Annotated in this window: 23 protein-coding genes (1 of these 23 running past the window's edge); 1 reads left to right on the top strand and 22 read right to left on the bottom strand. The window is 50.8% G+C overall.

Annotated elements, in window-relative coordinates:
- Positions 1–551: 551 nt before the first annotated feature.
- From ligA to A7975_RS24565, 14 genes are all read right to left on the bottom strand, one after another.
- Positions 552–2,552 (bottom strand): NAD-dependent DNA ligase LigA, encoded by a 2,001-nt coding sequence (gene ligA, locus A7975_RS24500; RefSeq protein WP_065387161.1) that lies wholly within the window; start codon positions 2,550–2,552, stop codon positions 552–554.
- A 63-nt stretch (positions 2,553–2,615) separates the two neighbouring features.
- Entirely contained in the window at positions 2,616–5,021 is a 2,406-nt protein-coding gene (pcrA, locus tag A7975_RS24505; RefSeq protein ID WP_065386901.1) for a DNA helicase PcrA, read from the bottom strand.
- 171 nt (positions 5,022–5,192) lie between these two features.
- Complete coding sequence (locus tag A7975_RS24510; RefSeq protein ID WP_065386902.1) at positions 5,193–6,335, bottom strand: response regulator; 1,143 nt, start codon at positions 6,333–6,335, stop codon at positions 5,193–5,195.
- Positions 6,332–9,445 carry an ATP-binding protein gene (locus A7975_RS24515; protein ID WP_065386903.1) on the bottom strand — a complete coding sequence of 1,038 codons (3,114 nt, stop codon included), beginning with the start codon at positions 9,443–9,445 and terminating at the stop codon, positions 6,332–6,334. Before A7975_RS24515 ends, A7975_RS24510 begins: the two co-directional genes overlap by 4 nt.
- Before the next feature lie 172 nt (positions 9,446–9,617).
- A complete protein-coding gene (locus A7975_RS24520) occupies positions 9,618–10,307 on the bottom strand; it encodes a S1 family peptidase (RefSeq protein ID WP_065386904.1) in 690 nt (229 codons plus the stop codon).
- Positions 10,308–10,329: 22 nt separating this feature from the next.
- A complete protein-coding gene (locus A7975_RS24525; protein WP_065386905.1) occupies positions 10,330–19,347 on the bottom strand; it encodes a chitobiase/beta-hexosaminidase C-terminal domain-containing protein in 9,018 nt (3,005 codons plus the stop codon).
- A 122-nt stretch (positions 19,348–19,469) separates the two neighbouring features.
- Entirely contained in the window at positions 19,470–27,101 is a 7,632-nt protein-coding gene (locus A7975_RS24530; RefSeq protein WP_065386906.1) for an S-layer homology domain-containing protein, read from the bottom strand.
- 123 nt (positions 27,102–27,224) lie between these two features.
- Complete coding sequence (locus A7975_RS24535; protein ID WP_141680413.1) at positions 27,225–32,447, bottom strand: hypothetical protein; 5,223 nt, start codon at positions 32,445–32,447, stop codon at positions 27,225–27,227.
- Between the two features lie 318 nt (positions 32,448–32,765).
- Complete coding sequence (gene pcrB / locus A7975_RS24540) at positions 32,766–33,461, bottom strand: heptaprenylglyceryl phosphate synthase (protein ID WP_065386908.1); 696 nt, start codon at positions 33,459–33,461, stop codon at positions 32,766–32,768.
- 524 nt (positions 33,462–33,985) lie between these two features.
- Positions 33,986–36,520: a U32 family peptidase gene (locus A7975_RS24545; RefSeq protein WP_141680414.1), complete on the bottom strand. Its 2,535-nt coding sequence runs from the start codon at positions 36,518–36,520 to the stop codon at positions 33,986–33,988.
- Positions 36,521–36,662: 142 nt separating this feature from the next.
- Positions 36,663–37,862 (bottom strand): efflux RND transporter periplasmic adaptor subunit, encoded by a 1,200-nt coding sequence (locus A7975_RS24550; protein WP_065386910.1) that lies wholly within the window; start codon positions 37,860–37,862, stop codon positions 36,663–36,665.
- 16 nt (positions 37,863–37,878) lie between these two features.
- Positions 37,879–40,995 carry an efflux RND transporter permease subunit gene (locus tag A7975_RS24555; RefSeq protein ID WP_065386911.1) on the bottom strand — a complete coding sequence of 1,039 codons (3,117 nt, stop codon included), beginning with the start codon at positions 40,993–40,995 and terminating at the stop codon, positions 37,879–37,881.
- Between the two features lie 164 nt (positions 40,996–41,159).
- On the bottom strand, positions 41,160–43,085 hold the full coding sequence (locus tag A7975_RS24560; protein ID WP_065386912.1) for a stalk domain-containing protein: 1,926 nt from the start codon (positions 43,083–43,085) through the stop codon (positions 41,160–41,162).
- Between the two features lie 51 nt (positions 43,086–43,136).
- Entirely contained in the window at positions 43,137–44,252 is a 1,116-nt protein-coding gene (locus A7975_RS24565) for a S1C family serine protease (protein ID WP_065386913.1), read from the bottom strand.
- Positions 44,253–44,562: 310 nt separating this feature from the next.
- Here A7975_RS24565 and A7975_RS24570 point away from each other — a divergent pair, with 310 nt between their 5' ends.
- A complete protein-coding gene (locus A7975_RS24570; protein WP_053373851.1) occupies positions 44,563–45,531 on the top strand; it encodes a sugar phosphate isomerase/epimerase family protein in 969 nt (322 codons plus the stop codon).
- 60 nt (positions 45,532–45,591) lie between these two features.
- On the opposite strand, the gene A7975_RS24575 is transcribed toward A7975_RS24570, so the two are convergent.
- The 8 genes from A7975_RS24575 to A7975_RS24610 all read right to left on the bottom strand — a co-directional run.
- The gene (locus A7975_RS24575) at positions 45,592–45,807 is read right to left on the bottom strand and encodes a hypothetical protein (RefSeq protein ID WP_053373850.1); all 216 of its coding nucleotides are present in this window, start codon (positions 45,805–45,807) and stop codon (positions 45,592–45,594) included.
- A 234-nt stretch (positions 45,808–46,041) separates the two neighbouring features.
- Positions 46,042–49,830, bottom strand: coding sequence for an S-layer homology domain-containing protein (locus A7975_RS24580; RefSeq protein WP_176707808.1), 3,789 nt, complete (start codon positions 49,828–49,830; stop codon positions 46,042–46,044).
- Between the two features lie 30 nt (positions 49,831–49,860).
- Positions 49,861–50,904: a peptidylprolyl isomerase gene (locus A7975_RS24585; protein WP_065386915.1), complete on the bottom strand. Its 1,044-nt coding sequence runs from the start codon at positions 50,902–50,904 to the stop codon at positions 49,861–49,863.
- A 252-nt stretch (positions 50,905–51,156) separates the two neighbouring features.
- The gene (locus A7975_RS24590) at positions 51,157–52,272 is read right to left on the bottom strand and encodes a glycoside hydrolase family 88 protein (RefSeq protein WP_065386916.1); all 1,116 of its coding nucleotides are present in this window, start codon (positions 52,270–52,272) and stop codon (positions 51,157–51,159) included.
- A gap of 15 nt (positions 52,273–52,287) precedes the next feature.
- Positions 52,288–54,129, bottom strand: a complete 1,842-nt coding sequence (locus A7975_RS24595; RefSeq protein WP_065386917.1) for a DUF2264 domain-containing protein — start codon at positions 54,127–54,129, stop codon at positions 52,288–52,290.
- Between the two features lie 16 nt (positions 54,130–54,145).
- Entirely contained in the window at positions 54,146–55,759 is a 1,614-nt protein-coding gene (locus A7975_RS24600; protein ID WP_065386918.1) for a response regulator transcription factor, read from the bottom strand.
- Positions 55,734–57,539 carry a cache domain-containing sensor histidine kinase gene (locus tag A7975_RS24605; RefSeq protein WP_065387162.1) on the bottom strand — a complete coding sequence of 602 codons (1,806 nt, stop codon included), beginning with the start codon at positions 57,537–57,539 and terminating at the stop codon, positions 55,734–55,736. The genes A7975_RS24600 and A7975_RS24605 overlap by 26 nt, the downstream gene beginning before the upstream one ends.
- Positions 57,540–57,649: 110 nt before the next feature.
- Positions 57,650–57,671, bottom strand: partial view of an ABC transporter substrate-binding protein gene (locus tag A7975_RS24610; protein ID WP_053373845.1) — the 3' portion only. Its footprint extends 1,346 nt past the window's final position; the window shows 22 of its 1,368 coding nt (coding positions 1,347–1,368); its start codon lies beyond the right edge, outside the window; it ends in the stop codon at positions 57,650–57,652.

Consider the following 57,671-nt stretch of genomic DNA (forward strand, 5'->3'; position numbering starts at 1 on the left):
TCAAACTCTCCAAATTGGTGTTTGACTTGCTCAATACTTAACTAGCTATTTTAAAACATTATCGGATCGACGTGATCCATTTGTTCAGTTTTCAAAGAACTTGTTTGTCACATTTTGTCGTGACAAGAAATCATATTATCATCTTCATTCGACGCTGTCAACAGTTTGTTTCACATTTGTTTGTGTGTCATTCCGTTGTATATCGTGTGTCTCAGAAGCGACAAGAAATAATATATCACTTACGCAAACGGATTACAAGTTGAAAAATTTTACAAATAGCGACTTTATTTTAGGTTATATTTCTTGCTTTACTGCACATCCGCCTACAGGGTTCGAAATACGAATAATAGATGCCTTTTTATCCGTTTAGAGCTACCGCTCTCCTCCAAACAAAATGAACAGGAAAATATCCCGCTAACCTGCCGTTGTTTACGCGAACAAACGAATAGAAAAAGAAAACGAGCCTTTAGAATCGCTTCTAAGGCTCGTTTAAATTTCGGGGATCAATAAGACTCCCCTAATATCTTACTTATTCCAAGAGCTTGCTTACGCTAAGCAGTTGTTTCGCCTAACAGGCGCAGCAGCTCGGCTTCTTCTTCAATAACGGTAATGCCTAGATCCCGCGCCTTCGTCAGCTTACTTCCCGCGCTTTCGCCTGCGATGACGAAGTCGGTTTTTTTGGAGACGCTGCCTGAAATCTTGGCGCCGCACGCCTCGAGCAGCTTGGCTGCTTCGTCTCGGGACATCGTTGGCAGCGTACCGGTTAGAACGACGGTCTTCCCGCTGAATACACTGTCATTTCTCGCAACCAGCTGCTGCTCGGCTTCCGCTTTTACGCCCAGTTCGCGCATTCTGGCAATGCTCGCGATAATAATCGGATCATTAAAAAATCCAACGATGCTCTCGGCGACAATGCCACCGATATCAGGAAGGGCAACAAGCTCCTCGGCCTCCGCCTGCATAATGGCATCCAAATTCCCGTAGTGGTCAGCAAGCATTTTCGTAGTCGCTTTGCCTGTATTCGGAATGCCAAGCGCGAACAAGAACGACGAAAGCTCCCGGTCCTTGGATTTCTCGAAAGCCGCGATCAGCTTAAGCGCCTTTTTCTCGCCGAACCGTTCGAGCTTAATAAGGTCATCATACGTTAAGGCATACAAATCCGCAGGATCGCGCACTTCACAGTCCTTGTACAGCTGATCAGCCGTCATCACGCTGAACGTATCGATATCCATCGCATCCCGCGATGCAAAATGCGTAATGCGGCCAATAATTTGCGGCTGGCAGCCCAGCTTGTTATTGCAGAACAAATGCGCGCCGCGTTGTTCAAGCTCCGTGCCGCATGACGGACAAACCGTCGGGAACTCGATTTCCACGCCCGGCTCCTCATCTGCCTTGCCCAATATTTCTGGAATAACATCATTCGAGCGGCGGATCGTAACGAGCGTGCCCAAAGCATGCTTTAGGTTTTTGCGCTCGATGTCGCCGATATTGTTGAGCGTGCAGTTTTGAACGGTAACGCCTGCAAGCTCTACAGCCTCGACGCGGGCGACCGGCGTTATTTTCCCCGTACGGCCAACCTCCCACGATACCGATTCAAGCACGGTCGTCGTTTCTTCCGCTTCGAACTTAAAGGCAACCGCCCAGCGGGGAAACTTATCCGTGTAGCCCAGCGCTTCACGCGTGCGCATATCGACAACTTTAATTACCGCGCCATCTATCAGGAAATCAAGGTGCTCGCGCTGCTCCGTGACGCGAACCAGCTCTTCTTGCACCTCTTCGATCGTATTCTGATAGGTCACGTAAGGGTTCACCTTAAACCGGTTATCCTTCAGAAACTGCTGCATCTCGCGATGATCAGCGAAGGCTACCCCGTCGGCGTAACCTATATTGTAGAAGAATGCATTCAGCTTCCGCTCGGCCGTAACCCGCGGATTTAGATTGCGAAGTGCTCCCGCTGCTGCATTTCGCGCATTTTTAAGAGGCTCCGCCGCAGTTTCGTTGTATTTGGCAAGCACCGACAATTGCATAATGCCTTCGCCCTGCACCTCGATAATGCCATCGTTAAAAGGAATCGTGAGCGGCACCGAACGAATCGTGCGCACCTGCTGCAAAATACCCTCCCCAACCGTGCCGTTTCCGCGAGTCGCCGCTTGCACAAGCTGACCGTCCTCATAGGTTAGATTCAGCGTCAGGCCGTCAAACTTCAACTCAACCACATAGGTTGGCTGAGGCAGCGGCTCTTCATCCGGATTTTTCGCATTGTAATCCGCAACCGCTTTGAGCAGCCTCGTATTCCATGCGATCAGATCTTCGACATTTTGCGCTTTGTCCAGACTCCACAGCCGGGCGCGATGCTTATAAGGCTCAAAGCCTTTGAGCAGGTCTCCGCCTACGCGCTGAGTCGGCGATTCAGGTAAAATGGTGCCAGACTCGGCTTCGAGTGCTACGAGCTCGTCGTATAGCTTGTCGTAATCAGCGTCATCAATGGTAGGCTGATCAAGCGTGTAGTAGCGATAATTATGCTCGGTAATGATCGCAACAAGCTGTTGCATCCTCTCTAATTGAGCGTTCACGGGAGGCTCCTCCTTCTAATCGTCCAAAATAGCTGATCTTGTTTACACCTTCGTTATTGGCGCAAAGCCGGCAAGCAATCGCTTGATCCCGACAGGCGCCGGGAACGCGATATTAAGCTCCATGTCCTTGCCCGTCCCTTTGACGGAGACAATGACACCAATGCCCCACTTGCCATGCGATACTCTCTCGCCAGTGGCAAAGGTTCCAGGCGCGGCATCGCCTGCCGCGCCGCTGCTCTGTGCCGCCCGAGCGGCTTCCTGCAGCGGCGTGCTCACCCGCACGCCGCCTCTGCCGCCCATAGCGGCTGGGCCCGTTCCCCCCATGCCTGGGGAACGGCCGCCTGCGCCAGACGCGCCGCCAGCCGGCCCGCGCCCTGCAATGCTGCGGCTTCCGCCGCCCTGCGCCGCTGCGCCGGTACCGCCTGTGACGCTGACGCCGCCACTGCGCGCGCCGCCGGAGCCTGCACGCGAGTAGCCGCCGCTGCCGCTAGAAGCGCCTTCTCTCACGCTCTCCGGTATTTCCTGCAAGAAGCGCGACGGCAAGTTGCTATTGGTGCGCCCAAACAAAGTACGCATCCGAGCGCAAGTCAGATAAAGCCGCTTCTCCGCGCGGGTTATGCCCACGTAAGCTAGGCGGCGTTCCTCTTCGAGCTCCTCATTGTCCGCAAGCGCACGGCTATGAGGGAACACACTCTCCTCCATGCCGATGATAAAGACGACCGGGAACTCAAGCCCCTTCGCGCTGTGCATCGTCATCAACGTGATGGCATCCTTGTTCTTCTCCGCTTCTTCTTCCTCTTTGTTCAAGGAATCAATGTCGGCGATCAAAGCAAGGTCCGTCAGAAACGCGACTAGCGTCCTATCTTCATTGCGCTTCTCAAAATCCATCGTAACCGACAAGAACTCGTCGATATTTTCAAGGCGTGCCTTCGACTCCAGCGTATTCTCCTGGTGCAGCTCCATCCGGTACTGCGACAGCTCAAGCACCTTCTCGGTAAGCTCGGTCACCGATAAATATTCAACCATTCGCGTAAGGTTGTCGATCATGTCATAAAACTCGCGCAGCAGCGTGCGCGTTCTTCCGTTTACTTCAACCTCGCCGAGATTGTTCAAGACGCGGAAAATCGATGTGCCCCGTCTTGCCGCTTCATCCGCAAGCTTCCCAACGGTCGTATCCCCGATGCCCCGCTTCGGCACGTTGATGATGCGCACCAAGCTGATGTCGTCATCCGGATTGGAAACGAGCTTCAAATAGCCGAGCAAATCCTTAATCTCTTTGCGGTCGTAGAACTTTATGCCGCCCACGATTTGATAAGGGATATCGGATTTGATCAAAATTTCCTCGATTACCCGCGACTGCGCATTCGTACGATACAATATCGCATGATCGGCAAATTTATAGCTTTTATTCACGTTTTTACGAATTTCCCCGGTTACGAAATAACCTTCGTCATGCTCCGTATCCGCTTGATAGAGAGAAATGAGATCGCCGGCGCCTTGATCCGTCCACAGCTTCTTCGGTTTTCTGCCCGTATTGAGCTTAATAACCGCATTCGCCGCATCCAGAATGTTGGCTGTTGAACGATAGTTCTGCTCCAGCATGATCGTCCGCGCTTCGGGATAATCGCCTTCAAAATTCAAAATGTTCGTAATGTCGGCACCGCGCCACCGGTAGATCGACTGATCGCTGTCGCCCACTACGCATATATTATGATGCTTATCAGCAAGCATGCGCGTCAGCATATACTGCGCCCTGTTCGTATCCTGATACTCATCGACGTGAATGTAGCGGAACTTGTTCTGATAGAACTCAAGCACCTCAGGTACATCCTTAAACAATTGAATCGTCATCATAATGAGATCATCGAAGTCCAGCGAATTGTTGCTTCTTAGCTTCTTCTGGTATTTCGTAAACACCTGGGCAACGATGCCCTCAAAATAATCGCCGACCTTCTGCTCATATTGCTCAGGCGAGACCAGCTCGTTTTTTGCTCCGCTGATGGCGGCTTGAACGGCTTTTGGCTCAAACTTCTTCGTATCGATGTTCATGTCCTTCATGCAGCCGCGAATGACCGACAGCTGGTCCGAGGAATCCAATATGGAGAAGCTTGATGTAAAACCGATCCGGTCAATATCTCTGCGGAGAACCCTTACGCACATCGAGTGGAAGGTGGATACCCAAATATCCCGTCCAGAGGGTCCCACGAGCGCACTCACCCGGTCCTGCATTTCCCGTGACGCTTTATTCGTAAAGGTGATGGCCAAAATGCTCCATGGCGCCACACGCTTCTTCTCTATTAAGTAAGCAATACGATGTGTCAGCACGCGCGTCTTGCCGCTTCCCGCTCCAGCCATAATAAGCAGCGGTCCGTCAGTCGTCTGAACGGCTTCCCGCTGCGGCGGATTCAGCTTCTGCACCGCTTGCTCGATACTAATATAATTCAACATGCTCCGACTCCTTTGTTCGCATATGTTCGCCTCTTCCCAGTGTAGACAACGGCCACTCCTGTGTCAATTTGAGATATTAGGAATGCAAGCTTCCTTTTGCCAGAACAAAACGGCCAAACGAGTAAGCCATGCGAGCAGCAATTCATCTTAATTAAAAGTGCGCCGTCACGCTTAACCATGTTTCAGCTGCGCGTAAAGCTGCTCGTACAGCTCTTTCGTTCGGATTTCCGGCTCGATTCTCAGATCCTTGCGGACCAGCTCCTCAAAAGATTCATAATAGCGCTGAAGCGCCGTTCTGTCTCTAAGCTTCTCGTAAGCCAGCAGCATATGGCGGCAAATCTCATCGGAGTAGGGCTCTCTCTCCTGCAGCTCGCTCAGCCGTAGCACCGCCTGAAACCCTCTTCCGCTTGCCAGCTCATAGGACGCTACGCCGATAACCACCTGCATATGTAACCGCCGCAGCTGCTCGCGCCTTGCAACGGCCCATACGCAATCAAGCTCCTCCAGGTAATCCCCTCGATAAAGGGAGAGCAAACCTTCGTAATATTTCATGTTTTGTTCGGTGATAACCGGCTGATCGGTCACCTTCTCGAACAGCTCCGTATCCATAATAAGATTCTCAATCGTTAGCCGGTAGCTGTTGCGCTCAAACTCCACTTTAATATTGGGCTTCCAATCCTTAAGCAGCTTGCGGACTTGATATATGGAAGTATGTAAATGATTAATTGCTTTATCCAGCGTATAGTCCGACCACAACGTTTCGATAATTTGATTTTTGTCCAGCCATTTCCCTTTGTGGTGGAGCAAGTAGGCAAACAGCTCATGCGACTTTAAGGTTCTCCATTTAAAAGGCTCCATCCGATCAGGCGAGCTGCGCAGCACAAGCTTGCCAAGGCTAAGGATTTGAGCCTCGCCATCCTGAGCTGCCGGGTGAACCGCCTTCGATTCATGGCGATCCATATCGGCGGCAATTCGATCAACCGTCTTCGCTAACCGAGCCGGATATACCGGCTTTAGCAAATAATCGAAGGCATGGACTTCAAAGGCTTCGACCGCATATTCAGAGAAAGCTGTCACGAACACAATCGTGATGGAGCTATCCAGCTGCTGAATATACTCCGCGGCCTCCAAGCCGTTTATATCAGGCATTTCAATATCCAGAAATACGATATCCGCTCTCTCTTGCGCGAGATGCAGCATGCCCTCCGCAAGCGACGTGAATTTGCCTCTGACATCGAGGCGGCCATCCGCCAGCAGCAGACGCTCAAGCTGAAGCAGTGCTGGATATTCATCATCGATAAGAACCACTTTCACATTAAGTCACTCCTTACGCCTACCGTCGAACGCCCGGCGATTTTAGCTCTAGAAATCGTAAAGCTCACTGTTGTTCCTTCGCCTTCACGGCTTAGCACATGCAGCCCCTTGCCATAGAAAGTGAGCAGCCGCTGATTAATATTGCGAAGCCCTACCCCTCTCCGGCCTTCTGCCGTACCTGCCAGCACCGCAGCTGCCTTCTCACGCGACATGCCGACTCCGTCATCCGATACGGAGATCACAAGCTCGCTCTCGCTCTCCTGAACCGCAATCGTAACCGTTCCGCCGTATGATTTTCTCATAATGCCGTGCCTTATCGCATTTTCAACAAGCGGCTGGATGCTAAGCGGCGGAATAAACGTATACATTTCCTTGCCCAGCTCGTAACGGATCACGAGCCGATCCTCGAATCTGGCATGCTCAAGCGTTAAATAGGATTTGACCAGCTCCAGCTCCTGATGCAAGGGAACAAGCCGGTCCCGGTTATGGAAGTCAAAGCTCCCGCGCAAAAATTGGCTCAGCTCCATCAGCAGCAGCGACGCCTTCTCTGGGTTGTCCGGGCAGATGGCAATTACCGTATTAAGTGCATTATACAAAAAATGCGGCTTGATTTGCGCTTGCAAAAACGCCATTTCCGACTGGATAGCCTGCTGTACAGACTGCTTCAGCTGAATCAGCGTCCGCACGCGCGCGCGCAATTCCTTCGCCTCCATCGGCTTGCCCAAAAAATCGTTGATGCCTGCGCGAAAAGCCTTCTCCATATCATCCGGATAGCTTCTTGCCGTAAGCAGCAAAACGGGCAGCTCTGACAGGAGATATCTCTCCCTGATCAAACGTGTCAGCTCGATACCGGACATGCCCGGCATCATCCAATCGGCAATGACGAGATCGATATTCGAGTTGTTTCTGATCTCCGACAAAGCCTCTTCACCGCTGCTCAGCGCAATGACTTGATAGCGCTCGACAGACAGCAGGTTGTGCAGCACCTGCAAATTAACGGGGTCATCGTCAACGATCATAATGATGCCGCCGCTCGCCTGTTCCTCATCGCGGGACATTCCTTCGGCAGCCGCTGCCGCGCTCTCCATCATGCCAGAATCAGCTATCGGCTTAACGGATAGATAAGGAGCTGGGTCGGCAGCCTTCTCGTTAACAGCTATAGGCGATGTGAAATGGATTGCCGTTCCGATTTCCCGTTTCGGCTCCAGCCATATGCGCCCGCCGCCCAGCTCAACGAGCTTTTTGGCAATGCCAAGCCCAAAGCCTGACCCTTTATTAGAAGAAACCTCGTAATCCGCATTCCGATTATCGCTGTGGAACACATCCTCGAGCCGCTCTACATGCATGCCAATGCCCGTATCGGCTACCGTAATCACTGCTTTATCTTCCATAATGGCAGCAGAGATTCGAATTTCACCTTCTTGCGTAAACTTCACCGCATTGCCAATCAAGTTGTACAGCACCTGCACGAGCCGGTCCTCATCCGCATAGAGCAGTGGCAGATCAGCCGGCCATTCCTGGATGAAACGAATATTTTTGCTGCCAGCCGTATGTTTGACTACCTCAATTACCGACTCGGCAGCCGTAGGAAGATGAACAGGCCGGAATTTAAGTTTGATGTTGCCGTTCTTGAGACTGGAAAAGTCGAGAATATCGTGAATAAGGGAAGAGAGCCTTTTGCCTGTGGACGCGATCATCGCGATATGGCGCGACTGCTCCTCCGTAACGCTGCCTGCCGCTCCTTCGATGAGAGAGTCAGCCATATTAATGATCCCATGCAGCGGCGTTCGCAGCTCATGCGAGGTGTTCGCCAAAAATTCATCCTTCAGCCCATCGAGAGTAAGCAGCCTGCGTGAGAGCTCCTCGACCTCTTTATACGAATCAGCAAATCGGCTGGCCATCATCATCGCCTGCATAATGACAAAAAAGAGCATTTCATATGAAATGATTGACGAGGTATCCAAAATACCAAAATACATAAGCGCTTGAAGCACGATGACAAGGAGAAGGCTCAAAATGCTAAGCGATTCGAAAATGATATTGGTAGAGGTGCGAATCAGGCTTCTCAGCATGTTGAACAATACGAACAGCACTGTGCAAAAAAGAGGTACCACGCTAACTTGATCCATGGAGGATAGCAGATTAGTCGGCAAAACAATCGAGCATACGAGCAGCACGATCAATACGACTTTCAGCATGCGCAGCATTTTTGTGCGAGTAACCGGCGTGAACGATACTACAGAAGTATATAAGAGCAAAAAATAATAGATAAAGAGCGATGAGATTGCCTGTATTTTCAAGATAACGCCGTAAGTCAGCCAAGGCACAGCCTCGGCGAGCAGCTTCTCTCCATGCGTCAATACAAACAAACAGCAAGCTAAGCACATCAAGCCCAGATGCAGAAGCGAATGCTCTTTCCGCAGCTTGCGGTAGAACAGCAGCAGGTATACGGCAGGTATGATAAAGCCTATCGCCGATATCAGATCTTGAAGCACGCGCCACTCCCGATTTTGCAGGACGGCTTGCTGCTTGCCGAAGGAGATCGGAATAATGATCCCTCCTGATGCGTAATCGTAATTGGCAACCTGCACAATAATTTCTACCCATTCGCCAGTCACTGGTGCAAATCCTACATAGGGCACATTATTTTGCACGAACGTATCCTTCGATTCGGAGGGGACGCCGCTCGCGCCCGCCTCACGGCCGTTTATATAAATCCGATTCGCCATCCGAACGTTCCCTGTATGTATTCCGTACAACACATCTGCTTCCTCTTTGATGCGAATAACCATCCGATATGTGCCATACCCATGGGAGCCTGAAAACTCCTCGCTCTTCATCATGTCATTCCAAGCATTTGGCACCACAGCAAGGACAGCCGTATCAGGCAGCGGAGATGCCGGCACCAACAGCTGATTGCGGTAAAACTCCCATTCGCCTTTTAACGGCACGACGCCATCCTCGGCAAAATTCCATTCTCTCAAATCCATTTGTCCGTTCTTGGCCTCAGGCATATGTAAGCCGGCTGCTATCATTTGAACGATAAAGCAAACTGGAAGCACCAATCCAAGCAATACACTGGCTGCAAGTGACAGCTTTCGCCCATCCATATCCCTTCCTCCATTCTTCATTTCATCATAACTGCAACTGCATAATTCTAGCAATAAACGAAAAAAAAGAAGATGAATGCTGCTTTCGCACACTCATCTTCTTATCAGCTCGCTGACATTCCGATATGAGAACCGAGCCTTCTTTATCGAAGCAGCCTCTTTCGGCCATTTTCTAAGTTTTCATTAATTGCCGCAGGTCGCTGGCAGCAATGACGAGATGGATATTGTTCATCGTCCGCAGCGAGCCCGAAATGATGCCCGCCAGCCGCCCTTGCTCATCAATGGCCGGTCCGCCGGACATTCCGCTTGCTACCTGCGCGGATACGAGAACACGGTCTCTGCCGTTAATTTCCGCTTGAGGGTTATTGACGATTCCCTCTGTAATAATAGGCGTGTTTTTGAGCGGGTAGCCAATTGCAAATATACGCTCGCCATGCTTTAACGCAGCTTCTTTAATGAGCAGCATGCTGTAGAGCTTTATTTTCCCCTTGCTATCCACTCGCGCAGGCAGCTTCAGCAGCGCTGCATCGGTAAGCTCGTCGTAACGAAGCAGCTTGACCCCTTTCAAAGCGCTGCCGTCGGCTAGAATAGCTTCTAGCCGCGCAGCATCCTTTACAACATGATAGGCGGTTGCCGCCTCTCCGTCCGCCGAAATGACAGCCCCGCTGCCAACTGCCAGCACGGTGCCGTCGCTTCGCAGCGCCCGCAGATAAAATACGGCATCGCCCGCATTTTCATAAATGCCTTCGGCATTCTGGATGGCTGGCGTCTGCGCACCCGCTCCCGTAAACAAAACGATGCAAGACAATAGCGATACCACGATGCATGCCAGTAAGAGTTTGGATTGGATCGTCCGTTTCATGTTAAGCATCACTCCTCTTAGCCTACTTCAATGCAGCCGACATGATATCGCCATAAGCCCAGTGGGAAGGCGACAAATCGTTATAATGCATGTCTGACTCGCTTTGCTTGCGAGCGCCAATGACACGGTTGATTAGGACAACCGCCTGCGCTCTCGAAATTTCATCGTTCGGCTTGAACGTCCCATTCGGGAAGCCTTGAACGTAACCTGCTGCCACAAAGGCATTAATGTATTTTTCTGACCAGTGGCCTTTCACATCAGAGAGCGACGCCGCCCCTTGCTTCGTGACCGAAAGCTTCAGCACTCTGGACATGATGACAACAAATTCAGCTCTCGTAAGTCCGCGCTCGCCTTGGAAGGTGCCGTTCGGATATCCTTCTACGATACCAGCCGAGTTGAAGAAGGATACCAGTGCCTCTTCGCTGGCACGCACGTCGCTGAACAGACTGCCCACGCTAACGTCCTCTTTATCAAGCAGCAATGAAAGTGACTTCATAAGCTCATATCTAGTAAGTGCCGCATTAGGCTTGAACGCTCCACTCTCATAACCCGCCATATATGGGGTGCTTGCGGCATCGCGCTTCAAATCGTACTTGGCATTCTCTACCTCGTAATGAATCGTCACGACCTGATCGTTCTTATCGGTAATCGCTTTGATCGTCATCTTGCCGGTAACCAGAATCGGCCCCTTGTATCGCAGGCTCTTCGTTGTTGGCAAACTGCCGTCAGTCGTGTAGTAAATGATTTGATCCGCTGGCGCTGACAATACAAGCTTGCTGTTGCGCGCTACGATGATTGGCGCATCCGACTCCGGGTCTGCTGCTTTCTGTCCAACAACAGCCGAAATCTCAGGCGCTGTTACGACCGGCGGAACAAATCCGCCGCCGCCGAAGCCGCCGCCCGCATTCGGTTTCTTCGTCCACAAGCCGGAAAAGATCATACTATTCTCCTTCTCGCTAAATACCGTCATTGCTTTTATCGTCGTCGTTTCCGTCAAAACAATCGGTTCGATATAGAGCAGGGAATACTCATCCGGCTCGCTGCCGTCCACTGTGTAGTAGATGCGTCCGTCAAGCTCCTCCGTTGCCAGCTTAACCGTCACCTTATCGGTAAAGTTCGTTTCGCCAGAAACAACCGTAGGTGCAAGCGCCGTTTCCGCATAAGGAATCGCTGCCGCATTTACAACGATCGTGCGCGCTTTGCCATTAATGGAGGCGGTTATCGCCGCGCTGCCCGTTGTGCTTAAGGAGCCCTTGACCTTGCCGGAAGCCGTTGTGATTAGCGCCTCCCCCGCCTTAGCGGTCCATTTCACCGAGCTATCCGCAGTCAAATCAAAGCTTGTCTTGATTTTGTTCACGGAATCACGCTCGTTCAAAAGGATTGCCGCCGTGCTGAGCGCAGTAGCATCATGGCCGTTAAAGGCTGACAGGCGCGGATAGAAGCCGGCTGCCGCCTTCCATTTCGCAGCTCCAAGCTGTGCTGGAAGCTTCGTTGTAACAAGCTCCGCCGCCAGCAAGCCTGATGCTTCGGAAGCTTGTCCCGCTGCGCTTTTGCCTGACGCATCATGGTAAGCGAAATTTGCCTTCAGCATTTGTTTATTGAACAGGTTCTGAATAAGCGCTGCCGCATTGTTCTTCTGGCCGGCTATGCCGCCGAAGAAGGTTTTGCCCTTCACCAGCTTGCCGCCAACGGAGGCAACGATTTCGCCTGTATTTAATGAATGGCTGATCGTTCCTGACGAAGCTAGCCCAGCAATGCCGCCTGCCCGCGCTTCTTCCGTGCCCTCTGCCGCTACACGGCCTGCATTATAGGTATTGTCGATCTCCCCTTGCTGAAGACCGGCTATTCCGCCTGCTGCCGCCTGTTTGGAAGCAGAACGAATGTCCGCGTAAGAGAACGATTCGGTTATCGAAGCGCCTGCTTTGTTATGGCCGGCTATTCCGCCTGCTGCGGTCACTTTCTCAGCGCCTACGCTGCTGATCGTTCCGCTTGCATACGTGGTTGCGATTCGCCCCTCGTTCACGCCGACTACGCCGCCGACATTGCCTTGTCCGCTGACCGTTCCGCTGACCGAAACATCTTCAATCGTTCCGCCAGCTCTATTGATGCCGGCTGCGGTCCCTGTGCTCTCGCCGCCCTCTACGCTTGCTTCAGCAAACGTGAGATGATGAATTTTTCCTTCATTTTCGCTAATGAAGCCTGCTGCCCCGGCATCGCCTGCCGTTAGCTTCAAGCCCGATATCGAATGGCCCTGTCCATCCAGCTCGCCTGCGAACCGATTAATAGGCACCCACTTCCGGTTGTTCAGCGCAATATCGGACGCCAGCGTGATTTTCGCCAAATTCAGCTTGGCCGTTGCCGCTCTGTTGTACAAACGGTAATAATCGAGTCCCGTATCGTTATACAGAAGCACGACTCCTGCAAGCTGCTTGGCATTCGTTACGACAGCCTCCGTCGTTCCCTGATTCGAGAGGAATGTCGTATCCACATCAAAGCTCCAGTCGCTAAGTCCAAGCCCTGCTGTCAAATCCTTCGGAGTTAGTCCCTCCGCAGCTCCAATATTGCGGCCGATTGGTGCGAGAGCACCCTTGTACGAGGATTGCTCGGCCTTTCCGTCTCTGAAGTTGTAGCCGATAAACGACCCTTTATACACGTTCGCGCCGCTAGCTTTAACAGCGATATCGGATACATCGGCGTATACGCTCTTTAATGTTCCGTCGTTATAGCCTGCGAAGCCGCCGGTATAAGAGATAGTTGCAGCGTTGATACCCGATGTCTGAATGCTGCCCAGCACCGCGTATGCCTTGCTAATAACCGCTTGTCTCTCAACAGCGCCTGCGAAGCCGCCGCTTCGCGTATCGAAGCCGGCATTTTGCACATTGCCGGACGCGTACGCATCGCTAATGGAGTAATGGTCCACTGATCCCGCGAAGCCGCCGACATAGGCGCCCGTTAGACCAGTTACATTCAAGCTTCCCGTAGCGTACGCCCACTGAATGAGTCCCGTGCGGTTGTCGGAATCGCCAAGCAATCCGGCGAAGCCGCCCGCGTAAATCGTGTTATCCGGGTTGATGCAATTAATTTCGATTGGAACATTGGAGGTCGAATTCGTTATGCGGGTATAATCACCCGATCCCACGAAGCCGCCTACCTGCGATGCCGGAACAACGCCTGGCTGCGTAACGGCGCTGCCGACTGCTATTTTCTCGCCATTTGGCGAAACTGCTTTTGTATAATGGATTTCGCCGCCGGCAGATAATCCGGCGATTCCTCCAATATGATAAACGCTACCTTTATCCGCTTGGATGCCGTTCTGAGCCTCCGAGCTAACAATGATGCCATCATTAAAGCCGGTCAAGCCGCCAATCGCGACGGTTTTCCCGCCGCTCACCGCAATGGTCGAGGCCGCCTTCGATTGGTAGATAGAAGCCGTGCTGTTTTTACCGGCAATTCCTCCTACGAATAGATCAGCGCCTTGAGCCGATTCGGTCGATTGGATCGAACCGCCCTGAGCCATCGCATCATAAACGCCATGATAAAGCGGAATCAGTCTTCCGAAGTCGAACGCTTTATCCCGATCAGAGGAGTTGCTGATGCCAACGATACCGCCAATGGCGCTTTCTCCCGACTTTGCGGCAAAAACGATATTCGGAACAACGTCTGCCTTTAAAATAATCGTGTTTTGCGATAAGCCGGCAATACCGCCAGCCGTTACGTTTTCTCCCGCAGCCGTTATGTTCGCTTGGGAGGACAGATTAGTGATTGCCGTATCTGCGAGCTTCCCGGCAATGCCGCCTATAATGGCAGAGCTGCTGTCAGCCGGCGTAACAAGCACTGCTTGCTTGATAGAGAGGTCCTCCATATCGAAGCTGCTGCTTGCGCTGCCGAGCTTCGAACCGACAATGCCGCCTAGCGTGCTTTTGCCAACTAAATGCGGACCTTCACCGGCACCCGTCACCCTTAAATGACGGAGTGTGCTTCCCGCATCGGAGCGTCCGATGATTCCGCCAAGGATAGAGGCGTTGCCCGCCGCTTCCAGCTTGCCGTGCTCGAAGGCTGCTGTCATATTTTCCGCAGCACCCGTTACGTGGTTGCCGATGACGCCGCCTACTATGCTGTTATCACCCGTAGCATATATGCTTGCTGCTGCTTGTAGGTTCATGCTCAGCTTGCCTGCATCGCCGGTTTGCCTGCCGACCATGCCGCCGACAATGGCGTCAGCTGCCGCGCTTCCTATAGAGCCGCCTTGGATACGAATCGTATGCTCTGCAAAAACAGAAGCATTGTCGCCCACGATACCGCCAACTACAGGCTGGGCTCCTTTTCCTTCTATCCCGCTTCCGTCTGCAATCGACAGGGACAATGCAGCGATATTTCCCGTATTTTTGCCAATGATGCCGCCTACTGTACCGCCGCTTACGCCCGCGCCGTTAAGCAGCTTGACGCTAACTTGAGAGACAGCCCCTTTGTTAAGTCCGGCAAGCACGCCTGTGTATCTGCCTCCATCAATCGATTCTGGCTCAATGACCACATGGCCGAGAACTCCGTTTGTACCGATGACCCCGAACAAGCCGGAATAATCTTGGCTAGGCAAAATAGTCAGTCCGTCAATCAGATGCTCGCCGCCATCAAAGGTACCTTCAAAAGCAAGCGCCTCGCTGCTGCCGATCGGCATCCACTGCGTGGACTGAATATGAATCGGATTGACGATCCGAATCGTTCTGTCTTGGAAATCGAACCGTTCAAGACCCGGAATGGTACCGTTGACGATAGCCGCAAGTCCAGCCAGCTCCGCTTCCGTTCCGATGTCGAAGGCAACGGCATCCTTATCCAGCATGTACCATCTAATATTCGCATTGACGTCGTTGCCGCCGCCACCGCCGCCGTTATTCGCGCTGCGATTCAGCTCCGGATATTTGTAGCTGGCATTTGGCGAGCCGTATTTCCACGCTTCGACAAAGTCCCAGCCCGACAGCGCCGGGAAAACGCTCCGGTCGCGAAGCGTCGCCTCAAGTATCGTGCTCAGCCTAGCATGCACATTAAGAAAGCGATGATTGCCGTCTGCAAAATCCGGCAAATCCTTATTAATTTGACGGTCCTCGTCCTTCACATAATAGGACTTGTACAGCAATTCCTTGCTCGCATTGTCATACCGTCCGGCAAAACCGCCTGCAAAAGCGCCATTAGTGCCCGATACCGGTACGGAGGAGTAGCTCGTAAATATTTTGCCGCCCGTAATGCGTCCAATGAAGCCTCCGGCGAAGGAGTTTGCGTTAGTCGCTTTTACTTCTTTGCCCGTGTAGGAATCCGTAATCGTTCCTGCCGTCTGCTCGCCTACCAAACCGCCTACATTGGTGTAGACGCCTGTGCCCGTTACATTCGCAACGCTGTAGGACTTCGTAATGTCACCGCTGTTCCGTCCTGCCAGTCCGCCCAAAGCGACTGATTTCGACGAAGTTCCCTCCGATTGGCCCGTAACATCGATGTCAACGTAAGAAGCCGTGATGCGGCCCGCATTGTCGCCGACCAATCCGCCAGCCAACGCATTTTTACCTTTAATGGTGAGGTTCGCATTGGAATAGGTATAGTATAAAGTTCCTTTTGATTGATTCAGGCCTACAAATCCGCCAACCGTTGCATTCATCCCCGTAGATAGCACCGGTGTTTTATCGGAGATGTTGTTATTGGCAATCAAGCTGCGATTCTCGCCAACCCAGCCGCCGGTAACAGCGGAAGGAGCCGCAACGCTAACCTTGCCGACAAATCGGCTTTTTTGAATCGTGCTAGGTGCCGCTGCCGGATCAGAGCCTGCATCCATCGCACGGGTGTCATTAAGCCCAACCAAGCCGCCCGCCGTTGAAAATGCTGCTTTATCGTTTACGGTTACGTTCAAGGTTTCTGCAAACACGTTCGTAATAATTGCGGTATCGGTGCTTCGGTTGTATCCCGCCACTCCGCCCACAACGGTATGCTCGCCGTTAATGATCAAATTGATCTTGCTTCCCACTAAACGATCAAGCAGCGTATCCTCGCTATAGCCGGCAATACCGCCGATATGGCCGTTTGCTGCCGCCGCCGTTGTGGAGACAACCACATTTTCCGTATTCGTCCGGACGGAATCGCCAATAATGGCTCCTTGTCCGATTCGTCCCACTATGCCGCCAGCTGCAACCTTGCTTCCTTTAACCGACAGCATCGCGTAATCGGGCACGACGGAATCGACTACCGGGTTATGAATTTCCGTCCGGCTGGCAAAACCCGCGATACCGCCAATATTGCTGTCCGCTGCCGCTGCCGTTATCATTGGCTCCGCAGCCGCTCGAACGGACGCATTGGCAATAATCGCCTTTGGCGCGTTGTTCTCCGAGTTAGAGCGTCCCACAATACCGCCTGCGGCCGCCTTCGTCCCGTTCGCAGCAATTGCGATATTAACCGCTTTATTATCGGTAAGCGCACCGGTATTGCGGCCTGCAATACCGCCAAGCTCATTATCCGATCCTGCCGCCGTTATCGTAACGTCCTCTGCCAAGCTAGCCGGAACCGCCCCGTGGTTCTCGCCGAAGAGGCCGCCGATATGCGCAGCGTCACCTTGCGCGTCCACCTTAATGGCGCGTGCGCTCAAGCTGCTTGCCGCACCTTCAAAGGCTGCATGATTGACGCCCGCAATGGCTCCTGCATGAACAGAAGCGGCTGGAACTTTAAATTCAGCGTTCTCGATTGTCACATTCACCTTCGGCGAGTAATTGACGCCGATCGCTCCGCCGACATTGCTCTCTGCCGCTTGAACGTTAAAGATCATTTGCTCCACAACGATAGGCGTTCCATCATCGCCGACAACGGCTTCAGCCGTTAATACGCCTGCTACCGCGCCCAAACTGTGGTTTTTCCTGCCTGCCTCGCTGATGAATCCCGTCTGCGTCACCTTGCTCGCCGCAATGGATAGAGCACCATCATTCGCACCTACGATGCCGCCTGCTGTAAACCGGTCCGCCCCGTCTGCCGCGTTGCTTGCAGCGACCTCGATTTGAACCGTATCCGCATGCGCCTCGTTTGCAGAGCCAACGATCGCGCTGTTGATTTCTCCCTGTGCTCTGCCTGCGACACCGCCTGCCGTGCCGCCCGCTGTTTTCACTTTAAGCGAGAGCTGCGTGACCTCGGCCCCTTGCACCGTTCCTTTCAACCTGCCTGCAATACCGCCTGCATAACCATCGGTAACGATTTGCGCAGGGCTGCTAACCGCATTGCCGGCGTACAGACCGGATAGGCTGCCGCCACTTACGACGCCCGCAATACCGCCCGTATACACCTCATCTCCGCCAGTCACGTCAAGCTTCCCTTGAAATGCGCTGTCGGTTATCACCCCGTTAACCAAGTAACCCACAATTCCGCCCGTTCGCACATTGTTGTCTACAGTCGGCGATGCCGCCGTGACCTTCAATTCCTTGGCGAATGCTGCGCCGGAAATCGTTCTGTCGCTGCCTTCCGACAAAGTGCCGATAAAGCCTCCAGTATAGAGCTTAGCCGTCCCGTTAACTTCGATATTGGCTGTGCTTTCAACATTAAGGCTTGGCTCGCCGGATAATTTCGCATACGCCCGGTTGGAGATGATTCCGCCGGTATAAACGCCTGTTCCGCCGTTTACCGTTATTTTGCCGCTGTTCGCATACTCGCCTGCCGCCGCGCCCTCAAATAACACGCGGCTGCCGCCATAGCCGATTAGTCCGCCGGTATACGCTTCATCCGGTTGGCCGTTGACTGTTATTTCGGCTGTATTTTGCGCGGCTCCGTCAAATCGCACATCGCCTGATACGCTGCCGATTAAACCGCCCGTGTACACATTAGCCGAACCGCTTGCCGTTACGCTTACTTGGCCAACATAGCTCTCAGCCCAATTAAAATCGCTCTGAATATAACCCGCGATGCCGCCGGTATATACGTTCGAGCCTCCGTTATTTTCGATCGGCCCGCTGTTTGAGAAATTCACATGATAAAGGTAGCTGCCTTGCTGCGCCGCGATCGCACCTATAAGCCCGCCAGCATAGGTGCCGTTCGCCGATTGCGCGTCTACTCTTACCGCTCCGCTGCTCGACGTGGATGCCGAGAACGTAATTTTGGAAGCCGCCTTGCCTGCAATGCCGCCCGCATAGCTGGCTGTTCCGCCCGTTGCCGTAACGTTTGCCTTATTGCTAATTGGCGTATCCTGCTCCTGCATCAGCAATTCGCCCGATGCATAACCGACGATACCGCCTGCATAAACTTCGGCGGCATTCGCATTGCCTGCTGCAATCGCACCCTCATTCGCCGTTTTCTTGATCAACAGGCCGCCATCGCTCGCACGTCCGGCGATGCCTCCTGTATAAACATACGAGCCTGCAGCGTCTACCGTAGAGAGATTGCTCGAATTCGAAATAGATCCCTCGCCCGAACCAACAATTCCTCCCGCGTAAACGTAGGTTCCCGCTCCGCTTACTTTAATAGGTATATGGTTAGTGATGTTAAACACCATGCTGTTATTAGCCATAGCGCCAACTGCCGCTCCCGCATACGTAGACTGCGTGACCGATACAAGCTCGATTGTTCCGCTTGCGAAGTCGAAGCCGCCAACCGTTCCGCCGTCCATCAAGCCGACGAGACCCGCATAGGTATTGTCCGCAGCTACGTTCATGCCCGTCAGCGTAAAGCTTTGCCCGCCCTCGGTCACGAGAGTGCCTCTAAACGGATTTAACGCCGTTCCGATCGGCTCCCATGTGTAAGCAGAAAGATCAAAATGGTTGTTGATTTCAAGAATTTTGCCGCTAAAGCCGTTGATCGCCTTGCCGTCTGGCGAAACGCCGTCATTGACCAGCTTGGCAATGCCCGCAAGCTTTTCGGGCGTATCAATTTTAAAAGTGTTGTAATCCTCGTTATACCAACTCACGTCCGCGTGCTCCGTCCAACGGTCCGAGCTTGCAGTCAGAATCGATACGCCGGCAAATACCGCAATTGCGATACTCAATACAGCAAATACAATCCGGTAGATTGATTTTTGCTTCACTGCCATTTCCACACCGCCTCAAATTAATGTTTGCAAAAAAAATCTATTGTTCCAGTCCGTTACGAACGAGATGACAGAGCAAATGTACCCACATAGGTCATTTCGACTTATGCGGGTACGATCTGTTATTAATGATTCGTAATAAATGGATCCAGCCTTGCCGCGATTGCAGCGGCCTGCGCCCTTGTCAGCGCATCGCCCGGATTGACCTTGCCTTTGTCTCCGAGAATAATGCCGTGCTTAATCGTCAGCGCGACCGGAATGACAGCCCACTCTGGAATGCTGTCCTTATCCTCGAACGAAGAGAGAATTTGCGCAGCTTCAGCCGCATCCATATCTCCGCCTAGCTCAAGCGACTTCAGCAGCCTGCCTACCATCGCCATCGCTTCCATTCGGTTCAAGGTTGCCGCAGGCGCAAAGCTGCCGTCAGCCAAACCGTTTACGATGCCGAGCTTTGCGGCAATGGATACGCTTTGCTTGTACCACGCGTTTGCTTTCACATCCGTAAAGCCCTCGTCCGCCGTCTTATTCATTAATCCTGCAACCCGCAGCAGAATCGTAGGGTATTCGGCCCTTGTAATAGGGCTATCCGGTTCAAAGCGGCCCTTTCCTTTGCCTAGTAGGAACAGCTTCGATGCTGCTTCGCCGATGCTTTTCTCTCCCCAATAACCGACCCTCACATCGCCAAAGGCTTGTGAAGTAGTCAGGAAGATCAGCTTGCCTTCCCCGGTAAGCTTCACATCGACATATGGCTTCTCTGCCGTACCGCCAAGCTTCCATGGCAATGTGGTCCAAGTGCCGTCCGCGCTTTGCAGAATAACTGCCTTGATCTCCCTTGCTTGAACCGTTTTCGGAACGGCTGCATGCAGCGACACATAGCCGTTCCAGCTCGCTTCCGGAAGATTGCTCGTAATCGTCACGCCTTGCCCGTCGCCAAGCAAGGAAGAGCTCAAGCTCTTCGCCAAGTTCTTCGAAGCGTTAATGCCCGCTTCATCGTTGACGCCTACCTTAAAGGACAAGCCGCCTGCTGCGCCTTCCAGCATTTTTGGAGTGAGCGTGATTTGTGCCATAGGGAGGCTAATGCTAATGCTCTTGCCGCTGTCCACCGCTTGCTTCACAGCGGATGCATCCATGCGGAAGCTATATCCCGCAACCGCCTCGTCTGCACCTGTAATGACCACGTCGTCAGAGCCTGCCGCTTGGAGCATCTCCGTTGTAATCTGAATGGAGACGCCGCCCTGCTCTCGCTCCGCTTGGACAGGCTTGTTATTGATCACGACCTCAACCGGACCCTCCGGCATAACAGGAGGCAGGGTTATTCCGCCGCCACCTCCGCCGCCTCCGCCTGCCGTCCATAGGCTGGCAGCCAGCTTCGCCGATGTAGCGGTAGCTTTTTTCGTTAATGATGCTCTAGCTGCAATAATGATCGTATCTCCGGCCGCAGCGTCCATTTGCCCATTCCTTGGGAAGTTAGCCCATTCGCTAAGATCCTGCCCGAAGGTTGGAAGCTGCGCATCTGCGCCATTTTGCGGATACACCTTGTACGCCAGCTGTTGGCCGGTCATATCGCCCGCCTCGCCAATCGTCGCCATCGTTTTGTTCGTAACGCCGCTGATTGGCGACAGGAATGCCGTAATTCTTCTTAGCGTGGTTTGCTCCGGCCAATCGACCGTTACCGCTGCCATCGCCTTGAGCGAGACATCATCCGTCAGTTTGTATTCCGCTTCAATTAAGCTAGCGCCAACATCAAGTCCGATGATCTCGCCAGCATCCGTCAGATGAACGGCATCTCCCATTCCGATTGAGAAATGCAGCCGCTTCAAGTCAGCCGCAGCTATTTCTTTTTCCTTAAACTTAGGTTTGCCGTCAGCGCTCTTACCGTCTGCAAACTTCAGCACCGCTTTGACCTTTACGCTGTCGCCGGGCTTGATCTTCTCAAGCGGCTTCAGCACCAGCGCTGCCGGAGCCTCGAATGAAGAATCGCTGACGATAACGGTCGCTGTATTCTCGTTGCCAGCCAAATCCTCGGAAACAAAGTGGAGCGGCGCCGTAGCTTCTTTCCCTTCGATTGACACTAAGCTTTTGAATTTTCCATCGTCCGCTACCGGAACCTCATGCCCGTTTACCCATAGGCGGGCATCGTTGCTCGTCGTTCCGGCAACCTGTATCGTGCCCGTTGTTGTTCTAGCTCCCGTTACCGGCTCGTCGATGTAGAGCACAGGCGCGAGCGTATCTACGGTTATATACAGCATCGTAACGGATACATCATGGGTCGCTTTATTGGTAGACACCAATTCAATGGCATAAGGACCGTCGGTCTTAAACCGATCGAATGTCAATTCGCCGCGGCTATTCGGCCCCTCATTTTTGAGGCTTGTCTTGCCAATCGATTGATCCGCGTAGAACGCTTCCACCTCGACATCTTTATGGCTGGCAATAAGGCCGATGGTTTGCTCGGTTTTATTCGTAAGAAGCTTAATGAATTTTTTCGATGAGTCCAATTCCAATCGCCCATCGGTCGAGCTCGCATTCAGCACAGGCTTATTCGGATAAGGCAGATGCTTCATTGCGCTTTTTACACTGCCTGCAAAATGATAGTTTTCATTTTTATCCGCAGCCTTGGTCGGTTTCGTAACGGCAGAAACGCCAATGATATAATCCTTGTCGATCTCAAGCCCCGTATATTTCACGTCAATGTTGGCATTCTTAAGCGGCACTAGACCTTTCTGGTCAATCGCGTTCGAAGTGGATGTCGCTGCCCAGCCTCCGATAAGGATGCCTTCATAGATGCCTTTTGCTGCATTCCAATAAGGAGCTAGCTCCGTCTCCGTAAACAATAATTGACCGAACGGCTCGTACGTCTCCAAAACGCCGCCGCGTTCCTTGAACGCATCAAGAGCGTAGCTGTGCTCAAAGCCGGCATGGCCTGCCTTCTTCGCCGAAGGCTTGAAGGAAAGAGCGAACAGCCCGTTGCCCGCAGGCTGAATCAAAACGTCGCTAACCTCGCTTGGCGCCAGCGGATCGATGATTTCGAACCGTTCTTTTGATGTTTTGGTGCCAAAAGCACCCTCCGACTTCAGCTCAGCGCGCAGATAATAATGGCCCTGCTGCAATAATCCGCGGATGTCCTCGGTATCTCCAAGCAAGGAAACATTCGATGCATCGATCGTTTTGCTTCCGCTAGTGATGCGGCCTGACTTGCTGCCATTGCTGTCAACAGGCAAGTCTTTGGCAATCAACAGCCCAGGCTCTCCCGGCTCCAGCACTTCCTGTCCGCCTGCTTTTGCCGTGCTTGCGTCTGCCAGCGCATCCTCTGTCAGATACAGGTTGATCGTATCTCCAGCCTGCGCGTTGTTAACCTTCCACTCAGCCGTAAACGCGTTTGCATCCGTTCCGCTTTGGTTCAGCTTAACGTCTGTCAGCTCCGGCGCAGTCGGGATATTAAGCAATCTGCTCTCGACCTTCTTCACGGAGGTAAGCGTCCAAGTGCCGCCTGCAGCTGCGCGATCCTGCGGAATAATAATGTAAGCCTTTCTCGAATCGACGCCGTCTGCCGACTGATCCGCAGAAATATGCTGCGTAAAGGCGTTCGCCTGCGGGTTCGTATTCGTATTGTCAAAGATAACCGGGTACAGCTTGCCCGACGAATCCTTCAGCGTAAAGTTCGGAAGCTCCGTCGCATCGTAATCCATCTCGATCATCGCATTGCCGGTTACGCCGTTCAGCGGAATCTCGTGCACTCTTCCGCTATTTTTCACAACGATGCCGCCCATGCCAAGGCCCATTGATCCGGTATCCAGCACGCTTACGCCTTCCGAAACTTTACGGTACGTAATTTCCTGCGATTCCTTCTCTGTATCAAGCCATGATGTGGCTAATGTCTCGACGCCTTGTCCAATGACCATCAGACGCGGACCCTTCTCCGGATCTTCAATCACCATATGAATGAAGCCTTCCGGCAGCTGTTCGCCTGAGGTTCCGAACTCAACGCCTCCGCCCCAATAATAGGTAATGCCGAGGGAAATAAATAAAATGCCTACGCTGCCCCACAGCTTATCATTATTAATGCCTAGGAATACGCTTGAGAGCGGCATGCCGCCTACGACGGGAACGCTTGACGGTATTTGCACTCTCGCGCCGATGTAACCTTCAAAGTCGATCCGGTTTTTCTCTAGGTTTTGCCCGACGAAAATGCCTGCTTTGCCGATAATGACATCCCAGCCGCCAACATCAACCTCCGCTTCAAGCCGCACAAACCATGGCGTTACCCACTGCGCCTCGATCATCGCTTTCGTCAGCATGGGTACAAGATCATCGTCCTCGGGCTCTGGATTTGAAGAGTAATCCATTTTCCCTTCAACCTTAAGCCCCGTACGTTTTACCGTAAGATCGATGTCCCCGAAGAAATATGCCGGAGCAACACCAAACTTTAAGCTAACGCCCGCTTCAACGATGAGAGGGAACGGGTCTTTCTTGGTGCCGCCCGCAATCGTATCCGCAAGCTCGCGCACCGCTCCTCTTATATCCGTCAAATACGTCGCGCCCGTGATGAGCACGCCAGGATCAGGCAAGCTTGTGCCAAAAGCGATCACATCCGGCAATATCCGGCCGTCATCGACCTGCTTGAGCGAAAGCTCAATCTGAACCTTGACCATATCCTTCAAATCCGCTTTGAACTGGAGTCCGTATTGATTGTTAACGCCCTCCACCTTTTGGGCAAAATGAACGATATTGATTTTGCCGCTGGCCGTTCCTCCAGACTCCTCTTCGTCCCCGCCATCCTTCGACTTCTCAGCACCGAATAAGCCGAGGTCTTGGCCCAAATCGAATTTAAGTCCGGCATCAATGCCTACAAAGCCTTTGTCGTTAAAAATGACATTGCGCATTTCCGCTTCCAGTATCTTCAATGAAATCGAGCCGCCAAACGAGACGCCTCCCTCGCGGAGAATAAAGTCATTGAAGGTGAGGCCGAAGCCGTCAATCGAGAAGCTCGGTGCCGCAAACAAGCTATGTTTGTTGAAATAAATCGTCTCAATCATCAGCTTGCGGAGCGGGTGAAGAGCATCTCCAAGACCGCCTGCAGCCCAGTCGAGCGAGCCGTTCAGACTATCGTCTTCTTCATTGCCTTCGCTGTCTGGCAGCTCCTCGTCGTTAACGATATAACCTTCGCCCAGCGATTTATTAAAGCCGTTATAAAAATCCAGCGTCCATTCCCCTTGATGGAAAACAAAACCGCTGCCTGACACGCTAAGAATGCCGTCGCCCTTCACGATAAGCGTGTCGAAAAAAGGAATGTCATTCAGAGCGCCCTTATTCGGCTGCTTGGTGAACAAGCCTAGATCCAGCTTGCCTGGCACAAGCACGATGTCTTTCCCGCTATACGCCACCGACTCATTAATAATGGCCGGCTCCGTCTTCGTGTCCACGACCAACTGCTGCTCATCGCCAGTGCCGACCTGCTTGATCATGCCGCGAATGACGACAAGCTGCTCCGGGCCATCCTCTTCTTCAAAAAACTCCTCCAGCTCCTCCTCGGATTCAAACAGCTGGTATTGGTAGGCAGCCACTTCTTTCAGCGACTCCGCATCCAAATATTCCGCCAAATCAAATTCGGGATCGGTCGCCTTGCTTGCCATGCCCACAATTGTTTTGGCTTCCTTATATCTCGTAACGGCGCTATAAAGATCGGTACCGTTCTTAAACGGCGTTCCCGGAAAAGCATCATTAATCTCTTCCAGCAGCTTGCCGCTCACACTAGGCGTTACGAAGCTTAAATCAACCGTTTGCTTATAAATAGCCAAAATGTTAGCTTCCCTGATACGGGATTCCTCATTGTCGGTTACAAAGAAGCTTTGGCTTGTCGTAATGTCATACATCGCCTCAATTTCCTTGTCGCCGCCTGCGGTTCCTTTATAATCGATCTCGACTACATATTCACCCAGCGGAAGCTCCGGTCCCAGATTCGGCGTCACGACAGTGCCAGCCGCGTCTACAAGATCGCCGCCCCGGTACGTAATCCGCATGTCGCCCGCGAAGCCGTCGGCACCAGGCTGCAAAATGACGGCATTTTTAACGTCTGCCTTATATCGTTTGCCGGTTACCTTCTCTTGCAAATAAAGATCGAAGTTAGGCGCCGTAGTATCATTGCCCGTGTTGTATGCTTCGATATTAGAGAGATTAAGCGAGATATATTTCACATCGGAGCTGTACAGCTCTGGCGGCGACATGCCATACACATAAGTTGGCACCGCTTCTCCGACTGCCGGCAGAAGAATAAAATTGGTTTTGCTGGATTCGAATTGCGCTTTAATGCCCTCGTCCTTCATGCCTTCCATTTTTTTCTGGGTTTCCGGGCTTTTCGCCGTAACCATGTACTGCCGCGTTACGGGCCAAGGCCTGCCCGTTGCCTGTACCTTAAAGGTTGCCGTTACCGTTTCGCCCGGCTTGTACATCGGCTTGATGTTATTGGCCGTCTCCTCCGGCGTAGCGGTTTTCTTCCGTTCCAGCGATTGGGTGCGGAATGTCTCGAGCACAGGCTTGTTGTCCTTATCTCGGACAATATGACCGGCATTGTCTACCCTGACAAAGCTAAGCCCGTTCTGAAGCGCCATATCCACAGTAATCTTGGAATGCTCCATATCGAACATGGCAAGATTCTCAATCTCAACGTTGATATCAAAAATACCCTCGTTCACATAAGCGCTGTTATCCTCTAAGGTAGCCAGCTGCTGTACGGGATCGATATAACGAATCGAGAAAACTTTGTCCGGCGCAATGATTTCCCCTAGTCCATATACCGTCTCAAACGTCTTTGTCGCCTGCTTCGCCAGCTTCTTGGGATTCCAATAAAAGGCGACTGCCGAATCTGCCGTGCCGTAATCATTCGTATCGCGCGTAAAATCAAGGTTCGGATTCGGCGTATAATCCCACTTCGTATTCGCGAGGCTGTTCCAATGGCCAACCGTCATCTCGTCGACGATGTTGATGTTACCTTCGGCGAAATTGTTGAAGCCATACGCGATAACATTCGTTGCCTGCGGATTGTCGAGATCAAGCTTGTCACGCATCACCCAGTAGGCAGGCAGCTTGTAGACCGGCTGATCTACTGCTGGAATGCCCAGACGCTCCGGATCATGCACCAGCTTTCTCTCTACCGTCAGCGGCGACTTATAGGTCGTTCCGATTTGGAATTCCGGACCGTCATTGCCCGCAACCATCGTATCGAGCAAAATCCGGCTGCCTACCTCAACCTGAGCGCCGCTTTTGTTGACGACCTCGTAGCGGATATTGACGTTACCGGCATTCAGCTTGTCGGCGCTGTCCGTATAAAGCATCAAAATTTGCTTAATTTCTACCCCTTTGATTTTCCAGATCGTTTCGATCTGCTTCGTTCCGTTCGTGTTTTGAATGATTCTCGGCTTCGACGTCTCCGAGAAAAACTGTGTGGAAAATTTATATGGATTGCCAAATATATAGTCGGTGCCGTCGATTTTGAACGTTGTAAACGAGGTTTCCGGATCGTCGCCGCGAAACAGCATATCGACATTCTGATCCTTTTTCCGAATCGGCTGGCCTTCTACCGTCCGGATACCGAAGCGGCCTGTGCTGTTATCAACCGTAATTTTAATAAATTCATTTTGCAGCACCGTCGTGCTGGAACTGTTCACCGCAGCTGCGACGGCCTCGACACCCGCGTAGTTTGAAGCTATAAACAATAACAACGCGAGTATGAATATACCGCTTCTCTTCCCTTTTCCCACCTGACTGCCCCCTATCTTCTGACTAACACTAGCAATCGCAATATGACTATCCGACCGCAAAAGAGACGCATGAACCATCAGCCGCGCATGACGCGCAGCCGATGATTTTTCGTTAGTGATCGACTATTGTGCTTTCGTTATGAAGAAGGTCGCGTATTCCCGCTCCCGCTCCTGATTTCTTACGATGATGGTGTACCAGCCAGCTTTAGGGAAGGCCACCGAGAACTTGCCGTTCACGAGCTCATCATAGGTTAGCTTGCTAGCAATATATTTCATTTGCCCTTCGCGATAGAGCCCCGGCTGATAGAGCAAATCATAGGTTCCCCATTCGTTGACATTCGTGCTGCCGCCTACGTTCATCAGGTTATAGCCGGTTATCGTGAACGTCAGCGTGCTGCGATCAAACAATGCCGTTTCCTGCGAGGCTGCCGAGATAAGCATGTCGTTAGCAAAGAGGAGCATGCCTCCCTCTTTCACTACATAAACATCCTGCACCGCTACCGCCGTATTGCCAACCTGGTCGGTAACCGTATACGTAACCTGCTGCCGTCCGCCTGCTTTGCTCAAATCAAGCTTGCTGATCGCAACCTTGATATCAGCTGCTTTCGACAGATTATCAGATACGGTAAAGCCTCCAAGATCGGTGCGGAAATCAAAGCCTTTCTTATTTTGAACGACAGCTGTCGAAGCCCGGTTTAATTTAATCTCAGGCGCTTTATTGTCCAGCCCGTCCACATTTATAGCGACCTTGTTCACATTGCCAAGCAAATCCGACAAGGCGAGGGTCGTCGACCCATTAGCCGAATAAATACGGGAATAGGTGAAGCTGCCGTTCGCATCGCTGATTTGATTCGTGTAGCCGCCGCTTTGCAGGTTCGGAACTACTCCGGCAAACACATGATTTGGCGCTGACGTCTTGCCGCTCAGCGTAACCTGCATGCTGCCTCTCGCGTACTTCTTGCCGTCGATCGTCACGATTTTGTTTGGCGGGAGAACGCTTCCGTCCTCGTCTACAAACGTGTAGCTGATTTGGTCTGGCTGCGGCGGTGCCGCAATAATGTTGTCGACCTTCTCCGTCAAAACCGTCGTATTGCCGTAAGCATCGGATACGACGAACGATTGAACGCCATTGCTCTGGGTCGTAACGACACGGCTGCCCTTAACGAGATCAAAATCTTTGCCGTTCTCGTCTACCTTCTGCACCTCCAGCGTTACGCCGGAGGAGAACAATACGTTGCCGCCGGCGTCACGAATGGTGCCAAACGTTTTTGAGGCATTTTCCCCGTAGCTGTAGGAGCGCACGATATGAACCTTCGGCGCCTCTTTATCGATATTTTCAACCGTAGCCGTTGCCGTGCCGGTATTGCCTGCTTCGTCTATGAATTCAAAGGTAAAGCTGCCGTTTTGCGTAAAGGTGTAGACGCCCTTGCCTCCGTTATTCGTCACTTGGACGGGCTTGGAGGTATCCAGCTTGACCGTCACATCGCTGTTCGTAGCATGAGTCACCATATATTCAATGCTGCCCTCCGGCGGCGTTCCGTCAATATTGGCGACTACAACATACAAGGTGTCCTTGCGATCTGCGTCATTAATGTCAGTCAGATCAAAAGTATAAAAACCATTTTCCTTCACGTTGAACGTATTGCCGCTGCGATCCGGAACTGATGGATTCACTAAAGATGGCATAACCTTAATGCCAAGCGGCACCGTAACGTCGATGTTCACGCCAGTCGCAGGACCGATCGGCCGGGTTGTGCTCAGCTCAGCTAAAGCATATACAGGCTCGGTTCCCGACAACGTCTCGATATTTATGAGCTGAGGTTCGCTAATTGCGCCCCCCGGCGTCCTGTATTTCACTTGAACGGTCAGCTTGTCCGCATCTCCTGAAGCGGTCGGCACCGCTGCAAAGCTGGTGTATGGGCGCCACTTTTTCCAGCTCGCGCCGTTATCCGGCGAGATGGAATATTCATAGCCGCTCTTATCCTCCGTATCGAGGGTGAGCTTCAAAATCGCGGTATAGCCATCCGCTTCATCGCCGTACAGATAAATGAGATCGGAATGGGATGGAGCAGGCGGAACTTCAGAGCCTCCGCTCTTCGATACTTTAAATGTTCCGGAAGTGCTTTTAATGATGCTGTTGCCCGCTCCGTCGGTCGCCCAAACGTATAAGCGGAAATCGGCAATTTCACCATCCGCCAGATCCTTGCTGTCGATTGCTGTTGCGCCATCCTCAGGAAGCGTCTTCCAATCCGGAGAATCCGCATCGGGCGCAGCCTTTCCAGCCTTCACCCATTGATAGCTTTTCGTTAAGCCGTTAACGCTGTATGGCTCCTTAACGGTTACCGTCACCTTTTGCGTTTCGAGCGGGTATGCCACTCCATTTTTGCTAAACGTTACCGTCGGCGCCTGATTGTCAAAATAATAGGTTTTGGAGAAGTAGTAGTAACGGTCACCCGCCTTCGCCATCATATGGATATACCGAAGCCCGTTCTTGTCCGCATCAATCGGAATTAAATAATCAAACCCTTTAGCCATGCTGCCGCCAATCGAAGCTTGAAGCGGCGTGTAACCAGACGCATCGGCCGGACGAGTTGCAGTCGTGCTGAGGCTGTAGCCAACTACATCGGGCGTGAGCCCGCTGATGCTGAACACCACGTCATGGCTTTTTACATAATTCGGGTCAGCCGGAGGCGAGAATGCCGAGCGGACATTGATTTCTGAATTAACCGTTACGATCTTATCCGTCGAGGTTATGATTTCATTGCCCGCTTGATCGACTGCCTTAACATAAAGACGGTATTTGCCATCCTCGTCTACCTCGTTAAGCGTCGATGCCGTCAGCTTGTCGCCACTCAGCGCTGCATTTTTCCAATTGACTTCCTTCGGCTGCTTGCCTTCAAGCACCCATTGGTAGGAGCTTTTCTTCACTCCGCTATGCTCATCGGTAATCGTAGCGTTAATCTGGACATCGATCGTGCCGTCTCCATTAATTTCGTTAAAGGTGACGGCCGGCTTGCGATTGTCCAGCTTCATTGGAGTCGAACGGTACGTCCAGTTCGAATCATCCCATTTGAAATCATCCAGTTTCCACAGCGAGGCGTCTCCATAATTGCCTACTGCCGCAAGTGCTTTATTGTCGGCATAAAACGTTTTATCGGCCTCAGAGCCTGGATGCTCTTGCTTCCATGCTTCATATTGCGAAAGATTGTCTTCTACGTATTTTTTCTTTTTGTCGTACTGCATCAGCTCTCTTGCCGAGTCCCATGTCATATCGGCCGTCCAAGTATGCAAATACCATTCGCCGCTGTTGTCAGCAGTGAGCGCTTCCGCCGGCGGCGCTATCATATTCGTCTTGTTATTGACCACCTGCAGCATCGTGCCTGCGTATTCGCCCGGATAAAGCTCTTCTCCTGGCTGCTTAGCCGAAAGGGAATAACGCTTAATTGCCGCAAAATGATCATCAGCCTTGGCTGCAAAAGGATCGGACTGCGACTGGCTCCATACGTAATAAACGAGCCCTACCGCCGGCGAGCCTGCCCCTGTAGTGTTGGATGGACGGTAAATGCCGCGGCTTGGCTTCTGCGCTCCCGCTTCCACCGGATCAAGCGGGGGGATAATGACCGCGGGGTCGTTGGCATCAATCGTTACTTTCCCGTTTCTCTGATAGACCTGATCGTTCGCGCCGCCGCTCTCAAAGCGGTAATCGATGACCGGTGGCTGATTATCAATCGCAAGCCTGGCCCAATCGGTCTTCGAATTGACGAGAGACTCGTCTCCGTCTATATGTATGCCGTCATAGTTTGCCGGCTGTATTAGCAAATTGCCCGCATAATCCTGAATAACCGATGTATCGGATGCATCACCCTTGCTGTCATGCGATACGGCAATTGCTTTCAAAAGCGGCGTTTCCATCGAGAGCTCTTTTGTAATATTTGCTCTGAACGTCCAATTTTTCGTGTTGGAGCCCGACTCATAGTAGGCTCTCATCCCGTTATTGAACAAAATGAATGTGCCTGCCGCTTCCCAGCCATTTTTTACAATGGCCTCCTCGGTCATCTGCAGCGTAAAGTAGATGCTGTCATTTTTGTTCAGCGTGACGCCCGTTACGATTTCCGGCTGAATCCCGTTGCCGGTTTTCGTATATTTTGGCGCTACGGCATCAACGATGACCCGGTAGCCTCCATTTTCATAGTCAAACGGATTAAGCGTCTTGCCTTGCATATGCAAATTGCTGGCGCTGCTTGCTACATTCGGAAAATCCGTAATCGCGACATTTCCTGCCGCATCCGCCAGTACGGCTCCCCGCAGCTTTTCTTCCAGCGTCTGATTCATCGGCAATGCGCCTGATGATGTGCCGGTGATCAGAGGCTCCAGTGGCAGGTTGCCGCTGTTATGATATTTTGAGCCTGTATATTCGTAGGTAATGCTGCTCTTCAAAGACTTTAGACTGTCAGCATCATAGGAAGTATTTTGTAGATATTGCTGTTGTCCAGCGGCGGGCAGACCGGTCCCGTCTGGATTGACGAACAGCGGATGACGCAAGAAATGCTCAAAATACGCTGTATTTAGCGCAGTTGGCTTCACTGGCTCCGTGAAATTATAGCTAAGCTTAAGGTGCTCATCCTGTTTGACAAAAAGCTCCTGCTGGCCGGTTATCGGATTTTCCCGCTCCGCGCCGTCGCCTGTGAAAGTGTAGCTTGACATGACCGGACGGGTTTTGTCCTGAAACTTAATATACAAGCCTCTGGCTCCCGTAAGATCACCATCGTCGTCACCCTCGCCATATACTTCTATCGATATCTTTTTTGTTTTCGAGGTAATGACGGTGGATGCGCTTCTCGCGCCAACATCTCCGCCGCCCGTACGCCCGTGGAGCAGCTCCTCTCCATCCACTTCGAAGGTTGCCGTTGAAATACGCGTCCAGGTAGGTATGCCTAGAAACGAACCTTCATAATAAACAAGCCTTTTCCATCCGACCACAACCTCGGCATGCCCGCTTTTCGCAAGCTCGCTTAGGGTAGGGTTGTTTTGGATATCGATTTCAAATTTAACTGTCGTTGCATTGTCTCCCTTGCCTGTAAAAATATCGCCGCTGCCCCAATCGATTTGCGAATCCGAATCCGTTTTGGTCTGCTTAAACCCAGGCGTATTGGCGTAGATATTTATGAATGCATTATCCGCATCATAGGTTAAATTACCTATGTGCGTTCCTGCGCCGAACATAACCTCCAAATCCCCGCCAGCCGCTTCGACTTTGACTGCGGTAAAACCCTGCAGCAGCGTCGCCAGCATAAATAGGACCATTGCTGCCGCAATCCTTTTGTGCGCCTTGTTATGATTGTGCATGAACATCTGACTCCCCCTCTGAACTCGTGCTATATTGCCAAAACAAATGACTTCTCTTTCGACTTCAAATGAATCCGATTTCACTATCGATCGTCATAATTCGGTAAACATTATCCTTTTCCGCCAGCAATCGACATCATCAGAAAGTGTATCAAACCACTCTGTGCAAATTCTGTGCAGAATCGGGTCTTTAGTCCCTAACCTATAAAATTCGGAGTAATGCACACACAAAAAAGCATTCGCCCTACCTATCCTGTTGTCATCATTTCTCATGATCAACAGAAGGTATGAACAAATGCTTTTTTACTAAGCAGGAAATCAGATATTTTTAACCGCAGCCACTGTAGACAAAGCCGCCTCTAAATCGCTGTATATAATGTTGCCGACGACTACCGTATGGGCGGATTCCGCCGCTAGGCGAGCTTTGTCCGCATTATCGATTCCGCCGCCATAAAACAACTGGGCATGGGCAATGGATGCTCTAGCCCGCTTCACAAGCTGCATATCTCCGAACCTTCCGCTATATTCCAAGTAGATAACCGGAAGCCGCATCAGCCTGTCCGCCATCCGCACATGCGCGATGAGCTCCGATTCCGTCAGCTCGGTTTTTGCTTCGGTTACTTTAGCCGCCGTCGCATCCGCATTCAAAATAATATAGCCCTGCGCCGCCGTTTCCTCCCAAGGCACAAAGGAGCCATACTCCATCAGCCCTTCGGTTTGCCGTCCCGTGATCCATTCAGCCCGGCTCGTATTCAGCACAAGCGGCACAAAATATCCGTCGAAGCCGGGAACGGCTCCCTCTAGGCTGGACACCTCAAGCGCACAATCCACGGCATATCTGCGAACCCGCGCCATGAGATCAACCGTATTTTCAAAAGTAACGCCGCTGGAGCCTCCGACGATAATCGCATCCGTACCTGAGGTGCATATTTGATCCAGCACCTCATCGGATATTTCTCGATCGGGATCAAGCTTAAACACATGCCTCCAGCCAGAAAACCAAACCTCATTCATGAATAACCAAACCTCGCTTTTTCACAAAAATCGAATGTCGAATCATTGCCCTTCCTTCTATGCTATGTCAGCGCGAATAGCGTGTCAAATGATCCGCTGAATGAAAACAGCGCCCCCATTGGCAGGAGGCGCCGAAATGCGGTTAATTGTGAACAAGCAAGCGATAGGGGGCTTTAATTGGACTCGTAAGCACGCAATCGAGCATTAAATGCATTGTATAAGGCGAATTAACATGAAACTATCCCGTTAATTCACCGCATTTTAGACGAAAAAGGGAATTAGATGGATTTTCTCCTGTTAAAATTCTATTTCTCGCCCATAAGTGCTGAAAATGTTGATATTATCGGGAGATTTTCCTGTTAATTGATCTATTTACAGCCACGCGGGACAATTAAATGGACATTTTCCTGTTATTTTCCCTCAGAGGTTATTCGCCTTATAAAACTGCCTATGAGCATAAAAAAACGAGCCTTAGAAGCAAATCTAAAGGCTCGTTTTGTTTTGTCTTTTATAATAAAAAGCGTTTATTTCTTCACTAGCTGCCCGCGCGTTACGCCGAGCTGGTTGATTGCTTTCAGACTGCGCCATACTTGCGTGCCGCTAATGCGGCCATCGAGCGCATCGCGGTAAAGCGACAGCACTTCAAGCACCTTCTCCGGCGTCTCTTCCAAAAACTCGACGCGGAAGTGGGATACGCCGTAACCGACAAAGTTGCGGATATACTCTGCGCCTGATTGCTCAATCGCGTTGTATACCGTGTTGCGGCAGCCTTCGTCCACGCGAACGGGATGCGCCATGCCGATGCGATCCTGCAAGGAAGCACGCTTCTCCTCGCAAGGACGACCGCAGTTCGTAAAGTCTGTCCCTTCGCTCATAAACGTGCAGTACACGCAGTGCTCCGTATGGAACATCGGCAGATGCTGATGGATAACCATCTCCAGCATGCTAGTATCCGAGTTTTCAAGCAAATCGATCATTTGCTGAATGTTCAGATCGTACGATGGCGTAATGAGATCTAGGCCTACATCCGTAAACAAATTGACGGCCTTGTGGTTTGCCACGTTCAGCGAGAAATCGCCGATCAGCTTAGGGAAAGGCTTATCCGGATTCGCTGCACGGGCACGCAGGTAATAGTAAAGCGCCCCTGTGTTCCGCACGAGCACCGCATCAGGCTGCAGCTTCAAAATATTCGCATGGTAGCCGTTCTCGCCCGGCATATGAATGCGCGGCGTTGCCAGCGCAATCGGCTTGCCCGCTGCACGCGCAGCGGCTACGGCAGCCGGGAATTGCTTAATAAATTCAAAATCGGCGTATACGTAAGAGATATCGGTCGTTACCGCTGCCTGTACCTGCTCAAGGCTGCGGCATAATGCAATCAGCTTCGCATCCTTGCCGCTTTGCGGCGCCAAAATATCCTTCTTCGCCGCATCAGCCTGATAAACATCCTCACGCGAGGCAACCGCATTCTTGATATAGACAGGCGGCTTCGGACGCTCGCCCGCAAGCAGCTCTACCGCCTCGCGGCGCAGCCGGTTCAGCTCGCGGATCGGTACGATTAGGTCGCCCTGCAGCTCAACTTCAAGCTTCTCCAGCTGATAAACGGTACCGCCGAGGCGGCCCAGCTGATCCTCAAGCAGCGCCGCATCCATCGGACGCTTCTGTGCTTGCTCCAGCTCTAGCTCCGTGACAACCTCTACCGTCGTTCCCTTCTGAACATCGGTCCACCAAGTGCGCATCGGCTGCCCGAGCGCTCCGGTTACTCTGACATGAAGCGGGAATACGCGGTACGGCTTCTCCGTTTCAAAGGTTGCTCTCAGTCGCTTATCCAGCGCAGGATCGCTTGTTTTCCAGACGCGGTCGCCGACATGCACCTTGCGCAAGTCAACATCATTGCGGCCCGCTACAAGCTCAATCATCGTGCCTTCCTGCGCTTCGCCTTCGATCTTCACGCCTTGTCGGCGGATATCGTAGACGCGGCCGCCCTCTTCCTTCTTCGTCGGGTCGCCTGCGTCAAACACAATGCCGTCTCCGCGCTTAAGCGGCGCGTCGATGCGCAGCGTAACCGCATCGCGCATAATGCGCTCCACACGGCCGAGGTAGACGCCCCGGCTTTTCGGGAACGTGCCCTCTACGAGCTGCTTGTTGTTCGTTCCCGACAGGAAACCATGCGTGAAGCCGCGCGAGAAGCTTTGCTGCAGCTCACGCACATCCTCCGTTGACGGCTTCGACAAATCGCCGTCAAAATATTTATCGATCGCACGCCGATACTTGCTCACGACATTCGCGACATATTCCGGGCTTTTGAGGCGTCCTTCAATTTTAAACGACGTAACGCCCGCTTGGATGAGCTCCGGCACGATATCGATCGCCGCCAAATCCTTCGGCGACAGCAAATACGCGATGTCGCCCATCGGCTGAACCTCGCCATCGACCATCAGATCATACGGCAGCCGGCATGCCTGCGCGCATTCGCCGCGATTCGCCGAGCGTCCGCCCCACATCTCGGAGGTAAGGCACTGGCCCGAATACGATACGCAAAGCGCGCCATGCACGAATACTTCCATAGGCAGCTTCGCTTGCTCGCCGATCGTACGGATTTGCTTCAAGTTATTTTCACGGCCAAGCACGACCCGCTCAAGCCCGAACGGCTTCGTAAACTCCACCGCTTCAGGCGACGTAATCGTCATCTGTGTCGAGCCATGAATCGGGAAGTCCGGAGACAGCTCGCGAATCAGCTTCACAAGGCCCAAATCCTGCACGATTACCGCATCCACACCCGCATCGATACACATCTCAATAAGCTTCTGCGCGTCTCTCAGCTCGTCTTCGAATACGAGAATGTTAAACGTCAGGAAGCCCTTAACGCCGTACGTATGCAGAAAAGCCATAATTTCCGGCAGTTCCTCACTTCGGAAGTTGTTCGCGCGAGCGCGCGCATTAAACTTCTCTACACCAAAAAATATAGCGTCAGCGCCATTGGCTACTGCCGCACGCATGCATTCCCAATCACCGGCCGGAGCCAGCAGTTCTATATCCGATCTCACTATTGTGTCTGTCATAATAACGATCTATCCCTCACATTCTTAAAACCTGCTGCTACTATCTTAACAAACCATAGGCATCTATACCACTACACAATACTGGCATCGCGCAAAAAGACTGGCTTTCGCATCGCGAAAGCCAGTCTCCATAGTCTTATATCTACTCAGCGGCGCTAGATTGTATGTTTTGGCCGTCCTTCAGCGTATGCTGGCCAGACACAACAACGCTCTCGCCTTCCTTCAATCCTTCCAAAACTTCCTGGTAAATGCCGTTCACCCGGCCTAGCTTAACTGCCCTCTTCTCAGCAACGCCGGCGTTCGAGATATAAATAAAGGTATCGCTGCCTTCTCTCACTACGCTTAGCGATGGAACGGCTACAACCAGCTCTTCCTCGGTCGTCGTCAACTGGACTTGTACACGCTCGCCCGGCTTTATGGCGCCATCGGAATTATTCGCTAACAATTCCAGCGCATACATCCTGCTTGCCGCATTCGGCACATCGGAGAGATAAACAAGCGTTGCCTTCCTCTTGTCGGACGGATTATCGGCATTATAATATAGAAGCTCTTTTTTGCCGCGAGCGAGCGCCGCAGCAGGCTCGCTCAGCTCGGTCTTGATCGTCAGCTGCTTCACGTTTTGTACAACGGCTATCGTGGCGCCGACATTAATCGCCATTCCCTCCGTAATGGCAAGATCCGTTAGCGTTCCAGCTGCCGGAGCAATGACGCGATAACCCTCGAGCGCCAAATCCGCTTGCTCCAGCTGAACGGCAGAGGAATCCACCTGCCCTTCATAGACTACAAGAGAATTCGCGCTGTCATGGGATGCTAGCTGCTGCTTAGCGGATTCCAAATTTCTCCGCGCGGCGTCAATCAACTGCTGATCATCCTGCGAGCTTGCTTGAATGAACGCATCCTCTAGCGAGGCAACGGAATTTACAAGCGCAGCACGGCTTGCCGCCTGATCGTCCCTTGCCTTCTGCAGTGCTTTCTGGGCACTTGCGAGACCTGCTGCCGCTTGCTTCTTCTGCAGCTCGGCACTGCGTGATTCCAGCTGCACAATAACGTCGCCAGCTTTGACCGCGTCACCGTTCTTCTTCAGTATTTGAACAACCTTGCCGCCTGCAAGCGCTGGAATATCCAATTTGACAGCTGCGCTGACCTCCGCTACCTGCTCGCGCGGCTCTCCCATGCTGACTTTGGCGGCGGCTTCTGTTTTTATAGGAATGACAGGCGTGCTCTCGCTCTCTTCGGTAACTGGCGCCGCTTCCGAGCAGCCGGCAAGCAGTACAATGGCTGCAATTAAAACAGCCGCCACCGATCCAGCTCTTTGCTTCCTTTTTGCAAATCGTTGAAACATATGAATCAGCTCCTCTCTATACCTCTAATCCTTTAGGCGTTTGGTTATCCGATGGACTTGCTTTAGTTTTGTTTGGCCGATTGAACATTTTATTTTTTATGACCTCGAGTATTTCATATACGACGGGTACAACAACGAGCGTAAGCAGCGTCGAAGTGATCAGCCCGCCAATAACAACAACGGCGAGCCCTTTAGAAATTAGCACGCCTTCGCCAGCGCCAAGCGCGAGCGGCACCATAGCTGCTATCGTCGCTACAGCGGTCATAATGATCGGGCGCAAACGAACTAAGCCCGCTTCGACCAACGCTTCACGGACAGGCAAGCCTTCCTCCCGCAGCTGCTGTGCGCGATCCAGCAGGACGATCGCGTTGGTGACGACGATGCCGATCAGCATCATAAATCCGATCAAGGAAGTGACGTTGATCGATTCATTAGATACCAGCAAGCCGAGCAGTCCTCCTATAATAGCAAGCGGAAGCGAGAAAAGAATCGCAAACGGCGTGCTCGCATTACCAAAGCAAAGCACCAAGATGAAATAGACGATGGCAATAGCGATAGCCATCGCAAGGAACAATTGCGAGAAGCTCTCCGCAATATCCTCCGAGACGCCTTGTATCTCGGTCGAAACGCCCGTCGGAAGCTCGATATCTGCGAGCGCAGCCGTCACCTTCGCGCTGACTACCGTCTGATTCGGCGAGTTGATCAATGCGGTTATTTTCACAATTTGCGCCTGCGACTCCCTGCTAAGCGACACTGGGGCCTGTACCTCCTCAAGCTTCGCCACCTCTTGCAAATAGACGATTCCGGCCGTTTGCGATTGAATCGGCATTTTACCAAGCCGCTCCATCGAATTTTTGTCCTCGTCCGACAGCTTCACCACAGTGGTGTAAAGCTGGTTGTCGAGCCGGATATCGCCAAGCGGCTGCTCTGCGATCCACATCCTTACCGCATCCCGCACTTGAGCCGGGGACAAGCCTAGCTCCCTTGCCTTGGACTGCGAGACGGTAATGCTTACTTCGGTTTTGGCGTCGCTTAGCGTATCCTCGATATTGATCAGCTCAGGAAATTGCTTCAGCTTCTCCTTCACGACAAGTGCGCCTTGCTCCAGCAGCTGCTGGTCTTCGCCTTTTAGTACGTAAGAGAAATTAGACGTACCGACTCCGCCCGTGTCTCCACCGGTCGTTTGAGTCACCACCTCAGAGCCTTGCGGCAGCTGGGCTTCGATAATCGCTTTATATTGCTTCAAAACCCGCTCAACATCGGCATTTTCGTTCAGCTCCGCCGTTATGTTGGTGATGTACGGGATCTGATCATCATCATCATTGTAGCCAACCAACGACTCAACAAAGGTGAACAGCTTGTCTCCTGCACTATCCTTTGCTTCGAGCAGCATGTTCTCGATCTGCTGCATCTGCAGGTCATTGCTGGCAAGCGAGGTTTCGTAAGGAAGCTTCACCGTAATGAATACCAGCTTCTCCGGACCGCCGGATGGCAGGAAGTTAACCGCTAAATTCGGAATCGTAATGACCATCGTCGCAATCAGCAAGACGAGGGAAAGCAATAACGTCTTGATTCTGTTGGACAAGCACCATTCAAGCACGCGCTGATAGAAGCGAGGAACCTTTCCTTCATGCGAATGATCCTTCATTTTGATTTGCTTCCGGCTGCGAAGCACGAGCAGCTTCGTCATCATCGGAATAACCGTCAAGGCGACCAGCAAGGATGCGAGCAGCGCACAGGATACGGTCAAAGCGAAAGGACGGAACATTTCACCAACGATGCCGGTAACGAATGCAAGCGGCAAAAATACGCCTGCCGTCACGAGCGTCGAGGACGTAATCGCCATCGATACCTGCTTCGCTGCCATAATGACGACCGATTGGCTGCGCTCCTGCGCTTTTTCCAAATTGCTATAAATATTCTCAATGACGACAATACTATCATCGACGATACGCCCAATCGCGATAAACATGCCGCCAAGCGTCATGATGTTAAGCGTGATGTCCAAAGTCGACATCATCACGAGCGTAATCAAAACCGACAACGGAATCGAAACAAGCACGATTAACGTCATTCTTATGTTGCGAAGGAACAACAGGATCATGAGCGAAGCGAGAATAATTCCGATAAAACCTTCTTTTAAAATGCCGCCAATCGATTTTCTTACTTCATCGGCGCTGTCATAAATTTTGTTAAACGTAATTTGGGGCTGCTTCTGCTCCCAATGGGCTATAACCCCATTTACGGCATCCGAGAATTCAACGGCATTTGACGCGCTTGTTTTGTACAAACGAATGCCCAGCGCAGGCTTGCTATTAAATCTGGCTATAAACTTCTCATCATTAACAGCCTTAATTTCCGCCAGATCCTTGAGCAATACCGTCTGCCCTTTGCCCGTTACCAGCTCTAGATTTTGCAGCCCGTAAATGCTGTTTAAATCACCCTTCACGCGGGCCATTTGCGCTTTCCCGTCCAGCTCGACGGAACCAACAGCGCCGTTAGTAAGCGCCGCTTGAATCGCGCTCGTTACCTCTACGCCCGAGAGGCCAAACACCGACAACGCATCCGCCTTTAGCAAAATGTCGAGCGTTGTCTCGCTTACGCCGATCGAGTCCGTATGGTCAATGCCGTCCACACCTTCGAGACTCGGCTTGATTTCGTCCTCGTACAGCTTGTTCAGCTCGCCCTGCGACATCCCTTTGTCCGCATAAAGCGTCAAATAATAAGCCGGGCTGGAGGAAAAACCAAAGGTCATCACTTTAGGCGCTGCCGCACTGTCTGGAAGAGCCACCTCCTGCACTAAGCTCTCCAGCTCCTTCTTCTTCTTCTCCACGTCGGCGCCTTGCTTGAACTGCACGATGATGCTCGACACATTATCGCTGGACGTTGAGCTCAGCTTATCCAGATCTTGAAGATTAGCAATCTTATCCTCAATCGGCTTCGTGACCTCTTCCATCACATCCGTGGGCGGTGCCGGATAAGCCGTCGCAATCATAATAACCGGAAACGAGATGTCAGGAATATTTTCTACCTTGAGCGACGATGCCGAGTAAAGCCCTCCTCCTATAAGCATCGCGATCAAGATCATCATTGCTGCCACTTTATTCATCGAAAAGCGGATCAAACCATTCAACCAAAACCCCTCCTGCCTTTGCTATCTGTACAAAACGCTGATTAAAATATCGGCATTTCCTTCATTGAAGTTAAATCAGAAACGGAATTTCCCGCCGATTTGCTCCCATTTCTCATAAAAGACCGTTTCCCGCAAGGGAACCGGTCTTTTACCTATCGTTTCAATTAGTTGAACCGAATCGATTGTGCCGCGTCGTTAATAATCTTAAGATTGCTCTCCGTTGCTTTGATATCGTACGTAATAAAGCTAAACACAATTGAGCCTTTGGCTGTATCAAAGATATACAGAACATGAGAATAAGGGATATCATTCTCTGGCTTCGACACATGGATTTCTACTCTTTGAGCTTTCTTTCCGTTAATCGTTACTTCGGAAGCCCCTCTAAGCTTGACTTCCTGTGCAATACCATCGGACGACCCCGGAAGCTGCGATAACGAGACTACAAGCGCATCGGCTTGTTTGTCGGATTGAGAGATTTGGAGATTCCCCGCACTATAAGTATAAAGGACCGTATCCTTGTTAAAGTTCGTTTGCAATCCATTCCAGTAAGTAGGAACTTCAATGGAGTAACCGTAAGTAGAGCTGCGTTTTGTTGTTTTTGCGCTGCGGTCAACCAAATTGATATCCTCTTCAACCGTTCCAAAGCTTTTCTCGATATAAGCGATATCAATGTCAACTGAATCAATGATCTGCTTAAACAATTGTTTGCTCTTCGCGCTATTGGAAGAAGGATATATATAGTCGAACAAATAACGGTAGTCTCCCGAAATGTAGGCAACCTCGATGTAGCTGAACCAAATATTGTCTCCGTATGAAATCTCATAGCTTAGCGATAATGCGTTGCCATCTTGCAGTGTTATAGGTGCTGTCGTTATATTGCGAAGGCTTGAGCTAACATTGTCCTCGCGAATGCGCGCTTCCCTGCGTGACGCCCAATTCTCAAGCGTATCGCCTGGTGCTGCTGCTGAGAACGAGAATTGGAATGCATCTGTATCATTTTCATACCAAGGAGTCGTGCTCTCCGGATCGCTGCTCCAGTCAGCCGGCAGCTTAACGGTCAAGCCATAATCCGACTCTTTAAAGGTGATTAGGCCATTTTTCACTTTCGTAATGTCTTTTAGTGCCGTATCTGCTCCGTTAAAGGAAGGCACAAAGCTGTTTAAGAACGCATCATAGCTGTTCAGTACAGATTTGTCCGCTCCTTTTGCGCCTACGATTACAATATAGAACGTATCGCCTTTCTGAATACCGCGGAACTCATAATACATTTTAGATTGTTTCGTGTAGCTTATAACCTTCTCGAACGTTAGCCCATCTACGGTGATAGTACGTTTATCTACGGTGATCTCATCTTCTTCATAATAAGAGAAAATTAGATCTCTTTTTTCTTCGCTTGTCAGTTCATCTTCGCCAACGCTTTCAGTAAATACGTTCACCTGCGCAGCTACCTTGGAAGCATCTGCTGTATCAGCCCACTTTACAGCATCGCCGTTATCACTTTGATAAACCTGTACGAGACCTGCTGGATATTTCAAAGACCAGCCATAGTAGCTGTCGCCCACTTTTGTTTTGCCAAAATCCGAATCGATCGACGTACCGCCGTCTCCTGATGATTGTGCATGTACGCCAACGATAACCGTTTCCTTCGTAGCGCTGTCCGCTGTGATCTTCGCGCCAAAAGCTTCTACGATGACGCGAAGCGGAACCATCGTCGAGCCTTTTACAACGACAGGAGCAACGGCTACCGCTTTTGCGGCCCCATTCACTTTTACCGTTTTGCTTCCGAAGGTTAATACGATTTTGCGGTCATTGTATGTAAGGGTAATGACATTGCCATTTTCCAATTTAAGTCCTGCTCCAAAAGCGTTAGTAATGACCTTGAGCGGAACCATCGTCGTGCCATTGCTTACGAATGGAGGCTCAACGGTAGTCGCTTTGCCATTAATTTTGACAGTTGGGCTTCCCGTCTTCAAACGGACTTCAACCTTATTGCCCGCATCTGCAGCGAATACAGCTATTGGCAGCATCGCAAGGATTAGCAATGCTGGGAGCAGCATGGCTAGCATTCTTTTGTACACGTTCATTTTCATTTCGAATAACTCCTTATTTTCAAATAATTGCGAGAGCTTAGCGTTTAAAAATTAACCTTCGACTAATGTAAGCTTGTGAGTTACAAGATCGCCGTCGATCTGCAGCATCACGTCCACCTGTTGACCCGGCAGATAGCTTTTTAACAGCTCATTAAGCTCAACGATTGTAGAGACTTGTTTGCCTGCAACTTTGTAGAGCAAATCGCCATTTTGTATGCCGATTTTTTTGGCTGCTGCTGAAGTCACGGATTTGACCGTTAACGGATCAGAGGTCGGAATGCCGATGAGCGCTGACCAGCTTTCCTCTAGGCCGAGACCAAGCGAAGCGCGTTTGACATGACCGTATTTGAAAAAGTGATTCGTAACGTATTGCACCGTATCCGCCGGAATGGAAAATCCGAGATTATCGACGCCTACCTCCACAAATTTCAAGGAGTTGATGCCGATGACCTCTCCCTTCATATTGACGAGCGGCCCGCCGCTGTTGCCAGGGTTAATAGCCGCGTCCGTTTGCAGGAGATTGTAAGCCGATGAGACACTGCGGTTCATACCGCTCAGAATGCCGCTTGTCGCCGTATTGCGAAGAGAGAAAGATACCGGAGTACCGATTGCAACAACCGTTTCCCCTACCTGCACCTTAAGCGGGGATGGAGCAAACTTCGCGATGGGAAGCTTTGTGGCTTTAATTTTTACAAGCGCCAGGTCGCTCGCTTCATCGTAATGCGTTCGTTCTGCATCATACTGCTTTCCGTCAGCCGTAACGACGACCAAATTGGTCATATCCCCGACGACATGCGCATTTGTCACAATCCAGCCGTCCGCCTTGATAATAACGCCGGTTCCATGCGCGAGCGCATATCTCGGATCAGCCGAGCCAATATCCTTCGGCTTGCCGATAATGGCGACGACGGAAGGCGATACCTTTTTGACTACAGATGGAATATCAACCGGTTTATACACATAGGTGTTCGTCTTCGAGTCAAAGGTGCCGGTTCCGCCTAGTGCGTTCGTCAACGAGCCTGCTTTGACATAAACCTCGCCATTAATTTTAATAGCGTTCAGAGCATGCGTATCCGAATTGCTTGTACCCGCAGCCCATGCTGTACCTGCAGCTACAATCGCTCCTAAAACGATGAAACTGCAAACACGTAATAAACTGCTTTTCATGAAGCCACTCTCCCTATCCATCTCTATACAGGCGCTGGCATAACCCTAACGTTTTTCCTGTTATTTCTATTTAGCAACTATTTCGTAATATAGCATATTTCACCATTGCCAACAATGAAAAATAGATAGATTAATAGACCTTATGGCATAGAAAAAAAGCCGGCCCGCCCCTGCACCATGCTGGTTTTGTTTATTTATTATGCGATTTTGTCAAAAGTGGTTTCCATTATGTGTTCTTATAATAGAAGTGGTATACTATGTTGGACTACTAAATCAATCCATTTGATGGATTCGGGAGGTAAATGAACAAATGAAATTAGGAGTATTCAGCGTGCTTTTTGCACAAAAACCGTTCGAGGAAGCACTGGACTATATCGCTTCCAAAGGGCTTGATGCTATTGAAATCGGAACGGGCGGATACCCGGGAGACGCGCACTGCGACCTCGATGGATTGCTCGCGGACGAAGGTAAGCTGAAAGCGTTTAAGCATGCAGTAGAATCACGTGGATTGATGATCAGCGCACTTAGCTGCCACGGCAATCCGCTTCACCCGCAGAAAGCCATTTCGTCTGATCACGATTCGGTTATTCGCAAAACAATTGAACTGGCTAACCGCCTTGGCGTGTCGGTCGTTAATACGTTCTCCGGCTGCCCGGGCGACCACGAGGATGCCAAATATCCGAACTGGCCGGTTGCTCCATGGCCAAATGATTTCCAAGATATTTTAAAATGGCAATGGGAAGCAAAAGTTATTCCATATTGGTCTGAGATCGCTAAGCTTGCAACGGCTGGCGGCGTGAAAATCGGCCTTGAGCTTCACGGCGGCTTCTCCGTTCACAGTCCGGCTACGTTGCTTCGCCTTCGCGAAGCGGCAGGCAATGCAATCGGAGCTAACCTAGATCCAAGCCACATGTGGTGGCAAGGCATCGATCCTGTACAAGCGGTACACATTCTTGGCCGTGCAGGCGCTATCCATCACTTCCACGCGAAGGATACGACAATCGATCCAATCAACGTTAACCACCATGGCGTAACGGATATGCAATCCTACAGCCTTATGCTGGACCGCGCTTGGCAGTTCCGTACGGTTGGTTATGGCCATGATCTTAAAGTTTGGGCAGACATCCTTAGCGCGCTTCGTCTTGTCGGCTACGACTACGTTGTCAGCATCGAGCACGAGGACGGCTTAATGTCTGTAGATGAAGGCTTCACGAAGGCTGTTCAAAATCTTCAACAAATCCTGATCCGCGAGCCGCTTGGCGAGATGTGGTGGGTATAATAGATAAACAAGAAAAAGGTCTGCCGGACTTGTCCGGCAGACCTTTTTCTATGCGACATGCTACGCTAACCATACTTTAGTGATCATAATAAAGTCGATCAATACAAACAATGCGAGCGCAACTGACGTAAATCCGATCGCGAAGATGTTTTTCTTCGGACGCGTATTCAATAGCCGAACCAAACCGATTGCGATCAAAATGGTAAAAGCAAGCATAAACCAATCGAAAGTACCAATTTTACTTGCAGCTTTAGCTGCTTCTTCTGCCAAAAACATGAAGGGACCTCCTTTTTTTCGCACGTAACCTATATTACTATATGTTAGCTTTTTGTGGCTCCAGGCGCAAGTATGAATCCGGATTCGTAACAACTTTGTCACGATTTCCTAAAAATCGCTCTTTCACTATTCTACCCCTCAACTATAAATTGTCCATCTCTTCCAAGATCTATAACTGCAAAAAAAGGGATGGGGGAGCGTTAGCCCCTCTAACACTCCCCCATCCCTAACCGCCTATTTGCTATTCAGCAATGCTAAAATCATCGTAACCGCTTCTGCCCGGGTTGCGTTATCCGCAGGGGCGAAGATGCCGCCTTCTCTGCCTTGAATAAGCTTCGCTTTGAATGCGGCAGCAACATAAGGTTTTGCCCATGCCGAAATTTCATTCGCATCCTTAAAGGTTAACTCCGCATCGTCTTCAAGCGGAAGCTTCAAAGCCCGGACGATCATCGCTGCAACCTCTATGCGCGTAATGGCCTGAGCCGGACGGTAAGTATTGTCTTGGAAGCCGCCGACAATGCCGGATTTCACCATGCTCGCAATATATGGTCTAGCCCAAGCCGGAATGCTGTCCAGATCTGCAAAATCAAGATCTGCTGACGCCTCCAAATGCATCGCCCTTGCCAGCATCGCAGCAAACTCCCCGCGCGTTACCTTCGCATTTGGACGGAACGTATTGTCCGTATAACCGTTAATGAATTTGAGCCGAACCGCTTCTTGGATCGCTTTGGAAGCCCAATGCCCTTCAATATCGGTTAGCACGACAGGCTCCGATGGCTTCGAAGGCTCTTCTACCTCCGGTTTCTCAGGTTCAGGATTTGTAATCACTCCTCCAGGGCTGCCGTCTCCCGGCGAGGTTGAATTCGCTAGCGTCTTCACGACAACGCTCGGACCAGTCTCGCTCCATTTTCCGCCTGCGTTGGTTGCTTCTATTTTGAACGTATAAGACGTATCCGCAGTCAGACCGCCAACTTGGTAGCTATTCACACTGCCTGCTACGCTGACCTGCTTCACGCCATCTTTATAAATCGCATATTCGGTAATGCTAGGCGCATCAACAGCTCCGCTCCATTCCAAGTTTGCCGTTGTTTGGGTCACATTCGAAGCGGCAACCGTACCTTTTTCCCATGTTGGCTGCTCAGGTACGGGCTGTTTGACGTGAAGGGTTAGCGACTTGGTCGGCAGTGAAACTAATTCGCCTGTCGTAGCATATTTAATGTTGTCAAAGGCAAAGGTGCGTCCATTCGCGCTATCCCATAGGTAACCGAGTACGATCCGGTCGAAGCTTGTTATCGCCGTCGTTGTTTTCACCAATTGGCCATCGATATACATCTTCAAATCGGTTCCTGATGTGTAGTCCCACTTCAGCTCATGCCAGCCTGTGCTCCGCTTGACCGGTGTTGCCTCCCAAGCGGTTGAAGAAGCGCTTGCCCTTACCGAGTAATGGGTCAATGATCCGTAAGTGCCCCCATCATAGAGCAAACCCATTCCCGCCAGCAAGCTGCTTCTTGCGTTGCCGACATGCGCGATCACGCGCGTCTTCGAGCTTTCGGAGCCGTCATCATAAAGCATCATCGATACGACGCCCTGCTGCTTGCCGCCAAACACCTTTTGAATGGCGTTGCTGCCGTTTCCAACTACATATAGAGCGCTTTGATCGCCATGATAGGCGACTTCATCCGAAATGCTTCCCGTTGTAATGCTCGTGCCCGTTTCCGGCGTGAAGTCATTCCAGCCGTTCTCGAAGCTCTCCGAATAAATCAAATCCTTGTACTCCCGTACCTTTGCGGAAACCTCGACCTCGGTTACACCGCTTAAGTCGCCAGTCACTTCAAGCTTGCCCGTCAAGGAATCCACAGCCACATTCTCATTATTCGTCGCATACTCCACCTGATGATAGTCGGCATATTGGATCTTATTTTGCTCCTCGGTCACGCCGTCAATTCTTAGCTGCAGCGTAGACTTCTCATCTGATAGCTCCGTACCGTCCGAAGCGATCTCATAGGATACGACCTTGGAAGGTGCGTGAACGATGACACGAGCCTCTCCTTTAACACCCGGATTAATGGTGCTTTCAGCTGTAATGGTCGCCTCACCCTCAAGCAGCGGCGACACAAATCCTTGCGCGTTAATCGAAGCTACGGCCGGGTTGCTGCTCGACCACTTGATTCCTTTGAACCAAGCATTCTCAGGCCCGACTATTGCGGACAGCTTCTCGCCTCTATGCTTGGCATGAAGCTCCAGCACCGGCTTGTCGATGACGATCGTTTGCGGCATAATTTCCGGTGCCTGTTCGCTCGGCGCGTCACCCGAATACTCATGCGCTCCGATATCAGTTGCAGCAGCCGGCGAAATCGGATTATTAAAGAAGTCTTTTGTCGCGGGTGCCCACACGGACGGCGTCAAAGCTGTCATATCGAGCCCGGCATCGATAGCCGGCGAGCCTGGGAGCAGTTTGTAGCCGTTTAATTTGTCTGTATCAAAGGCGCTTATTCTAGCATTAACGATGTCCTTTGGCTCCTCGCCGGCTCTTGCGAATAGCGGACTCGTGAACAGGTTTTGTTCCAATGACAAACCGGTAAGCTTCAGGTTTTGGTACTCGCTTCCCGGATAAAAAATATTGTTTTTCACTTCGCCGCCGGCAAAACGATCTTGACCAATCGTCGTACCCGCCTTGGAATAGAAAATGTTATTGTACAGCCTTACATATTTGCCCGGATCGCTGATCAGCCTCGTTTGCACATGCGCATCCGTAAAGAAAGTGTTGTTATGAATCAGCGGCGCATCGCCAAGCGTAGTCGGCAGGTAATGGAAAATATATCGTCCGTCTCCATCATTGACGCTGACGTTATAACGGACGAGCGAGTTTGTGGAGCCGCTCATAAACAAAATGAATCCGCCGCGGTTGCTATGGCTATAGTTGTATTGATACAGAGTGCCTTCGCAGAACATGTCCACGTCAAAGGCCTGTCCGTCGTTGTAGCCATAAATACCGCCGTAAACCTCGTTGTATTGAATCACCATATCCTTCACGCCGATAACCCACAAGCCGGCATAGTTAACGTTGCCTACATTTTTTGCGGAATGCCGAACGACCGTATTGTATTCCATTCTGCCGTTGCTGCCCACATTGCTCATGACGAAGCCGTCACCTTGCACGTCGGCAACATAATTGTTATTAAACACGACATTTTTGAGCACTCTAGGGAAGTTGGCTTTTGTATCGCCTTCCCGGTAAAGTCCCGCATTCCGAATCCCTTCGATATCGACTCGTTCAACTGTATTTCCTTCAACGAGCACGTCCTCGATATTGCCAAGGATCAAAATGCCGCCGCTGCCTACCTTCCAGCCCGAAGGATTGCCGTCTACATCATGGATGTAGTTGTTTTTGACTACGATTCCGCGGTGTGGATTAGCTTCCCATTCCGTTACGTTTGTTGATGCCGTTCTAATGTTAATGCCCGCACGCTGAGAAACGACGTCAGGGTTTTTGTTCGTCAATTCGAAATTGCTAAATTGCAGATAGCTGCCATCAACAACATCGATCGTTGCGGATAACGTTTTATCTTTTACGCCTGCATAGTTTAGGATAATTGCTGATTTTTCAGTCGTCGTTGTACCATTGCCGTTAATGATCGGCCTTATAGACGGATCGTCGCTGCCGTATTTATCAAAAACGATAGGCGCTTCCTCTGTGCCCGAAATGCCTCTTAGCTTCAAGGAGCCATTCCATACGTCTCCAGCCTTGAATAAAATTCGGTCTCCAGGCTTCCAGTTTACGCTGTTGACCTTCTCTAACGATGCCCAAGCTTTATCCTCTGATTTACCATCATTCTCATCATTGCCTGCATTGCTTACATAATAGGTAGAGCTTGATACCGTCTGTTCCGCAGCAGCGGGCGGCTGCGCCCCCTCCAATGATTCACTTATAGCCTGTGCCGAAGCAGCGGGAATCGCCATTGACGTTAAGAGTGCGACTAATAGAACCATTGAAACTAGTTTTTGCCTCATAAGATGTTTCAAAAAAATCAACCTCCACATCGTTTGTTGAAATCATGTCTTGATCGTAATTTTGTGGAACACCTCCTTATTTAATTGAACCTTCGTTTCTTTCAATCGTTTGACGACTTCCGTCTCCAGCATCTCTTGCGCATAAAGCTGAATGACTGAACTCTTCACGTCCTCATATTTTTCAAGCCCTTTATCCCGCTTCGCAACAAGCCTGTACATATACGCCTCACTGTCCGATTGCTCGATTTTGCTGTATTCACCTGTCGAAAAAGCGAGAAACCGGGTGTATAGATTTTGCGACAGCGTATCCTCTTTCGAGGTCTCCTCTAAGTTCAGCGTCAGCTGCTCGGTCGTTACTGCCACGCCAAGAGAAGCTGCCGCTTCGTATACTGGAATATTTTTTTCAATAGAAGCTTGGCGGATTTTAGTCAATTGCTCCTGCTTCCCGGCTTCGGTATGGATCGAAATTTTCTCATAGTCAAACGCATAGCCTTTGTGAAAATAGCGCTGCTTCACCTTGTCATAGTAAGCTTTCAGCTCATCACCCGACATCGTGCTCTTTGCTTCCTTCGTCCATTTATCGATTAATTTCTGAACGTTCATGCTTTGATAATAGGAGTAGTACTCCGCTATTCCATATTTTTGGGGACCGTAGATAGGCTGGTTATTTGCGATCTTTTTTGCTCGATCCTTATTTTCCTGTTCATAGCTCTGCAAGAACGCCTCATACGAAATGTCGCTGACGATACCGTTCTCCATCATGATGATTTGTTCGACCTTAACTTTAGTCAGCTCATCCAACGCTTTTTGCTTCGCATACGCCAGCGGGTTTTCACCGTTAAAGGTTGAGGTCCAAAAGCTCTTGCCGTAATCGGCATTATAGGTCCGTTTGAAATAGCTGGTCGTTAAGGCCTTGTTATTTTGCAAAAATGCCTCAAATTCACGATCTGATACGTTGTACTTGTCGATAGTGAAAGCTGTTTTTGCATTGGAGCCTGTCGACGGCATGCTGCCAAGCCCAAAAGCTCCGGCAATAAATAAAATAAGGATGCTGGCTAAAGCGATTAGAAGCCTTTTCTCTTTCACAGCGTCCTTCCTCCCTCCTCAAATGTAAGCACTTACAATGAAGCTTTGTACCATTATAGACAGAAAGGAAACTTCGCTATAATGAATAAATTTGACTGATGTCGTATAAATTTTACCTTTTGCAACAAATGTGGCTGATTATCTGCAATGAAACGCCTTTACGGGTTTGAGCCGCGCCCCTCGAGCGCAAAAAACCTCCGAATTCAAATGAATTCAGAGGTTCTTGTTTGCTATATGCTGCTGCCGCAATCGTTACCAGTAACCCTTAATCCCCTTTTGCATGCGAAGCAGGGCTTCAACATAATAATAATCGCCCCAAATCATATAATCATCCGGCGCGCGATCGCCGCGCACATGATAGGACCCGTGCTTCAGCAGTCCTTCCGCATCCGGCAAATCCGTTGTTGCATAACGGCTAACTAACGACTCCATGCTGCTTTGGAGTGCTTTCTCGAATATAGCATGATCGGAATCGTCCGCAGATAGAAGCTCAAGCAATTCAAGCAGGCCGCATGCGGCGATAGCAGATGCCGAGCTGTCCCTTGGTGTATGCGGTTCAAGCGGTACGTCAAAATCCCAATACGCAACTTGATCCTCCGGCAGATGCTCAATGAAGTAATGGGCCAGTCGTTTGGACGTCTCCAAAAAAGCAGCATCCTTCGTGTAACGGTAGGCAAGCGCGAAGCCATAAATGCCCCACGACTGACCTCTTGTCCAAGTCGAGCCATCCTCATAACCTTGATGCGTTCCGCCTCGAAGGGCATGGCCGGTCTTTGGGTCAAAATAAAACGTATGGTAGGACGACCGGTCTCCGCGCACCAAAAACTTTTGGCTTGCACAAGCATGCCTGTAGGCAATGTCATAATACTTTTGCTCGCCAGTTTGCTCATAAGCCCAGAACAAGAGCGGAAGATTCATTAAACAATCGATGATCATCCGTCCGCCATTTTCCGGGTCATCCTCCTTGCCCCATGCTTGAATAATGCCAAGCTGCGGCCGCCAGCGCGAATAAAGCGTTTCTGCCGCCTGCAGGGCGACCGCTCGTGCTTCTTCGCTTCCGGTCACACGCCACTGCGCCACCGCCGACAACGAATATAAAAACCCGATATCATGATGATCCAGCGCTACATGGCGATCCAGGCGGTCTTTAAAGTTCGGCAGGTATGCTTCCGCCGCTTCCTTATAAAAGGAATCTTCGCTATATTCATAGGCAAGCCACATCAAGCCGATGTAGAAGCCCTCAATCCAGTCGTCATTCTCTCCCCATTCATAACGCTGCCCTTCCGTAATATGCGGCAGTCTTCCAGGGTGTTTGCCTATATTTTGTTTCACTTTGCCAATCGCATCATTAATTGCCGTTTGCCACATCAACGATTCACCGCCTTATACGATATCCTTATGAAGGACATATTCGATTCTCATATTTCCCGAAGCATCACGCTCAATAATGGGCGGTTTTGTCCATTCCAGCCGGTTTTCTTCACTGTTCGTCGCGCCAAATACAGCAGCAATTAACACATGCTCACCCGGCTTTAACCTGGCGGTTAATGTCGGAATCATCGTACGCGGCTTCAGCACATTCGTATTGGCCTCCGGATAAACCAGCTCCGCCTGTCCATACCCGGCAATGCTGATGATGCCGCTCAGACTATTTGGCAACTGCGCCAGCACGCTATCTTTTGCAGCTTGAACAGCATCATTAACCTTTAGATCTCCGCTCGCTGTCTCAATAGCGAACCCGCCTTCGGCTACGTCCAGCTCACGCTCCGTCTTTATGCGATGTACGCGAACATGCCACAGGCCCGCAGGAATAATCCATGTCCGCACCTCGACATTTGCCCATGGAAGCCAGCGGGAGTAGACGGAATGCTCCTGAATGCGGAATTCCTCGCAAAACCGCCGGACGCGGTAATGCTCATCGCATTCGCTCAGCGCAAGCGTCGAGTCATGGGCTCCCTGCGATAGTCCGTAGTAGCCCTTCGGAACGCTAAAGCCGAATAAAGTCGAATAAACGAATTTCGAATATTTTGCCGCGCTGTGCGACATGTCGAAGTTCGCCATTTGGCCGGAGCCATAAGCCATTACATGCTTATGCCCTTCCGGACGGCTAATCGTCATGCGCGCATGCGGCTGAGCGACGAGCGGACTTAGCTCGGGCAAAACCTCTTCCTCTGCCTGCCAGAAGGGATGCTCGTCAGGCAAAGCTAATATAAGAAACGCTTTATACGACCAATACGGCGAGCCCGGCGCATTATAGCCTTCTCCCATTAATAGATTGGGGTACGCGTATCCGATGCTGAGCAAGCCATCAGGCGTAAAGATCGGCTGCGAGAACCACCAGCGCAAATGACGCATAATGATGCCCTTCATCACCCCTAATGAATACGGCTGCACATCCGCAAACACCAGCGCACTCCAAAAGGAAACCTGCGCGAAGCGGTAAGTCAGGCTTCGTCCAAACGGGATGCTGCTCCCGTCCTCGGCAAACCAATGAATAAAATGCTGCGCGAATAAGCTCGCTCGCTCACGGTAACGCGCAGCGCGCTCCGCATCCTCATGCTCCATCAATTTGGCATAAATAAGCCCGTAATAGTGCATCGCGAACGGAATGTAATAATCACGCTGATCCGTATTCCCATCCATATACCAGCCGTCGCCTAAGTAATAGGTATCAATAATAGCGAGATACTGCTCCATCAATGCCTGATCATGCGGCAAGCCTATTTTTTTGAACCCGACATTCACAAGGACAGTGAACATCAGCCAATTGTTCGGATTGGAGCGATCAACTAGGTTGATCTGGTTCAGCCACCGAAACACATTCTCTTTTTCCTTATCCGAAAGCGGCTCCCAAATTTTATGGGGAGCAAGCGCGAGCCCCAAGCCAAGCACGGACTGCTCCACCATCCTTTGATCCTTCGTGCCGAAGTCGCCCCAATACGCTTCATGGTTCGGATCCGTTCCATGAATGATGCCCTGAACGTAAATCGGCCACAAATCCGACTCCCCGCCGCCGCAGGCATGCGGGACAAGTCCCCACAGCGGTCGCGCGAATGCCTCCATCAGGGCGATCGCCTCGCTATGGATTGCCCCTGTAGCGCCAAGCGCCAATCCGGCATGTCCGGGAGTAAAATGATTTTTCAAAGGTTCAAAGGCATCTATAACCGCTTGCTGCAAATCCGCTTTCGAGTGCAATCCCTTATCTCCTAACCCTCTCGCTGCCATGAAAGCTCTCTCCGTTTCACTCGAAATGACCTTTGCTCCAAACCGAATATTCGCTAGGTCTCATGCCCATCTCCCGCTTAAACAATTTAATGAAGTAACTTTTGTTCGCATAGCCCAAATAATCGGATATTTCTTCGACGCTTTTGCTCGATTGCTGAAGCATCTCCTTCGCTTTTTGCAGCTTGACCATATTGACGTATTCGATAAAATTTTGGTTCGTCTCTTTTTTGAACAGGCGGCTAAAATAGCTGGAATTCAAGTTCAAATGATGGGCCATATCCTCAAGCGTCAATTTCTCCGTAACATGCGTCACGACAAATTGCTGCGCTTTGATGACCTCCGTCCGTTTGGAGCTGATCGCATAGATGCTTAATCGTCTGGATAGCTCATTCAAATGCTGAATCATCCACTCTTCCAAATGGTCCAGCGTTTCAATCGCATTCACCGCATCGTATAATTTCTCGCCGGATAGGAAGGGATGATACTGCAGCGTAACCTTCGTCTTCATTTGCAGGTCCATAAGCAGCTGCAGCACTAACTCCTTCACGTCGCTTGGATGAAACTTTTTCGCTCGAACGCCATTTGCCCACTCTACAATTGTACTCCGCAATGCATCAGGCTCATTTAAAGCGATGCTTTGATTAATGCTGGCGAATAACTGAGCATACTCGGTATACATATCTTCCTTGGAAAATGGCGCGATTTCGAAGCTGTGAACGGTCGATTCCCTCAGGTAAAAGCAATGCTCCGGCTCCTTCAGCATCGGCAGCAGGACGTCCTGCATCTCTTTAGGACCCCTTGTTTCCCTTCCCTGAATACAGGAAACCGATATTTTCAAATACTTTTGGATCGCTGCAATCGCTTCCCGCATCGCGTAATAAATAAGCTGCTGATCTTTGGCCGGCTCATCGCTGCCGTACAGGATGACGAGCTGCTTATTGCTGTAACGGAACGTTAACCAGCGGGATGTATCCAATAAATCCTGCAATACATTTTCCACCGAGAACGCAATCGTATAATCGTTCAGTTTCCTATTGCTTGCTACGGTCGACATACGGTCAATAATAAGGACGAGCGGAATATAGCTTTTGGCTTGAAGCCGAACACCGTTGGTCCGGGCATGCTCGATCCAGGTCTCTTTTTTCCAAAACGATTGAAACAAGGTGTCTTTGAGAAACTTTTCTTTGAGCGCCGATTGATTCATCGCTTCTTTCTGCTTGTACAAAAGCATATCCGTCGTTTTCTTCTTTTCTGCCTGCAGATCGGTTACGATATTTTTCAATATCGCTTGCAGCTCCTCGACATCCAAGCTTTCCTTCAAAATATAATCCTTCACGTTCAGCTTCAGCGCTTGCTGCGCGTACTTGAATTCATTGTGGCAGGACAGCACAACCGCTCTGCCCCTCGGATTAATTTCGCAAAACTTCTCGAGCATTTCCAGCCCGCTCATCTTAGGCATGCCAATATCGGTCAAAATAATGTCGGGCGGGTTTTGGCATGCGGCCTCCCAAGCCTCTAAGCCATTTGAATAACAGCCGATCAGCTTAATGTCGAGCTCCTGCCATAAAACCGTTTGTGAGAGATAACGTACGACCGGATAATCGTCATCCACTAGAATTGCCGTCAACACGCTGCGCACCTGCTCTCTCACACTCGAATGGGAAAATCAAAGTTATCGTCGTTCCAACACCGGACTCGCTTTCAATCGTCGTTTTGACAGACTCTCCATAAACGAGTCGCAGCCTTTGAAACACATTTTTTACGCCGATACCGGAAAAGCTTTTTCTTTCGCCGTCCTGCGTTTCGGAATCGTCCTCGCTTTTTGCTTGCAGCTCCTTCAGCTTGCTCTCCGTCATGCCGATGCCGTTATCCCGCACCGTTATTTGGAGCAGCTCGCTTCCGCTGCTTCGCTCCATGCTGGCGTCGATAAAGATCTCGCCGTCAAATTGCTCGAAGCCGTGAATAATCGCGTTTTCAATCAACGGCTGAATCATGAAGCGCGGAACCAACGCTTGCTCGCAGCCATCCTCGAAGTTATAAGCGACTCTAACCTGATTGGCATGGCGGAAATTCATCAGCCTCACATAATGGAGTACAGTATCCGCCTCTTCTTGCAGAGGAATAAACTCGTTATCCCGATTAATCGTCATTCGCAGCAGCGAGGACAACGACTTGATTAACTCCGCATTTTCCCGATCTCCCTGCACCAATATGTTGAGCCTGATCGAATTGAGCAGATTAAACATAAAATGCGGATTGATTTGCGCTTGAAGCATTTCCAGCTCGGCTTTGCGCTTCTTCGCCTGCTCCACCGTAATTTGCTCGAACATTTCCTGAATACGGTCCAGCATAAAATCAATCGTTTTAGCCAAATGGCCGACCTCGTTATGCCCGCGAATGCCATTGCGCTCGTCAAGCTGCCCGCGTCCGATCTTCGTCACGAACACGCTTAAATCGCGTATCGGCTTCGTCAACGCTGAGATCCTTATCGTCAACAGACCAAAGAACAAAGAGAAAAACAACGCTTGAACGATAAAGCTAATGAACAATACCTGTTTATTTTTATCGATGGCCGCTGACAAAGGAATAAGGCTGACGACCCGCCAATCATTGCTTTCCAATACTTGCTCCACATAAATATATTTTTTGCCCTCTATTTCAATTGTTCGCTCCATTCCCTCCGGCTTCCACCAAAGGAGCTTCTCCCCTATTCGGGAAGGGTCAGCATGGGAAATGACAACTCCGCTCGCGTCTAACAAAATCATTTCCTGATTTTCGTTAGTGGTGAGATAGGGACGAATCAACCGTTCGTTCACATTAACGATCATGTAGCCGATTGGAATGCTGGCCGTCCGTTTGATCGGCCGTCCCATCGTAACGAAGGTAAACTTCGTCTTCGCCGATTGGACTTGTTCGCCCAGCCAATAAGATGAGAACAACGGCAGCTTATTTAGATTGGGAAACCAGCTTTTCTCATACCATAATCTTGGGTTAAGATCGCTATGCGAATAGTTCGTATAGAAGGGCTCTTTCACCCCTAAAATCGTAACTTGAAAATCATCCTTTTGGATAAAAAGATCGTCCAAAATCCGCGACAGCTTGCTGAAATTGACCGCGTACTCTTGCTTCTGCTGCGGCGAGGCTAATTCAGCCTTATTAACCATAAGCATTTGGCGTATTTCGTTGTTCATCAACACAAAATTGGATAAATTCAACGTTTGCTCGAAAATGCTGTTAATTTCCGATTTAGCAACCTTGAGTGAATCTTCGGCATTCAATACTACTTTTTCTAAAATAATATCTCTCGTAAAATAGTTCGTGACTAAATAAATAACGGCGAGCGGGATGACAAAACAGATCAATGCTGACCACACTAATTTCTTCCGCAGCGAATCTTGTCGAGTTAACACGAGTGCAGGCCTCATATCTGAATAGAATAGGGACAGAAATTGGTGCTCCTCCTGTCCCACAACATTGTAAGCCCTTTATTATGAAAGATCAATTTCGATTCGGCACTTCATTAGTTCCCGTTATTCTTAACA

The sequence above is a fragment of the Bacillus sp. FJAT-26390 genome, assembly GCF_001682865.1.
GTDB lineage: Bacteria > Bacillota > Bacilli > Paenibacillales > Paenibacillaceae > Pristimantibacillus.

Bases quoted from the DNA above. Each gene is read 5' to 3' on its own strand.
- ligA (WP_065387161.1), bottom strand. From the start codon at position 2,552: ATGCAACAGCTTGTTGCGATCATTACCGAGCATAATTATCGCTACTAC.
- pcrA (WP_065386901.1), bottom strand. From the start codon at position 5,021: ATGTTGAATTATATTAGTATCGAGCAAGCGGTGCAGAAGCTGAATCCG.
- A7975_RS24515 (WP_065386903.1), bottom strand. From the start codon at position 9,445: ATGGATGGGCGAAAGCTGTCACTTGCAGCCAGTGTATTGCTTGGATTG.
- A7975_RS24520 (WP_065386904.1), bottom strand. From the start codon at position 10,307: ATGAAACGGACGATCCAATCCAAACTCTTACTGGCATGCATCGTGGTA.
- A7975_RS24525 (WP_065386905.1), bottom strand. From the start codon at position 19,347: ATGGCAGTGAAGCAAAAATCAATCTACCGGATTGTATTTGCTGTATTG.
- A7975_RS24535 (WP_141680413.1), bottom strand. From the start codon at position 32,447: ATGCACAATCATAACAAGGCGCACAAAAGGATTGCGGCAGCAATGGTC.
- pcrB (WP_065386908.1), bottom strand. From the start codon at position 33,461: ATGAATGAGGTTTGGTTTTCTGGCTGGAGGCATGTGTTTAAGCTTGAT.
- A7975_RS24545 (WP_141680414.1), bottom strand. From the start codon at position 36,520: ATGACAGACACAATAGTGAGATCGGATATAGAACTGCTGGCTCCGGCC.
- A7975_RS24550 (WP_065386910.1), bottom strand. From the start codon at position 37,862: ATGTTTCAACGATTTGCAAAAAGGAAGCAAAGAGCTGGATCGGTGGCG.
- A7975_RS24560 (WP_065386912.1), bottom strand. From the start codon at position 43,085: ATGAAAATGAACGTGTACAAAAGAATGCTAGCCATGCTGCTCCCAGCA.
- A7975_RS24565 (WP_065386913.1), bottom strand. From the start codon at position 44,252: ATGAAAAGCAGTTTATTACGTGTTTGCAGTTTCATCGTTTTAGGAGCG.
- A7975_RS24570 (WP_053373851.1), top strand. From the start codon at position 44,563: ATGAAATTAGGAGTATTCAGCGTGCTTTTTGCACAAAAACCGTTCGAG.
- A7975_RS24575 (WP_053373850.1), bottom strand. From the start codon at position 45,807: ATGTTTTTGGCAGAAGAAGCAGCTAAAGCTGCAAGTAAAATTGGTACT.
- A7975_RS24590 (WP_065386916.1), bottom strand. From the start codon at position 52,272: ATGTGGCAAACGGCAATTAATGATGCGATTGGCAAAGTGAAACAAAAT.
- A7975_RS24595 (WP_065386917.1), bottom strand. From the start codon at position 54,129: ATGGCAGCGAGAGGGTTAGGAGATAAGGGATTGCACTCGAAAGCGGAT.